Below are 40,541 nucleotides of genomic sequence, written 5' to 3' on the forward strand. Positions count from 1 at the left end.
CCCAACCGCACCCCCGACCGCAACCGCAAAAAGGGCACCTGACCCACACCGGCTTCACCCCAGGCCGGAGCCGCAGCACCCCAGCGACTCAGCGGGCATGGCGCCCTGACCGCGAGAACAGACTGCTCTCGCCCCAGGGATTGCCGCTCATACGCACAGAAGCCCTGGGATCGCTGACCTACGCTCCAGCGGCTGGAGCATAGAGCACTAACAAGCCCCCATGCCCGTAACGCCGCACAAGCTACCAAGGTGCTCCAATGGCCGGACCGCAATAGTCCGGCCATCTTTGGCACCGCCGACGGCGAGAGCAGCCCGCGCGGTGAGCGGGATGAGATCGAGGAGGGCCCAGAGCTTCGAATGCTGGACCTCGTGGGACAGCAGCGAGGCCAGCATCCAGCCGTTCGGCGGGAGCGAGCCCGCGAAGGCGCCGAAGGCATAGCGTGACGTGGCACTCGTCGGCCTGCCTGCCGGGCGGGACAAGGGGACGAACGTGGTCACTCCCCCGAGCACCTCCTCGGCGTACCACGGATGGTGGTCCTTCAGGACGTCACCGGTGCCGATAGACGCCGCACAAGCCACCAAGCTGCTCCAATGGCCGGGCCGTAGCGGTTCCGCCATTGGCGCCGGGACGGCGAGGGCCAGCACGGACATAACCGGCGCCGGATAACGGCGAGTAGCCCCCAGCAGACCCCCGTTAGGCCAGGCCATGTCGTACCGCGTAGAGCGCGGCCTGGGTTCTGTCTTGGACGCCGAGTTTCATCAGGACGTTGGAGACGTGGGTTTTGACGGTCTTCTCGGCGACGAGGAGTTCGCGGGCGATCTCGCGGTTGGAGCGGCCTGCGGCGATGAGAGTGAGAACCTCCCGTTCGCGTTCGGTCAGCAGGATCGGTGTAGTGGCGGGATTGGGGCCGTCGAGCATGGCGTCGGCGGCTTCGGGGGCTAGGAGGACCTGGCCGCCGTGGACGGCGCGGATGGCGCTGATCAGGGCGGCGGGGTCTACGTCTTTGTAGAGGAAGCCAGCGGCTCCGGCGCGCATGGCGGGGGCGACGTCGGCGCGGTCGCTGACCGAGGTGAGGATGATCGCGCGGACTTTCAGGTCCCTGGCGGCCAGCTCGGTCAGCGCGCCGAGACCGCTCAGGCCGGGCATCTTCAGGTCGAGCAGGAGCACGTCGGGATCGAGCGAAGCGGCTAGGGCCACCGCCTCGGCGCCGTCCGCGGCTTCGCCGACCACCTCGATGTCGCCCTGAACCTCCAGGAACGTGCGCAGTCCCTGGCGCACGATCGGATGGTCGTCGGCGATCAGCACGCGGATGGGTTCGCTCATATCGGGACCACCAAACGCACCGCCGTACCGCCCTGGGGGTTCGGGGTGATGTCGAGGGAGCCGCACGCGGATTCGGCGCGGTCCCGCATGGAGGCGAGACCGAGGCCGCGGGATTCGGCGTCGACCAGGTCGAAGCCCTTGCCGTCGTCGGCGATCTCCAGGGTGAGCCGGGAGCCGGCTTGGGCCAGCGTGACGGTGATCACGCAGGATTCGGCGTGGCGGAGCGCGTTGTGCAGGGCCTCTTGGGCGACCCGGAGCACGGCGACCTCGGCCGCCGGGGGCAGATCGCCCGGAGGTTCGCCCTCCAGCGTGAACGAGAGCTCCACCGGATGCAGCCGATCCAGCAACGCGACATGTTTGCGCAGGGTCTCCACCAGGCCGTGCCGATCCAGTTCGGCGGGCCGCAGCTCCACGATGACGGTCCTGAGTTCGGCGAGCGCCTCCCCGGCCAGGCGCTGCACCTGGTCGAGCTCCCGCGCCGCCCTGGCCGGATCGGAGGCCAGCAGCGCGGCGGCCGCCCGCGCGGTCAGCCGCAGCGAGAACAGCTTCTGGGTGACGGCGTCGTGCAACTCCCTGGCCATCCGGGTGCGTTCCTCGATGACGGTGAGCTCGCGACTCCGCTCATACAACCGGGCGTTGATCAGAGCGATCGCGGCATGCGCGGCGAACAGCGTGAGCAGCTCCTCGTCGGCTGTGGTGAACCCGCCCGGGGTGCGCTTGTTGGCGAGAAAGATGATGCCGAGCACCTGATCCCCGTCCAGGATCGGCACCCCGAGAAAGTCCTTCAGCACCGGATGCGCCTTCGGCCACCACTCGAAGCGCGGATCTCGCCGCAGATCGGGCAACCGCACCGGAGCTCCCTCGCGGAGCATCGCCCCGAGCATGCCGTGCTGCCGGGGCGTCGGCCCGATGGCCTCCCACTGCTCATCGGAGATGCCCTCGGCGACGAACTGCGCGAACGCCCCCTGATCGTCGGGCACCCCCAGCGCCGCATATCGCGCGTCCAGCAGCCGGCTGGCCGACCGGACGATCACCTGAAGCACCTCCCGGGCCGACAGATGCCGGGTCACCGCGAGCACGGCCGAACTCACGGCATGCAACACCGCGTCCCGCTCACCCGAATCCACAACCGCCACGACTTCACCCTAGGCCGCCCCACCGACATTCTGTTCGGCCCGATGGCCTAGGCCGATGAGCCCGCCCCCGGCGGACCTTCCGCCCGATGTGGACAAGCCCCCGCATTCCTAGCGTGAGAAGCCCACCAACGGAGAGGTCTGCACATGAAGCACGCACTGATCACCGGCGCGTCCCGCGGGCTCGGCCTCGCACTCGCCCAGGCGCTGGCCGCCGACGGCTGGTCGCTCACGCTGACCGCCCGCGGCACGGCCGATCTGCACGCCGCCGCCACCGAGCTGGGCGCGACCGCCATCCCCGGCGATGTCACGGATCCGGAGCATCGGGAGCGATTGGCGCAAGCCGTACCGGAACTGGATCTGCTGGTGAACAACGCCAGCGGGCTCGGGCCTGTGCCGTTGCCGGCGCTCGCCGAGCTTCCGGTGGACGGGCTGCGCGCGCTGCTGGAGTCGAACGTGCTGGCGCCGCTGGGGTTGATCCAGGCCACGCTGCCCGCGCTGCGGAAACGGCAGGGCGCGATCATCAACATCTCCTCGGACGCGGCTGTCGAGGCGTACGAGGGCTGGGGTGGTTACGGCGCGACGAAGGCGGCGCTAGAGCAGCTGTCGCACGTGCTGGCCGCCGAGGAGCCGGAGGTCGCGGTCTGGTGGGTGGATCCGGGCGAGATGCGGACCCGGATGCTCGCCGACGCGATCGGCGCGGACGAGGCGGCGCAGGCGGACCCGCCGGACGTGGTCGCGCCCGCGCTGCTCAGCCTGCTCGCCCGGCGGCCGGACAGCGGCCGGTTCACCCGGGGAGAGCTGGCATGAGCCTCGATTTCGCACTCCCGCCGATCCGGGAGGCGCACGAACCGCCGGAGGCGCGCGGCCTGGCCAGGGACGCGGTCCGCCTGATGGTCTCCCGCCGGGACACCGGCGAGATCACCCACCACAAGTTCACCGACCTGCCGTCGGTCCTCGGCCCTGGCGACCTGCTGGTGGTCAACAACTCCGCGACGCTTCCGGCCGCGGTCCGGCTGGACCGGCTGGCCGTGCACTTCTCGACCGAACTCCCGTCCGGCGAGTGGCTGGTGGAACTGCGCCGCCGTACGCCTACCGCCACCGAACCCTACGCGGGCGGCGCGCCCGGCGAGTGGCTGCCGCTGCCCGGCCGGGCCACCCTGCGCCTGATCGCCCCCGAGACGCCCCGCCTGTGGCGCGCCCGCCTGGACCGCGACGTGCCCGCCTACCTGGGCAGGTACGGTACCCCGATCCGCTACTCCTACGTCGAGCGGGACTGGCCGCTGGAGAACTACCAGACCGTGTTCGCGGTCGAGCCGGGCAGCGCCGAGATGCCGAGCGCGGGCCGCCCGTTCACCACGGCGCTGGTCACCGAGCTCGTGGCCCGGGGGGTCGCGGTGACACCGATCACGCTGCACACCGGCGTGGCCTCACCGGAGAAGGACGAACCCCCGTATGCCGAGCGATTCTCCGTCCCCGAGCACACGGCTCGCCTGGTCAACATGGCCCGCGCGTCGAGCGGCCGGGTGATCGCGGTCGGCACCACGGTGGTCCGCGCCCTGGAGACGGCGGCCCTGGACGGGCCGGTCAGGGCGGTTTCCGGATGGACGTCCCACATCGTGACGCCCACCGAGGGCGTACGCGCGGTGGATGGCCTGATCACCGGCCTGCACGAACCACGCAGCAGCCATCTGATGATGCTCTCCGCGGTCGCCGGAGCCGAGCTGGTCGCCCGTTCCTACGCCGAAGCGCTGGCCGAGGAGTACCTGTGGCACGAGTTCGGGGACACCCACCTGCTGCTCTAGCCGGTGACAAGAACGCTCCAAGTGTTCTCCGGGAAGATACCGGGAGAAAGCAAAAGTTCTTTACTCATTGCGCCAAAAACTGGTAAAAGTCTTTCCGGTTCATTTTTGGGGCGTTCCTAGCTGCCCCTTCGTCCTCCTGGAGACATCCTCATGCCTCACCCGATCGTCAAGATCGCCAGTTTCGCGCTGGCTCCACTCGTGGGCGCGACCCTGTTCGCGACCGCGCCGGCCGCCGCGAAGGCCGACGACCCGTTCTCGGTCTTCAAGATCTCGAACGTGAAGTACACCAAGAAGGTCAAGACCGGTGGCTGGGTCAAGTACTCGTTCACGGCCACCAACACCGGTCCGCACGCCGCCGACTACTACTGGATCGGCGGCACCCTGCCCAAGAGCGTCGACACCAAGAAGAAGCTGTACTGGAGCGGTCCGAAGGGCACCCAGTGTGACTGGGCCGGGCGCGAGTTCTGGTGCTGGACGCCGCACATCCTTGAGGTGGACGAGAGCGACCGGCTCTCCGTGCAGTTCAAGCTGAAGAAGAACGCCCGCGGCTGGCAGTACGGCGAGGTCGGCGCCATCGCGTACGACGTGCCGACCGGCGCCGGGGACCTGGACCGGCAGGCTCTGAAGGAGCTCGGCCTCAAGGGCTGGATCTACACCAAGAAGGTCCGCACCCTGGCCGTCAAGTAAGTCCCCAAGTCGCCCGCCCAGGCACCGGGCGGGCGACTCACCCGCCTTATACGTCGTCCCAGCGGAACAGGAACACCGCGATCAAGCCGATGACCAGGCCGAATCCCAGGATGATGCCGAGTTCCGGCAGGATGCTGGCCGGGCCCTGGCCGCGGACCATGACGTCCAGCATGCCCTCGTTCAGATGCTTCATCGGGAAGATGTTGGAGAGCGACTGCAGCCAGCCCGGCGCGCTGTCCAGCGGGAAGAACGTGCCGGACAGGAACGCCATCGGCAACACGATCAGGTTGGCGATCCCGGCCGCCGCCTCCGATGTCTTGGCCAGACCGCCCGCCACCATCCCGATCGCCATGAACACCAGCGTCCCGGCGACGACCACCGGCACGCACATCCACCAATAATCCGACAGCTGTAGCCCGAACATCGGCAGGCTGGCCACCCCCAGGAAGATCGCCGTCTGCACCAGCGCGATCCCGACGCTCGCCCCGACCCGGGCCGACACCACGGTGGCGGTGCTGACCGGAGCCAGCCGCAACCGGCGCAGGATCTTCTTCTGCCGCCAGGTCACCAGCGTCATGGCCGCGCCGAACGTGGCGCCCATCGAGATAGCCCAGCTGAGCAGTCCCGGCGTGATGTACTGGATGGCTTTGAGGGACTTGTCCTCGACCTGTTCGGCGGCCAGCGTGAACCGCTGCGGCACCCCGGCGGCGTTGGCCTGCCCGACCAGCTGGCCGAACACGCCCCGGACGGTGCCCGCCCTGACCTGGTCGGCGGCGGTGTAGAAAAGCTGATAGCGGTCACCCTGCTGCCGTACCACCGCGACGAAGTCGCCCTGGCGCACCTGCTCCTGCGCGGCGGCGAGGTCGTTCTGTTTGGTGATCTCCAGGATCTCGCCGAGCCCCGGCGCCTGGTCCAGGATCGCGACCGGACCGACCTGGATGATCTTCGCTTTGGCGAGGCCCTGGTTGGTGAAGATCGCCCCGAACAGCACCAGGAACATGAGCGGGAACAGGATCGTGAAGAACAGGCTGGACCGGTCGCGGAGGAAGCCGAGCAGCATGGCGCGGGAGAGCGACCTGAACGGGGTCACGCGCGGTACTCCCGCCCGGTGAGGTGCAGGAAGACGTCTTCGAGGGTGGCGCCTCTGACCTGGATGCCGGTCAGCAGGTTGCGGTCGGCCAGCTCCGTCAGGACCGGGGCGGGGGCGCGGGTGGCGATGGTCACCGTCACGCCGTCGTCGGTCACGCTCGCGTCGGGGCCGGCCACCTCGCGGGCGGCGGGCAGGCTGAGCGTGCCGGTGGCGAGGCTGATGTGGGTGGCGCTGTCGAGGCCGCGCACCAGCGTGGCCGGCGGCCCGAGTTCGAGGATCTTGCCGTGGTCCATGATGGCCACCCGGTCGCAGAGCGACTCCGCCTCGTCCAGGTAGTGCGTGGTCAGCACGACCGTGCGGCCCGCGTCGTTGATCGAGCGCAGCAGGTCCCACAGGTTGCGGCGGGCCTGCGGGTCGAGGGAGGCGCTCGGCTCGTCCAGGAACAGCACCTCGGGGTCGTGCACGAGGGCGCAGGCGATCGACAGGCGCTGCGCCTGTCCGCCGGACAGCTTCTCGGCCGGCGTTCCGGCTTTGTCCGCCATGCCGACGACGGTGAGCATGTCGTCGGCTTTCTTGGCGGGGATGCCGTACAGGGAGGCGAACGTGCGGATCTGCTCGCGCGCGGTCAGGCGCTCGAAGAACGAGGACGCCTGGAGCTGCACCCCGATTCTGGGCAGCAGGCGGGGGTTGCGGGGCCACGGTGACATGCCCAGAACCTCGACGGTGCCGGCGTCGGCCTGGCGCAGCCCTTCGATGATCTCCAGGGTGGTGGTCTTTCCCGCGCCGTTCGGGCCGAGGATGCCGAAGAACTCACCCTCTTCGACGGAGAACGACACCCCGTCGACGGCATGGACATCGCCATACCGTTTCTGGAGGTCCTGAACGATGATTGTTTGCCCCATGTTGCCCAGGCTAGGCGATCATCTGTCCCTGGTGTGCTCCTTGCGGTGTTCCGCTCAATCCGGTACGGACCTGCGCTTCCGCGACCGACGCCAGCGCCTTCCTGGCCTCGTGCGGGCGCCCGGAAGGCGACAGCCGTACGGGCGGAAAGAGGGTCACGGTCACGGTGAGGTTCTTGGTCATGGTCACCCGCAGGATCGAGCCGATCAGCGTGTCGCCGCCGACGTAACACGGGCGGGCGGAGGTGACGTTCTTCTCGCGATAGTGGATGGTGGCCGGGCGCACGGCGGCCTCCACGTCCAGAGCGGCCTGGAACACAGCCGGACGAAACGGCCCCATCTCCCCGCCGCACCAGGTGGTGCCCTCCGGAAAGGCGACCACGGTGTCGCCCGCGCGCAACGCCCCCGCCACCCCTTCGACCGCCTTCGGCAGCTCCAACAGCCGATCACGGTGGATGAACAGCACACCCGCACCTCGCGCCAGCGTGCGGATCAGCGGCCATTCCCCGACTTCGCTCTTCGCCAGCGGCCGGCACGGGAGGGTCGCCGCCATGACCAGGGGATCCAGCCACGAAATATGATTGGCGACCAGCAAGGTCCCGCTTCCGTTTTCGTCTGGTACGGCCCGCAGCACCGGCGCCCCACCGAGAAACGCGAACCCCTTGCTCGCCAGCACCCGCACCCCGAGCGCCCGCAGCAGCAGCCGCGCCCAGCGTTGAGTGATCTTCGCGCGGGCGTCCGGGCTGAACCGGCGCGTGAGCACCGCGATCGGGACGCCGCCGAGCAGCACCGCCGCCGCGCCCGCGATCCTGCCCACCCTGCGCAGCGGCGAGGCCACCGCCAGGGCCGGGTTGACGCACGTGGACGGCTGGCACGGGGCCAGCGGCTGCCACGGGGTGACCGAAGGGGGGATGAAGGTGACGGTCATGGCTCGCCCAGGAAGTGCCGAAGGTAACGGGTGTCCACATTCGCGAGCGAGAGCAGCACGAAGAAGTCGGCCGTGCCGAAGTCGGCGTCGTGCGCCGGCGCCCCGCACACCCAGCCGCCGAGGCGCAGATACCCGCGCAGCAGCGACGGCATCACGAACCGCTCCGGAGCGCTCCCACCCGACCAGGGGTTGTGCGGCACGACGCGGTATTCGTCCGGCCCGAGCTCGATCCGCTCCACGACTCCGGCCGCCGCGGCGCCCCGGTCGTTCAGCGGCACCGAGCAGCATCCGGCCAGCCAGGAGTACCCGCCGCCGACCATGTAGTGGGCGATCCCCGCCCACATCAACGCCAGCACCGCACCGGCCCGATGATCCTGGTGTACGCAGGTGCGCCCCACCTCCACCAGCCCGCTCCGGATGGCCGCCAGCTTTCCGAGATCGAACCAGCTGTCGGAGTAGAGCCGCTCGACCCGGCCCGGGGGAAGCAGGCGATAGGTCCCCACGACCTCGGTCCCGCTGCGAACCAGCAGATGATCGCAATAGGCGTCGAACCTATCCACATCCAGGCCCGAGACCGGCGAGTCCAGCCGCGCCCCCATCTCCTCCGCGAAGACCTGGTAGCGCAGCCGCTGCGCCGCCTGCACATCGGCCGCGGTCTTCGCCAGGCTCACGGTGTAACGCCCCCGCGCATCCGCGAGATCGATGGTCATCTCCTTCGACGCCCGCGTCGCCATGACCACCGCCGGCCCCACCCGCCCACTCTTCGACGAACTCACGGGCACCTCCACCATCGTGCTCCTCCGCGATTCCACTCTCCGGACGCCGTCTTGATCCACTCGTACATCCATCGCCGTAGGCGCCGAGCCACCCAGGGACACCTGCGCGTCCAACCGCGTGGCCATCAGCCCAGTCACGGCCGCCTCAACCTGCTCATCCGGCGGTCCAGCCATGGGCATCGTGATCGTTTGATCCACCGGCCCGCTGGTCAGTGGTGAGTTGTTTTGCATGGAGCCATGACGACATGCGGACATGACGGTCAGCTCTCCTATTGGCGTTGAGGATGCGTCCGGATGGTGAACCTGATGCGCGAGCTCGAAGGGAGGACCAGTAGCGTTGAGATGTCGTACGTTCCCCGCTCCTTTACAGAGATCCGGATGAACCAGCGCACCCTTCTGATCACGCTCACCGGCCCAGACCGGCCAGGCGTCACCTCAAGACTTTTCACCGTTCTCGCGGGATTTCCCGTCACCGTCGCCGACGTCGAACAGGTCGTTATCCGCAAACGACTCACCCTCGGCGTCCTGGTCTCGTACGCGGGTGGTCCCTCGACCGGAACCGGCGGCACGATCGGCGGCCTGTGGACCGCGATCGAACAAGTCGCCGCCGACCTTGACATGGACCTGGAGCTGACCACCGGCACCGCCTCCAAGGAGAAGCGCCGCCGGGGACGGCTGCACATCACCGTGCTCGGGTCGCCGCTGCTGCCGTCCGCGATGGCCGGAATCGCCGGCCGGATCGCGGCCAGCGGCGCCAACATCGACCGCATCGACCGGCTCTCCAGCTACCCGGTCACCTGCATCGAAATGGCCGTCTCCGGCGCCGACCCGGCCTCGCTCCGGGCCGAACTCGCGGCCGAGGCGCACGTGCAGCAGGTGGACGTGGCCGTGCAGCGCTGGGGCATCCACCGGCGAGGCAAGCGCCTGATCGTCATGGACGTGGACTCCACCCTGATCCAAGGTGAGGTCATCGAACTCCTGGCCCGCCACGCCGGCAGCCTTGAGGAGGTCGCCCGGGTCACCGAGGAGGCGATGCGCGGCGAACTCGACTTCACCGAATCGCTGACCCGCCGAGTGGCCCTACTCGAAGGCCTCCCCCAGGAGGTGTTCGAAAAGGTCACCAAGGAGGTCGTCCTCACCCCCGGCGCACGAACCCTGGTCCGCACGCTCAAACGTCTGGACTACCGTTTCGCCATCGTCAGCGGCGGTTTCACCCAGATCACCGACGCCCTGGTGACCGACCTCGGCATCGACTACTCTGCCGCCAACACCCTGGAAGTCGTCGACGGCCGCCTCACCGGCCGCGTCACCGGCGAAATCATCGACCGCCCCGGCAAAGCCAGAGCCCTGGAACGTTTCGCCCTGCAATCCGGCATCCCCCTCAGCCAGACCGTGGCCATCGGCGACGGCGCCAACGACCTCGACATGCTCGCCACCGCCGGCCTGGGCATCGCCTTCAACGCCAAACCCGTCGTACGCAGGGCCGCCGACACCGCCGTCACCGTCCCCTACCTCGACTCGATCCTCTACCTCCTCGGCATCTCCCGCGACGAGGTAGAAGCCGCCGACGCCGAAGACGGCCTGACCGACACCTAACCCACCAGCTCCGCCCGCCCCGCAGGTGGGCGGGCGGACACGTATCCCAACAAACCCGCGGATCTTCCGTTGGTTCACTTGGCGATACTTGCCTCCTTGACTATGTGGGCCGACCCCTTGCTCAGGGCGCGCAACGCTTGGTCGGTCGCGGCGGCGTGCAGGAGTGCGCGACGCACACGGGTGCGGGAGTCCGCAGGATCCGCCGCGAGTTCGTCCAGCCGACGATCGGCGAGCTTGCCCAGCCATCCGCCCAGATCGGCCAGGCGGCTGTCCACATCCCCACCCGACTGGTACGGCTCGCCGATCCTGACGGCCTCAGCTCCGGTGGCCAGCCGATCGGCGACGGCGTCCAGCACACCGGGGGCAGGCCCGACTTCGCCGGGGTCTTCGCGGAGGACAGTCGTCACGGTCATCAGGTCGTCCCGAATCCTGCGGGCGGTGTCCAGCACCTCGTCCACGTGCTGCGGCGGCACAACCCCCGGTTCGTACGCGATGGAACTCACGGACTGGGCCACAGCCTCCGCCTCCCGGGCGGCGACGTGGATTCGTTCCACGGCCAGCCGTTCCGGTCGATTGCCACGGCTTACATCGGCCACCATCCGGGCGGCCTCCGCATGCGACTCCAGCAACCGCGCCACCCGTTCGGCCAGCCGCACCGCCTCACCACGCGGCCACAGCAGACGCGTGCAGGCCAGCGCGATCATCGCCCCGCACACGGTCAGCCCCACCCGAATCGCGGCCGCATCCGGCGACAGCGGCGTCTGAAAATCAATGAGCAGCAGCACGCACATCGTCATGAACGTCGCCCAGTACGCGTAATGCACCGCTACCAGCCCGAACGCGAGCATCGCGGCCACCCCGACCATCACGACCCGCACCCAGTCCCCCGGCGCGATCAGCAACACCAACGCGGCCGCCAACCCACCGATCACGCTCCCCAAGATCCTCGCCCAGACCTTGGCGAGCGTCTCTCCATACGTCGGCTGAATGGTCAGCAGAACCGTCAACGCCAACCACTGCGCATGCAACGGCTCGAACACCACAATCGCCACACACGCGACCACCGTCCCAAGCCCTACGCGCAAACTATGACGAACGTCGGGATCATCAAGGCTCACCCGCGGCATGATCCGAGAAGTCACAGCCGGAACACCCCCGGTCGAATCAACCGGAGGCATCCCTGGCGGACCCGAATGACTCGACCCCAACACATCCTGATCGGCCGACTGCCGATCCGACGGCCACAACCCCTCCGCCGCCGAATCACCTGACCTCATCCCCGGCAAACCCGAATCACTCGACGGCCGCCGCTTTCGCGCCCCAGGCCACTCGGGCAATTGCGGAATCACCATCACGGTGCCTGTGAGAGATCTCACACCCGACCGGGACTCGGCGACGCCCTCACGGATGCGGTCAGCGACATGCGCGATCTGCCGAAGCAACACCAAGCCGAGCAGTTCCCGCTCATCGCCCGGCCGTTCCCCCCGCAACGCATCAATCCGAGCACCGAAATCGATCGACTCAACCTTTTCCGCCGGCTGAAACAACGACCGCACAGAAGCCGCCAGCGACTCCACGAGCTCCGACAAACCCACCCGATCCGGTGGGACCTCCCGGGCCACCGCCCCGACAAGATCATGCAAGGCCACCGCCTCGTAGAAGATCCGTCGCAGGGCGACCGTGACCTGCTCGGCTTCCCGCGAGCGTCGCTCCCAGCGATGGCGGGCGCAAGCCGTACGAGCCGTCTGAAGCACGGAGGAGGCGCGGACCCGCTGAGAGTCCCACGAGTCGGACATGGTCGACTCGATCAGGACGGCGAGCTCCTCAGCGGCCTCGCCCAGCGTGGCGGGCAGCGGCCGGGTCCGCCGCCACGACCAGGGCAACGTGATCAGAACAGCCGCCAGCAAACCCCCCAGAAGTTGCAGCCCCAGATGCTCCGCCGGATACATCGGCAGCGGATTGGCAGCGGTGATCAGCAACGCCAGCGCGGCCGTCGAGCCGACCAGCGGCCACAGGATGCCCGCCCCGGCGACCAGCGGCGCGACCGGGATCAGCAACCACTCCCGGTCGATGACCACCACGCCGAGCACCGTACCGAACGCCAACGACAAAACCCCGGCCAGCATGGCCACCGCCCGCACCCCCGGCGGATCGGCGTTGGCCCGCACGGCGACCAACCACGCGCCGATGCCGACCACGCCGCCATCCACGGGATGCCCCACCGCCACCCCGACGACCAGCGGAATCACGACAGAGGCCCCGGCGACGAGGCCGAAACCCACCGCCAGCCCGCTGTCGTCGAACCTGGCCACGATCGTCAGGGCCGGTGCGTGTCCACCAGTGTCCCGGTGCCGGAATCGACCTCCGACCAGGGCCCGGGCAACTCGACCACCGCGAACGCCCCCGGCGGGAACGTCTCGACTTCATCCCCGGTGAGGCCCATCACCAGCTCGTGCACGCTCGGATTGTGCCCGACCAGCACCAGCGTCCCCACCTCCGGCCCGACCTGGCGAATCAGGACAAGCAGCTCGTCGGTATACGCCTCATAGATGTCCCGATCCAGCTCAAGCGGCGCCGCCAGCCCGAGCAGCTCCGCCGTCTGCCGGGTCCGCTTGGACGAGGAGGAAAGCACGAGGTCAGGCTTGAGCGGGCCGATCAACACCCCCGCCTCACGCGCGTTGCGCTGCCCCCGATGGGTAAGCCCGCGTTCAAAGTCCAGCACCCCGGGGGTGTGCTCCGCCTTCGCGTGCCGCAGCACAATCAACGTCTTCATCGCACGCAACGCCCTTTCATGCACAGATTCTACGAACATGGTCCACAAACGCGTGAGGGTCCCCCACCATCGCGGGGGACCCTCAGCGAAGCGGAACACGATCAGCTAGCGACCGGCTCCAACTCTTCCTTGCTGTTGTCGGAGGACTCCATGCCCCCACCGGAACGACGCTTGGACACGACGATGGCACCGATCACGATGACCACCGCCAGCAGAGTCACGCCGATCCGCAGCCCCGTGTTGTCCGCGTACACCACGACCGCGGGCGCGATCAGCAGCGCGACCAGGTTCATCACCTTGATCAGCGGGTTGATGGCCGGACCAGCGGTGTCCTTGAACGGGTCGCCCACGGTGTCGCCGATGATGGTCGCCTCGTGCGCCGCGGAGCCCTTGCCGCCGTGGTGCCCGTCTTCGACCAGCTTCTTGGCGTTGTCCCACGCGCCGCCCGAGTTGGACAGGAACACCGCCATCAGCGTGCCCGCCGCGATCGCCCCCGCCAGGTACGCGCCAAGCGGCCCGTAACCCAGCCCGAACCCGACCGCGATCGGAGTCAGCACCGCGAGCAGACCAGGCGTGGCCAGCTCCCGCAGCGAGTCCTTGGTGCAGATGTCCACAACTCGCCCATAATCAGGCTGCTCGGTGTAGTCCATGATGCCCGGCTTGGTACGGAACTGCTCCCGTACCTCGAACACCACCCGCATCGCCGCCCGGCCGACCGCCTGGATCGCCAGACCGGAGAACAGGAACACCACGGCCGCACCGATGATCAGACCCACCAGCACGTTCGGCGAGTCCACACTCAGACTGAAGTTCTGGAACGAACCCAGCGCGGCCTTGACGGACTCACTGGCCTTCGCCAGCTCAGCCTCGACAGCCGTACGGAACGACCCGAACAGCGCCGTCGCGGCCAGCACGGCGGTCGCAATCGCGATGCCCTTGGTGATCGCCTTGGTGGTGTTGCCGACCGCGTCCAGCGAGGTGAGCACGCGCGCGCCCTCGCCCTCGACATCGCCGGACATCTCCGCGATGCCCTGCGCGTTGTCCGAAACAGGACCGAAAGTGTCCATCGACACGATCACGCCGACCGTGGTCAGCAGGCCGGTCCCGGCCAGGGCGACCGCGAACAGCGCCACGGTCACGTTGCCGAAGCCCAGCAGGAACGCGCCGTACACCGCCGCGCCGATGAGCAGAGCCGAGTACACCGCGGACTCCAGCCCGACCGCGATACCCGCCAGAATGACGGTCGCGGGACCGGTACGCGACGACTCCCCGATGTCCCTCACCGGACGCCGGTTGGTCTCCGTGAAGTACCCGGTGAGGATCTGGATCGCGCTGGCCAGCACCAGACCGATCAGAACCGCCCCGATCGCGATGATCCGCGGATCCGCGGTGATCGCCTGAACGGTGGGCGAAGCCGACGTGAGCTCGGCGAACGAGGCCGGCAGGTACGCATACGCCGCGACCGCCACCAGCACGGCCGAGATCGCGGCCGAGATGAAGAACCCGCGGTTGATCGCGGCCATCGCGTTCCGGTCGCCCGCGCGCGGCGAGGTCACGAAGATGCCGATGATCGCGGTGATCACACCGATCATCGGCACGATCAGCGGGAACACCAGGCCCTCGGTGCCGAAGGCCGCCTTGCCCAGGATCAGCGAGGCGACCAGCATCACCGCATACGACTCGAACAGGTCGGCCGCCATGCCGGCGCAGTCGCCGACGTTGTCGCCCACGTTGTCGGCGATGGTGGCCGCGTTGCGCGGGTCGTCCTCCGGGATGCCCTGCTCGACCTTGCCGACCAGGTCGGCGCCGACGTCGGCGGCCTTGGTGAAGATGCCGCCGCCGACACGCATGAACATGGCCAGCAGCGCCGCGCCGAAGCCGAAGCCTTCCAGCACGCTCGGCGCGTCGCCCTTGTACGCGAACACGACGATGGCCGCGCCCAGCAGGCCAAGCCCGACGGTGAACATACCGGCCACACCGCCGGTGCGGAACGCGATCCGCATCGCGGTCTTCTCCCCCGCTTCCCGGGCGGCGGCGGCGACGCGCACGTTTCCGCGCACCGCCAGCCACATCCCGATGAAGCCGGTCAGCGCGGAGAACACCGCACCGACCACGAAGAAGAGGCTGCGCCCGATCGCCACGCCGGTCGACTCGGCCGGCAGCAGGTAGAGCAGGAAGGGGATAAGGATGACAAAGACGGCAAGCGTCCGGAACTGCCGCGTCAGGTAAGCGGCAGCTCCAAGTTGTACGGCTTTCGCGATGTTCTGCATACGTTCCGTGCCCTGAGGCGCGGCCAGTACCTCGCGCACGAGGCCGCCGGCGACGGCCAGCGCGATCATGGCCACAGCGGCCACCACGATCACGATCGTGAGATGGGAACCGCTCAGGGATACCGCTGCGTCATTGCCAGCGGCGAGATAGGCAGACAATTCCGTCCTCCTCGGCCAGACGGGTAGGTCCTGCCCGGGAGGCGCAGCCTCACAGTATCTTCAGCGTGCCCCATCGCGAACGGGGCGTCAGCGGCGCACTTCCGGGTGGTTGGCAGTGCCGCTTCCGGTTGCAATCCGCAATACCTTGGCCGGTGCGGGGGAGTCTACGCAGCCTGTCGGCGGATATGAAGGGCTTGCGGCACGCTAATTAGGGCCGAGTCCAGTAAGGACGGGTTCCACCCCCACCCAAACAGGTCGTTTGTCGCCCGGTCACCTGATGTCCATCAGGTTACGGACAAGCCCTGCGAGGGATTATAGACGACCCAAATTGGGTGGAGGACAGATTCGGCCAGCCCCTAACCAGCCAGGAGGCTTCAGTGAGCCGGAACCCCGTTGGGCGTGGCGGCCGGCCAGCTCATCCGGATCCGCACCCCCGTCGGGCCTGGGGAGACCTCGACATCGTCGGCCAGACCGGCGATCACCGCGATCCCTAAGCCCGGCATTTCCGGAACGATCCCGAACATGCTGTCGGCCGATGCCTCGACCGATACCAGGCCATTGGCCGTACCCGGAGATTGAAGATCGTCGTTCGGAGCGGAGTCGGTGACCGTCACCTCGAAACGCCCCGAATCATCCCGGAGCTCGATCCGGATCGGCTCCCCCGGGCAGTGGACGCGATGCGCCTCAACTGCCCGGGAGCACGCCTCTCCGACGGCGAGCCGCACTTCGTCCAGCAACGCCTCGGCCACCCCCGTACGGCGCGCGATCGCCGTAGCGACCAACCGCGCCGTGCGCACATGAGCCGGCAACGCGCTGAACGTCAGCTCGACGGTGGCCATGACTACTTGTCTCGACCGTGGGCTTCCTTGGCCTCATCCACGGAGGCGTAGATCCCGAAGACCTTGGTAAGACCGGTGATCCGGAAGATCTTCAGAATGCGCTCCTGCGTGCAGACGAGTTCCAGGGAGCCATCGTGCGCCCGCACCCGCTTGAGCCCGCCGACCAGCACACCAAGCCCGGTCGAGTCGAGGAAGTCCACTTTCTCCATGTTCACGAGAAGGTGGAAGTTGCCCTTGTTCACCAAGTCGATGAGCAGCTCACGCAATCTGGGCGCGGTGTAGACGTCGATCTCACCCTCTACCTCGACAATGGTGAGACGGTCCTCGGTACGGTGGTCCAACTTCAGATCCACAGATCCTCCAGCGCCTTGCCTGCGTAGGTCCGATGCAGATCGTGCATCCTTAGGAAAACACGATCCTGACGCGCGGCATTCAACCACGCTACGCCTCAGTGTCTATACGAAATCCCGACTCCGGGCGACTCTCCCCGCAGATGCCATGGTGGAAACCAATGAATCGGTCCTCTTCACCCGCTCACCCCCACAGGCGTGCGTCAGGCCGGAGCGGACCACTCCTGGAGCGCTTGCTGACGACCTCGGCACGGCACGGGAGAGTCACTCACGTGGAGCATGTTCCAGCACGTCAGGCTGGTCAAGCCCAATGGCCGGATTGGGTCGCCGACACGGTGCGGGAGCGGCTGGAGGGGCAGGGCGTGTCCGGCTTGTGGCCACACCAGTTCGCCGCCGCCGAGCACGTTCACCGTGGCCAAAACGTGATCATTTCCACTGGAACCGCCTCAGGAAAATCTCTCGCCTATCTGGTCCCCGCGGTCACCGGGATCCTGTCCGGCGCCACCGTCCTCTACCTCACCCCGACCAAGGCCCTCGCCGCCGACCAGCTCCGCGCCCTCCAGGACCTCTCCTTCGACCAGGTACGACCCGCGACCTTCGACGGCGACACCCCCATGGAGGAACGCGCCTGGGTCCGCCGCCACGCCAACTACGTCCTGACAAATCCGGACATGCTCCACCGGTCGATGTTGCCTAGGCACGCCGCCTGGACGTCCTTCTGGCGGCGCCTCCAGCTGGTGATCGTCGACGAGTGCCACACCTACCGCGGCGTCTTCGGCTCCCACGTCGCGCAGATCCTCCGCCGCCTGCGCCGAGTCGCCGCCAAATACGGCTCCCGCCCCGTCTTCTTCCTCGCCTCCGCCACCGCCAGCGAGCCCGGAACCACGGGGATGCGCCTGACGGGCCTTGAGATGGCCGAGGTGACGCGTGACGCCTCTCCCCGGGGCGCGAGCACCATCGCGCTCTGGGAGCCGCCCCTGACCGATTTGCGGGGCGAGGGCGGCGCCCCCGTCCGCCGTACGGCCACCGCCGAGGCGGCCGACCTCCTCACCGATCTCGTTCTGGACGGCGTACGGACCCTCGCGTTCGTACGGTCGCGGCGGGCGGCCGAGATCGTGGCCCTGTCGGCCCGGGGACACCTGCACGACACCGAACTCGCGCTGGGAGTGCACGCGCGGCCTTCGCGGGCCGCCGTGGCCACGCCCGTGCTGCCCGAGCTGCGGCTGGCGGACAAGGTGGCGGCGTATCGGGCCGGGTATCTGGCCGAGGATCGGCGGCTGCTGGAGAAGGCGTTGCGCTCGGGCGAGCTGCTCGGGGTGGCGACGACGAACGCGCTGGAGCTCGGGGTGGACGTGTCCGGGCTGGACGCGGTGCTGATCGCCGGGTGGCCGGGGACGCGGGCGTCCTTGTGGCAGCAGGCCGGGCGGGCCGGCCGGGATGGGCAGGACGCGCTGGCCGTGTTGATCGCACGGGACGATCCGCTGGACACCTACCTGGTGCACCATCCGGAGGCGCTGTTCGGGCATCCGGTGGAGGCGACCGTCCTGGATCCGGACAATCCCTATGTGCTGGCTCCGCATCTGTGTGCGGCGGCGTCCGAAATTCCGCTGTCAGATGAAGATCATCTTATTTTCGGTCCTGCGGCGTTGGGGGTTTTGGATGAGCTGGTAGAGCGGGGGTTATTGCGACGGCGGACGACGGGGTGGTTCTGGACGAGCCGGGATCGTGCGGTCGACCTGGCCGACATCCGAGGGTCGGGCGGGTCACCGGTTCAGATCGTCGAGTCGGACACCGGGCGGTTGCTCGGGACCGTGGACGAGGCGTCGGCTCATGGGACGGTGCATACCGGGGCCGTGCATATTCATCGTGGGGATACGTACGTGGTGGATGAGTTCGACCTCGAAGCGGGCGTCGCCTTGGTCTCCGCGGCTTCACCCGACTATTCGACCTTCGCCCGAGACATCACCGACATCCGCATCATCGAGTCCCTACGCTCCCGGGCCCTCGGCCCCGGCGAACTCCATTTCGGCTCGGTCGAGGTCACCCGGCAGGTCGTCTCATACCTGAAACGCCGCACCCAAACCGGAGAGCTCCTAGGCGACGACCCCCTCGACCTACCACCCCGAACCCTACGCACCCGCGCCGTCTGGTGGACCCTCCCCAACTCCGCCCTAGCCGAACTCGACCAACCAAGCGACCAGCCAAGCGACCAAGGAACCGAGCCGCCAGACGGCCAGGAAACCCACCGGCGAACCGACCCGCCTGGCGACCTAGGAGCCCAACGGCGAACCAACCGAAGAATCGATCGGCGAGCTGACAAGGGAATCGACCTCGGCGGTGCCGCGCACGCGGCCGAGCATGCCGCAATCGGCCTGCTGCCACTGTTCGCCACCTGCGACCGCTGGGACATTGGCGGCGTCTCCACCGAGCTTCACCCCGACACCGGCCTCCTCACCGTCTTCGTGTACGACGGCCACGATGGCGGGGCGGGCTTCGCCGAACGTGGCTACGCCCACGCGACCGAGTGGCTCACGGCCACCCGCGACGCAATCGCCTCCTGCGAATGCGAACGAGGCTGCCCTTCGTGCATCCAGTCCCCCAAGTGCGGCAACGGCAACGAGCCCCTGGACAAGGCAGGCGCCCTCCGCCTACTCGGGATCCTGCTAACGCCTTACCTCGACCCTTCGGAACCCTCACCAGACGGTGGCCATAACCGGCCCGACCCCGGTCTCCCGTCCTGCAATTCGATCGCCCGAGCGATGTAGGGCCGGAGCAGCGGCACATCATCCTCAGCCCCGTCTAAGGCGGGTTCTATTTCGTGAAGCTCCATCGTGGTGAGTTCCGCTGCCCCAGCCTCCACGGCGGCCAACTCCACCGCGGCCGACCCCGCTACGGCTGGCTCCGCTGCTACGAACCCTGCTGCTGCGGGCTCGCCAGCTTCGGACCCTGCTGCTGTGGGCTCGCCTGCTGTGGGCTCGCCTGCGAACGCCGCTGCCGCAGGCCGCTGCACCTCGGGCTGCGCTGCGGCGAAATCCACTGCCGCCGACTCCACCACCCCAGCCTCCACGGCGGCGAGCTCCACCGCCCCCGACTCCACCGCCGCAGTCTCCAGGGCAGCAGTCTTCAGGGCAGCAGTCTTCAGGGCAGCAGAATCCGCTACCGCCAGATCCACCACCGGTGGCTCTAATGCAGCAGGCCCCACTGCCGCAGGTCCGGGCTCCGAAATCTTGACCGCCGTAAGAAGGGCAGCGGGCCGACGACCCACCAAGCCCGTTGTGGCGACGCCTCCGCCCTCCGGCGGCGAAATCACCCCCACGGCCGCCACCGCACCCGCACCCACGCCTTCACCCCCACCGGCGCGCCCACGCAACCACGCACCCACATACCCGCCGATCAGCAACAACAGCAGACCAATGGCGGCATAGATCCCGTAAGCAAGCCCATCCCCAGAAGCCGACGACTGAACGGCACCTCCCGACCCTGCCGTAACCTCAGGCCGTGGGGAGGCACCCTCCTCCGCCCCTTCCGGCAGATCAAAATCAGTCTTAGCCGCTTCTGACTCCTTGGGAAGCTCGGTCGCCGCAACACCACTTGGTTTTATCAGCGGCACCTTGGCTTTGTTCTCATCGGACTGAACAGGAAGATCCTCAACCCCATCGCCATCCGCAGATTTAGTCGGCGAAGGCTTAGGAGCGGCCGGAACACTCACATAAGCCGCCCTCGAATTTCCCGACCCCACGCTCCCTCCGACCCCATCCCCCCGAAACGCTTTAACCGAAAACCCCAACCTCTTCCCCGCCGCAGCCCCAGGAACCGCAAACGCCGCCTGACAACGCCCCCCAGAACAAACATCCCCCACAGAAAACGCCCCCGCTGCCCCGCCCTGATCGTTGGCAACCGCGTACGACTGCAGATCAGACTCCACCCCCTTATCCCAGCTCACCATCACCTTCTTCCCCTGCATCTCCGCCGCCACCCCCTCCGGCGAAGCAGGCGGCCTCCGCACCACAAACGTATGCTCAGCCCCCTCCCCAATCCCCTTAACCGTCAGCCTGGCCGAATACACTCCGTTACCGGCAGACTCCTCCAACTCCACACTGAACTGAATAGAAGCCCGCCCAAGACAAAGCGAAGAGATCCGCTCAGTCTCACTTCCAAGCACTTCCCCCGATGGCCCAAGAACGGAAAGCGTCCCCTCGCAAACATTCTCAATATGCGCAGCCGCACTAATCCCCGCACCCCGAACCACAGCCCCCGCCACAGGACTATCAATCCCATTCCCCGCGACCCGAACACTGGCTTCCACACGGCCCGCCGGCAATCCCAAAAGAAGACCCGCCACCCCCGCACCCCAAAGAACACGACGCACCCCACGGAAACCGAACACAAGCACCAACCCCCGATAAACCCGCCGTTCCGCGACCACGACGCATCCCTTCGCCAGAGCCCAACCCCGATCCCGGGAACGGACACATAAGCCCACAAATGCCTACACCCGTACACCCACAACCCCAGGGCCTCCCACACGAGACCCCACAGACCACACCGAACCGAGGGCAACCGGCACCTTATTCAACAACCCTCACTCTTGGACCCATTGTCCAAAAAATCACAATCCACCACGCCCCCCTCTCCGCCCTCCTTCACAACATTCACAGGGACGGTTCCGCGAGCTGTCCACAGCGGCAACAGCACAGTCGAACGGCCAGGACAGCTGAACCGGGACAGCGCAGCCGAACCCGCCAAACCACACCTCTGGCAGGTGGCAACAGCAGCACAATCGATCGGCTAGGAGAGCGGCACCGCACCCGTCGAATCAGGGCTTCCGACGGATGCAACGGCACGGTTGATCGGCTAGGTGAGGGCCCCACACCGCAGCCCCACACCGCAGCCCCACGGGCCAATCCGCGTGGGGACGCCGATCAGAGCCGCAAGCTGATGAACCAGGGTCCCCGGCAGGTGCCAGCGCATCTTCGGCAAGGGCGGCCGGACCCGCGACGTGCCACTCCCTCGCGACGTCGCCGCTGCCCTCGCCGCCTGCCTACACGCGCACCCGCCCGTCCCCGACAAGGCGCTGCTGCTGTCCTGACGCACGGTTGATCGACTTGGATGGTTGTGGCGCTATGGACCCGATATGTCGGCCGGACCTGCCTTGGCGTCCATAGTGATCGTCCGAGTTCCGAGCGCGGGCAACGACACTTTCAGCGCGACGGAGACATCGACAGCACCATCTGAGACCGCACATGACGTGAGTGTCGCTCCGTTGACTTCGACAACCCGTCGAGCCCGCCCACAAGCGCCCTCTGGATCCGCGAAGGCCAACTTCGCCGCCGCCAGCGCCCCAAGATCAGCCGCCAACTGCGCCTGATGCCAAGCCACTCGCCCGACTCCAACCTGAACACCCACCACCGCCACCACCCAAACCAGCGCCGTGGCAGCCACAACCCAAACCGTCCCTGCTCCCCGCTCTCGCAGCACCGCTCTCACCTTGCCTCCCCGTCTCCCCCTCTTTCGCTCTCCCCCCTCCTCGCCACGCCACTCTGCCGCCAACATCGTTCATTGCTCCTCCCCCGAACCGATCTACAGCTCCGTTCCCCGTCGCAGGTGGTTGCAGGTCCAGCCCGGCATCACCCGCCGCCTCATCACCGAGTGCCCCACCTCACCCCGAAACCCCCAGTGATCAGGTCATCGGCGGACTCGGCAATCGCCGGACTCACACAACACGCCCTGCTCACAAACACGCCACAAGTAGCGAATTCACCGCTACTGCGTCACACCAGGTTCCGTCGCAGAGGAAGCCGTGGCCGAAACCGTGAACGGGGGAACGAGCAGACCCGCGACAGGCCTGATCTTTGCGATGACCTCAACTCTCGCGAGGTCGCCATGAACCACAACTGTGGCTTGTGCCCCTTCAGGAGCCCACCGCAGCACAACCGCACGGACAGCATCAACACTCTCACCGCGAGCCGCAGCCCGAGCCCCCGCCCGAGCTGCGTCCACACACTCCAGTTGCGCGCAAACCACCGCCACCGCCCACAACGCGGCCCCAAGAACAACAACCAGCGCCGGCAACGCCACAGCAATCTCCGCAGTGACTGACCCCGCCTCAACCGACCCCGGCCCACGGGGTCCACCCTCAACCAGTTCATCCCGCGCCAGCCCACGCGACTCAACCGACTCGGCGTCAGCTAGTCCAGCACCGACCAGCCCAGGGCCGACCAACCCAGAGCCGACCGAGTCGGATTCGGTCGGTCCGGATTCGACCAGCCAAGGATCGACGAACCCAAGTTCAAGCAATCCGGGTTCGACCAACCCAGAGCCGACCAACCCAGAGCCGACCAACCCAGAGCCGACCAACCCAGGACCGAACGATCCAGGACCGACTGATCCAGGACTGATCGGCGCCTGTCCGATCGGCTCGGGGTCAAGCAATCGAGGTTCGTCTGAGTTCAGCTTCGCCTCGATGACCGAGCCAGCGCCCACAGCTCTACGAAGCACGAACATCACTCACTTGCATGCGTATGCGGACGGGCTCATATGACCATATGACCCGACGTATCCGTACAATGTTTATCCGGCCAGGTTGAGGGCCTTTTGGATCAGAGCGGCTAGCATTTCCTGTACCTCGCCTGAGGTCACCACCTTGAAGAGCAGGGCAGCGAAGCCGCAGGCGGCCTATCTTATCTAGGGTTGGAGGACTCTTCTAGCAGGTCAGAGGACGATGATCTCTTCTTTCACGTATGGCAAGTAGACCGCAGCATGCCAAGCATGGTCGGGTTCAGTGCGAAACATTTGAGGGTGGAGAGGCGACCAATCAGCGATGGGCCGTTGCGATGAGGCGTCGTAGTGCGGCGTGGGCAGGTGGGCCCCAGGCGGTTTTGCCCCCCGGGCGGCCGCGAACGCCGGCGTCGCCGATGAGCACTGGCGCTTCGCCCGCTTCCTCCCCTATTAGGGGCTTTTAGGCCAAGAGGCCCAAGGTTTCGGGCGCTTCCCAGGCCGCCAGCTGCCGCTCGGGGTTGGCTTCTTCCTGCGTGCACTGGTTGATCAGCTCGGCGAGCGCTCGCCGGTCCTGGTCAGGAAGGTCCTGCAGGAGGGCGATCACCGGGTTCAGCACCGCCATCGAGGCCTCGGGCGTGATGGCGTCGTCGTCGCTGAGGTCGAGCTGGATGACGATCTCGGTGAGGGCTTTCGCAAGGGTGTGTTCGAGAACGGTCACGGTGAGAACTCCTGGCCAGTTTGTCGAGAGGGGCGTCTTCCCTGGTCAGCCTGTGGTTTCAGTGAGACGAGCTTCCAGGGCGGCGATCATCTGAGCGAGCAGGCCGGTGTTCTCCTGCTTGACCACCTGGGGGCCGACCTTGTCGATGCCGGAGACCTTGGTGATGCACTCATCGACGGCCATGGCCATCGTGCCGAACTCCTGGCGCGCGATCGACTTGTCGTTGCCGGCCTCGAAGGTGGTGGCGCGGTGCATGTCCTTCATCGCGGTCATCGCGGTGCGGGCGGCGGACATCGCGTCGCGGGCGCCGAACTCATCGCCCAGGCCCTGGCGCATGTAGCGGGTGACGAAGACCCGGCGCCGGGCGGGGCTTTGCGATGGCAGGAATCTTTCCAGGCGATCGCCCCGGTTGGCCGCGACCACACGGGCGACCTTGACGGCCCGCCGCAGGCGAGCACCGTCCTTGATGCCGACGCCGGCGGCGATGTCGGCGTAGCTGACCTCGCGGCCGTGGTTGCCGCGCAGCCAGATCATCACTTCCGCGACGTCGGTCTCGGCGCGGGTCCAGCCCATCTCATCACGGCGGCGGCTCACAGGAATTTCCCGTTCTCATCCATGAACGCCGCGAGCGCGGCGTCGTCCAGAGCAGCGCCGGTGGCCATGTCACGAACGGCGGCGATCGCCGCCTCGGCGCCATCACACAACTCCGCGATGGCCTCGGCGCGGTCCGTGGTGAAGTTGATCTGCTGCTTGCTCAGCAACGCCAGCGCCCGCGAGGCGGCCATGCGGATCTCGGCCATGGCGTTGAAGACGTCCATGGAAGCATCGTCCTGCGATCCCTCGCCGGCTTCGCGGGCTTGTGCGGCATAGGCGTCCCGCTCTGCGCGGATGACGTCGTCGTATTCGCGCTGCCGCTCGCTGGCGACCTGGGCGGCCGCAGCGCGGTCTTCAGCATCCGCGGCCGCCTGGCGGGCGTCGAACTCCTCCAGGGCCTGCCGCGCCGCCGTTCGTGTCGTCTCATCGGCCAGCAGAGCGGTCTTGACCGCTTTGGGATGACTGAGGATGTAGGCGACGGCAGGAGGACGGGTTCCCGACTTTTCCGCCTCCTCCTCAACCGCCTCGCGCCGCTTGGGCGAGAGGTTGGTGGCCTCCCAGCTGCGGTAATAGCCGTTCTTGCCATAGAAGGGATACTTCGAGGTATCGGGGAGCTCAACTTCCTTGTCCGGGTGCAGGTCGGCGGCGTGGTCAACCACACCCTCCTCCGCCAGCCGGTTCCAGGCATCCAAGAACGCCAGGACCCTCTTGGCGCTGGTGCCGGCCCGGCGGGCGAACTCCCGGGCACTGATGCGCCGGAAAGTGTTTCGGCCGAAACACTTTGTGGACTCCTGTTCGAATCCGACGCCGTCGCCTTCGCCGGGCGTGACCCGTCGGGCGACCAGATGGGCCAGCACCCACGGGCCCTTGCTCTCCAGCTTGACGAACTCGGCGATGTCCGCGCCGAGGGCGTCCTCGCCATCGTCGATGGTCGGCTCGGGTGATTCCTGGCTCATCACGCTTGTGCCTTCTGGCGTGGCGCGCGACGCTGCGCCGGGACGCTGACCGTGCGGATCGCGGCGATCTGACGGACTCTCTTGGTGAAGACGTCCAGGTCGTCCAGGGCGACGGAGGCGTTGGCCTGCTGGGCGAGGTCCAGCTGCACTGTCTTGGGAAGGCGTTTGATGATCCGTGCGGACTGCGCGGCCAGGGCGAGCAGATTGGCGACCAGCGCGGCGCTGGGGTCGGGCTTGCCCGTGGGCTGCTTCGGCTGCTGCCGGTCGCCCTGTTCTTCTCGCTCCGCCCGCTGCTTGTCGAACTCGGCCTCCAGCTCGGCGCGGGTCACGGCGTCGTCGGCGAGCAGCGCCGAGACGAGCAGGTCGCGGTTGGGGCTGTTGTTCATGTCGCTGACGTAGTCGACGACCTCCTCAGCCTCTCGTGCCTGCGGATCCAAGACGATGGCCAGCGGGGGTGCCGTGCCCAAGACCGTCTGGTAGGTGGCGTGGTTGACCCGGTCGACGCCCGCGGTCGTCGCGTCGTCGATCAAGCGCCGGAGCTTGGCGTAGCCGGGGTCGATGGGCTGGCCGCCCATCATGCGTGTCCCCTCGCGCAAGACGCTGTAGGAGACGAAGACGCCGGAGGTCTCCAGCAGCGTGCGCAGGTCCGGCGTGACCGCCTTCGCTGTGGCTCGCCACTGCTTGGCGGTGGTCACCGACAGGCCGACCCGCTCGCAGAACTGTCCGAGGGCGTCGCCGTCGGCCCACGCGGCCCTCAGCATGTCGCCGATCGCCAGCTGGTTGAGGCGGCAGGCGCGCATCAGGCGGCGGCACTCGTGAACGTCGTGTTCTGTGAAGCTCATGCGGACCCCTCAGCGGACCGGGCAGGTTGACGAGCACGCAGTGTAATCAGGAAGATACGCTTCTGCTTGCCGATCTCTGCCCAGGCGGCGGGGCCCGGGAGCGGCACGGGGTCAGCGATCACGGTTGACCTCCTTCATCAGGTCTTTCAGCGCCGTCCGGGCGGCGGTCAGGTTGTCTTCGGTCTCGGTCAGCGTGGTCTTCAGCCGCGCGTTCTCCGCCAGCGCGTCGTCGCGCTCGGTGGCCAGGCGTTCGACCTGGGCAAGCAGCTCGTCGATCCGCGCCGTCAGTTCCCGGCTGCCGGCACTGGCCAGCGCCGTCCCCAGACCGCGCTGGACGGCGGCCTTGAGCTTGTCTCGCTCCGCGCGCAGCTGCTTGATCTGCGCGCGGGCCAGCTCCAGGTCGCAGGCCAGGGACGCGGCCGAGGCGCTGGTCCCGGTCGCGGTGGCGCGCCGGGCCGCTTTGGCCTGCCCGGCGATCGCGGTCTCGATGTGCTCGCGGACGCCCGGGGAGTAGACCAGTGAGGTCGACACCCGGGCCGCCGCGGCGACAGCCCGGAACGTGATCGGTTCCCCGCAGGACTTCAGCTCCTCCAGCGTGGCCAGCACCTTGCCGCGTTTGACCTGGCTGTCGGTGCGGCGAACCTCGCGCAGCACGTCGCCGGGGGTGCGCCCGGCGCCCGGTGACCTCTGGCTCACGCGCTTTCCCGCCCGCGCCGCCCGGGCATGCCCAGATCGGTGATGCCGCCGGCCTGCTGGGCCCGGAGGATGCGCAACGCCTCGGCGGCCGCGAGCAGTTCGGCCCGTTCCTCTTCGGGCAGCGCCTCCAGCTTGTCCCGGGCGATGCCGGCGATCCTTCCCATCGCCTCGATGTTGGCGTCGAAGTTTTTGATCACGTACTCGTCGACGTCCATCGCCAGCGCCCGCTCCCGATCGGCCCGCAACTGCATGACATGCTGCTCCATCTCCGGCAGGTAGGTCGGGTCGGCGCGGAAGAACTTGCAGGCGGCGCACTGGAAGCGGATCGGGCAGGCGTTGCCCCCGGCTCTGACGTTGGCGGGCTCCTTGCAGCGGCCGTAGGGCACCGCCACCGACTGCGCCTCATAGGCGGTGCCCGAACGGGTCGGCCGCCCGCGACCGGCGCGGTCGAAGCCGTGACGACCGGCTATCTCCACCGCTTCCCGCTTCCGCTTGAGGGAGACGGTGTAGTACCCGGCCGTGGTCTGCGTCGATCGATGATCCATAAGGTCGCGGAGCACATCGATCGGCACCCCGGCGTCGGCATGTCGTTGGGCGTAGGAATGGCGGAACGCGTAGGGGAAGATGAGCGAGCGGTCGAACGGCAGCGGCCGCCCATCGGGGCCGAACTCCTCGGCCAGCAGCTGGGGAACCGCATCGGCGAAGGCCCGGATGATCGGTGAGATCTGCTCGGAGGTCAGATGCCGGACCTCCCCGAACTCTCCGGCAGGCGGGAACAGAAACCCCTGCGAACCGGACGGCAACGCGATCGTGGCGCGGACGGCCTGCCAGGTGTGGACGGTGGTCACCGTCTCGGCGGGGATCGGCAACCGGCGCCGGTTGCGCAGCCCTTTGCCGTTGTCCCAGCGCAGCTGCCAATCCTCCCCGTCCCGCTCCAGGCAGTCGACCTCCAGCTGGCCGATCTCGGCGGGGCGGCGGCCGGTGTCGCGCAGCAGCTCATAGACCGCCACCGCCATCGCGTGGACCTGCTCGGGGGACAGCCGCCCGTGGCGGATGCCCGCCCCGAGCAACTCGGTGCAGGCGTCCAACTGGGCGATCACCGACTCGGGGATGGCCTTGCCGATCTCGTCCTCATTCGGTTCGGCCTGCTTGATGACGTGGCTGGAGTGCCGGGCGAATCCGGCGGCCATGCCGTCCAGCCGCTCGGTGAGCCGGCCCCAGTCCAGCACCTTGAACCACATCGACAGCAGGCCGGCTTTGCTCTTCTGGCTCATCTCCTGGCCATCGGCGCGCAGGAGGTTCTCAAAGCCCGCGACGATTGCGGTCATGTCGGCGAACCCCAACGCCGCGGGGTCCAGCCCGCCGCCGGTGCGCGCGTCCAGCGCCCGGGCGGCGGTCTGCGCCGCCTTGTGTGCCCGGCGGACCTCGCTGGTCGCGGGCTTGGCCTCGCTGACCCAGGCCACCAGGATCTCTCGCAGCCAGATCTGCCGGATCATCGAGATGTCCAGATCGCCGGGCCGAGCGGTGGGCCTGCCGTGCCTGCCCCGGGCCCCGAGATCGACCAGGTCCAGGGTCGGCCGCGTGGCCGGATCCACGCCGCGGAACCGGTCGAAGGCCGCGGCCACCACCCGGAACGTCTCCCGCAACAGCGCATCGACGTTCGCCGTGGCCTGGGTCGGCAGCGCGCCCAACTGGACCGCCGCGATCGCGGCGATGCGGTGGCCGGCCAGCACCGCGACCGACTGGCGGACCGCGGTCGGGTCCAGCCGCTGTCCCCGCTCATCCCGGGCGGCCAGCGCGAACAGCAACTCCGCACGCACCACCGGCTCCAGCGGCGCCAGGGAGAACTGATTGACGATCAGGAACGGCGCCTGTTTGTCGAGCCAGGCCGCGTCCGCCACCTCCAGGCCGTCCGCTCGCAGCCGCCGGGTGTGCAGGTCACAGATCCCCGAGCCCGGCCGCCAATCACGCCCGCAGCCGCCGACCAGACACGCCGGAAGCGGGTCGTAGGCGGCCGCGGCGGCGACCCACGCCTCCAGGTCCTCGGCGCCGGGCCGCTTGCGCATCATGTCCTTGTGCCGTAGCGACCCGTGCGCGGCGCACAACCCCCACACCGCCCCGTCCCGTGGGCAGCCCGCCACGATGCAGGGCCTGGTCCCGCCGTCGATCACCCGGTTGCGGTCCGGGACGAAGCCGTCCCGGAACTCCTCCAGCGCCAGCGCCGACTTCCGGAACTCCTTCTCACACAGGTCACACAGGGTTTGCGTGCGTGAGATCCGGTCGCAGGCCGCCACCGTGCAGCGGTAGGCGACCGTGGAGCGGTTGTCGACATCGCCGGTGAACAGCCACGTGGCCGCATCCCACTCCCCAACCCGCCACGGGGTGGGCGTGCTCGCCGACAACCACGCGGTCCAGATCTCCGCCTGCGCCGGTGCCAGCGCTTCCTGGATCGGCCCGCGCCCGTCCGGCGCCTCGTCCGGCGCGGGGAAGGCGAGCACGTTGCCCGGGCCGCTCACGAACGGGCCTGCCTTCTCCTGGCCGCCACCATCTCCACGGCCTCGCGCTTGTCGGAGTCGGTGACATGGGAGTACGGGTCCTGCGAGGTCACCGAGACGTGACCGGCGATCTCCTGCACGACCCGGCGATCCACCCCAGCCCGCCGGAGCCTGGTGATCGACGAGTGGCGGAGCATGTGCGGTCTGGCCCGGAATCCGGCCTGCTTGGCCAGGCGGCAGAACAGCTCATAGGCGGTCCCGTACGACATGGCCTTGCCCAGCGGCACGTGGAACAGGTTCACGAACACCATGTCCCCGGCGTCCCCGACGATCTCGGCCCGCTCGAACTGGTAGTGCGCATAGAACTCGATCGTGACCTCGTCCACCGGGATCGCCCGGGGTTGCCGGGCCTTGGCGAACGCGCCGTTGGCGTTGACCCGCCGCCGGACGTGGACGTGCGGCCCTTCGTGCCGGCAGCCCAGCACGCGAGAATCGGGCAGCAGGTGCATGTCCTGTCTGCGCAGCCCGAGCGCTTCACCAATCCGCATGCCGGTCTGCGAAAGGAGTTGGATGAGGAATCTGTCGCGCTCGTGCCTGGCCAGGCCGAGCAGCACGTCGATCTCCTCATCCGTCAGCCACTCATAGCCCGGGATCGCGACCCTGTACTTGATCGTGCGGGCCATGATCGTGCGGTGCTGACCGTCCTCGCCCGGATCGAACCCCGCCGGCAGGTAGCGCAGGAACTTCGGCTGAGTGAGCGTGTTGACCACCGTCGGCGGCACCCAGCCCTGCAGGCTGCACCACGACAGGAACTCCCCGACGGTCCCCATGATCTTGTTCGCGGTGTCCTCGCTGCGATACCGCACCGCGGCGCCCGGTTTGAGTGATCGCGGCGGCATCGGCTCGTCCACCAGCCAGCGCATCATCGCCATCAGCTGGGGAAGGCTCGGGCCGGCCCAGTCCAGCCCATGGCCTCGGCAGTACGACAAGTACAAGGCGATCCGGCCCGCGTAGGTCTTCTCGGTGTTGAACGCCCGGCCCGCCCCGCGCAGCCCCGCCAGGTACGCGCACGCCTCGACATGCAACTCGAGGTCCTCGTCGACCACCACCCACGACACCGACTCATCGGCGGCCACCGCTCGTTCAGCCCGGTAGTGCTGCTCGGGCGCACCTGACCTGCCCAACATGCCGTACGGACCCCCAGATACTGTGCGTCAAGTAGCCGCCAACACTACTTGAAGTACTTGCCGCACGACTGAGAGTAACCAAAGATAACGATGGTTCCGACCGCATATTCCGCGGTGGACATGCCCGCCTCCCTTCGGGCTCCGGCAGCAAGCGTCCACTGGACCCCAAGTCGACGCGCCCGATCCACGACTGCGAGCGTTTGCTCCCTACTCCACGAGCGATTTCGCACCCGCCGACGTGCCCTGACCTGATCTCCCAGGACCCGGCCAGCCGGATCGATCGGTCCTGCCGAGCGAACCAGTGCCAGCGATACGACCTGGGCATCAAGCCTGGCTGGGCCGTCTCCGCCCACCGGACCGACTTGGTCGATAGTGCCAACCGCATGAACGGGATGGTCCAAGGCCGTCTGACCTACAGGGTCGACCGCGTGAATGGGACGAGCCGTAGTGGTCTGAGCTACAGGGCTGAGTGGATGAAGCGGATCAGCCGGAGCGGTCCGACCCACAGCCCCGAGCGGCTTCACCAAGCGAAGCGGGCGGATTGGGTTGCTGGCGGTGGCTTGGTCTGCGCGTCCGATGGGATGAATCTCCGTGCTAGCGGGTGCCGCACTGACTGGCTTCGGCTGGTCGAGAGGAGCGGGGGATGTGGCCGAGTTCATGATTGCTAGTGCGGAGGTTCCCGTAGATACCGATCGTGGTGGCGTGGCGGAGGCGAGCGGACCGACAGGCTCAGGGCGGACAGGTGTGGGACCGACCGTCATGGCTAGCGAGGGAGACGGGAACGGCGGAGTTGGTTGTTTGGTGGCTTTCGCCAACCTTGGGGATTCGGTTGAGCCGACGATGATCAAAGACTCGGTCGGGATGACCGGTTTCCGGCGGACGAACGTTGATGGGATGACGGGAGCAGCCCGGTTGACCGGGGCGGCCAGGCCGACGGCGGCGGCTAGGTCGACAGCGGTCGCCGGATTGACGGCAGTGGCCGGACTGACAGGGGCCGCCAACTTTGCGGGGGCGGCCAACTTAGCGGGGTGGGGAGGGGTTGGGCAGAGGCGAAGGTGGCGGGGTGAGGTGGTGGGGTGAGAGTGCTGGAGTGGCTGAGCGCCCTGGGTGCGCTCGCTGGTCCACACGCGCATCTGGTCCTCCTACAAGCCCGGGACGGACCCTCCGCCCGAAGCCATACTCAGAGTGCCCGTCACTCGACCTTCCCGCTTGACCCGAATCCCGTTCTGTGGATAACCGAAAGGCTGTGGATAACTCGCTCGCTAAATCAACCAGCCGATACGCCTACCCGTAGCCCTGTGCACATCTCGTTATCCACAGCTGTGGAAAAAGTCATCCACAAGGTTCTTTCGCCGAGTTCGCCAGTGCGCCGCTCCGACCGGCTGGGCCGTACCCATGCCCACCTAGCTGCGGAAACCACCTGACTGACAGCGTGTGCCAGGAGCACATTGAGGAACGCAGGACTCTCGGCCGACCCTCATCGGAGACTGCCGCTAGGGGCGACAGGCTTCTGGCACTACCGGACCCGCCGTTGCCGACGACCGATCTTAGAGTTCAAGTAGGCCAACCCTCCGTCCCGAACATTTGCTTCACCTATCGAGATTCGATAGATTCTCATCGCAACTCGATAGAAGGATGGGCCATGGGAAAGCTGACAGTGCGTGCGCTTCGCGCCGTGCTCGTGGTGGTGCTCGCCGGCACCGTGTTCGTACAGGCATTGACGCTGTGGGTGTTGGTCAGCGGGAGCGACCCGGAGGACGGGTCGCTCCCGCTGACCCCGCTGCGCGTGATCACAATCCTGGGCATGGTGTCAGCCCAGGTCGCCCTGGTCAGCGTATGGCGGCTGGTGACGATGGTGCGACGCGGAACCGTGTTCTCCCACGCCGCCTTCCGGTACGTGGACGCCGTGATCGGCGCGATCGTGGCGGCCGCCCTCCTGTGGTTCGCGGTCACGGCCCTCAATGCGCCGGACCAGCGGGACGACCCGGGTGTCACCGTCATCATGGGCGGGATCGGCCTGGCCATCCTGGGGGTCGCGCTCATCGTGCTCGTGCTGCGGATGCTGCTCGCCCAGGCCGTCGCGCGCGACGTCGAAGCGGCGCAGATGCAGGCCGAGCTGGACGAGGTGATCTGATGCCGATCGTCGTCGACATCGACGTGATGCTGGCCAGGCGGAAGATGTCCGTGGGCGACCTCGCCGACCGCGTCGGGATCACGCCCGCCAACCTGGCGGTACTCAAGAACGGCCGCGCCAAGGCGGTGCGCTTCGCGACGCTCGCCGCGCTCTGCGAGGTACTCAACTGCCAGCCGGGCGACCTGCTGCGCTGGCAGGCCGAGGACGCCGCAGGCGGATGACGTACCCCAGAGCGGGCGTGAAACGCCGGGCACCACCGGCCTGACACGGCACGTCGACCGCATGGACGTGGATCGCCCGCAGTACCGTCCCGACCTCGTAGATTCCGGTTGACTTGCACCGCACCGCCTTGGTCGACGACCGCGACCTGCGAACGTGACCTCTCCACCGAAATCCCCCGTCCTTCCAGCGCGGAAGGGCGGGGGTTCGTCGCTGGGCGGGCAGCCAGGGCTTCGCCGTAGTCCCTCAGGGGCGGGGCCGACTCCCACGCGAACTTCGCACCTACCGAAGATCCACAAGTGGGGCCAGAACGCTCTACATGGGGCAGGTGCCGCTGGTGAAATCACAGGCTCGGTCGGAGCGTGAGGCGAAGGGGTGTGGGTCGGGGAGCGAGCCTTATGGGGTGAGGACTTGGGTCGCTAGACCGGCCACCACGGGGATGATGCCGAGGAAGACGAAGGCCGGGAGGAAGCACAGGCCGAGGGGGGCTACTGCTTGGACTCCGACTCTTCGGGCGGCTGCGGAAGAGGCCGATCGAGTGGTGTGGCGGGCGTCGTCGGCAAGGCGGGTGAGGACGTCGGCTACTGGGGCGCCGCTGTCGACCGCTCGGGACATGGTTCTGGCTAGGGAGGCCAGGGGGCGTTCTTCGGCCAGGGCCGACCAGGCGGTGGATGGGTCGGCGCCGAGTCGCATTTGAGCGCTCACCCAGAACAGGCATTCGCCGAGCGGTCCGTTCACGGCCCTTGCGGCGGTTTCTGCGGCGGCGGTCAGGGGCTGGCCTGCGCGGAGGCAGGCGACTATGAGATCGGCCGCGAATGGGAGATCCGTGATCATTCGCTCGCGGCGACGCCGAGAAGTGGCTGGTTCTCTTTTGCGGACAAGGGCTATAGCGGCAGTCGCTGCCATTGCCGCGGCAATCAGTCCCGGTAGGCCACCCACGATCAGGTACGTCAGCACTGCGGTAGGTCCTGCGACAAGGATGCCCTTTTGCAGCTGCCGTGCGGCGTGCTCGGCTTCGGCGCTCCTGATGCCGCCATTGGATGGCTGAAGAGGCCCGCCCAAGGGATGGGTCTGTCCAGCACCCCACGGATGGGCCTGCGCCTTGCCCATCGGGTAGCCCGAGTGAGCGGTGACGTCTTCGGTGCGCGATCGTCTCTGCACCTCCAGTAGACGATCAAGCGATCCTTTGCGCGTCGGCCAGATCCAGACTGAAAGCGCAGCCAGCCCTGCACCCATGAGGATGAGCATCAGATTCTCCGTGGCGGATGAGCACTTACGTGTGAACTACTTGCTTAGTCAGCGACCAACGACCTGTGGTCTCAGACCGCAGGATGGCGGGCTGATAACCCGCGGCCTCGGTCAGGGGGACAGCGAGCAAACGACCTGCGGCCCAGCCTGAAGGGTGGCGAGCCAATCGCCGGCACCTCGAACAGGAAGCCGATCGACCAACAAACCAGCGCCCCCCGAAAGGCGGCCACCCACAGGCGGCGCTCCAGGACCACCTTGTGTTCGGGAGACCACAACCGAACCAGGTCGGCGGAGCCGTAACGAGCGGCGTCCTACAAATCACCTAGCGGCCTGCCACCTCGGCAAAGATCCTGCGACCTCGGCGAACAGAGCGATCGGCTAACGATCTGCGACTCAGCCTGGAGGGCGGTGAGCTAGCGGAGGGCGGTGAGTTAATGGCCTGCGGTCTCGGCTCGGAGGACGAGGCGGTTGGTCCACCAGAGGCCTGTGACGTCAAGTGTTAGGCCGATGAGTAGGCATGCGAATCCGGCTGGGGTGCCAAATAGGAAGGGGAGGGGCTCCATGCCTAGGCCTGCGGCCATCAGGAGGCCGAGCGCGGGTAGGCCGGCAAGGAGGCGGGCAGTGGCGCGAGGTCCGGCCAGTTGTGCGGAGACGTCTTGGCGGTGTGCTTCCATTTCGCGAAGGGATGAGGCTACGCGCTCGACGAGGGAGGCCAGGCCGCCTCCTACTGTGGCGCTGACTTGCCAGCAAGCCGCAAGGCGAACCAGGCCCTCGCCTCCGGCAGGTGGAGCGGCTCCGAGTAGGGCGGCCGCGATGTCGCCGCCATCGCGTGCGACCGCAGCGATGGGCTTCAGTGCGGCCGGGTCGGGGACCTCGATCGAGGAGATGGCACGAGCCAAGGCATCGCCGGGTGTACGGCCAGCCGTCAGTTCAGCCACGATTCCTTGGCAGAGTTCAATCGAAGCGACCCGCCACTCCGCCGCCTCCTTTGCGGGCCGAGCCCGCCGAAACCAGGGACGCCGCGGTATCCACCATTCAGCGGGATCGCCCTGGAGCACCAGCAGCCTGGCCGAAGCAACCGTTGGGCCGAACCACAACCATCCGGCAAGACCTCCGAGCACTACAGCGATCGGACCCAATTTGGGACTCCACTAAGTCTTCGACGAGGCGTTACCGCCAGCTTCTTGATGGGGCTTGCCGCCGCCCCCTGGCGTCCATGGCCGCGAGACGAGCGGCGTGGTTGTGGTGATACGCGCTCCGAGACGAAGTGCTTTGATCATGGAATGCCTGGGCAGCGGGCTCTCAAGGTTGGCAGCGCTGGGCCTGGCGTTGGAATGGGGATTGGCATTGGGGTTGGCCTTGGGCCTGATGTTGGGGCAGGCGTTAGGGCTGGTGTCAGGGGTGGGGTTGAGGTTGGGGTGGTGGTGAAGGTGAGGGCGGGGGTGACTGTGACGAAGCCGGTGGGGGTTCGGTGGAGGAGGGAGATTTCGGAGACTTGGCGGATGCCGGTTCTGGGGTCTCGGACCAGGTGGATGACGGCGTCCAGGGCTGCCGCGATCTGGCTGTGGACGGCTTCTCGGGAAAGGCCTGCGGCGCAGGCCAGTGCTTCCAGGCGGGGTGGGACGTCGGCGGCGGTGTTCGCGTGGAGAGTGCCGCAGCCGCCTTCGTGACCGGTGTTGAGTGCGGCCAGAAGATCTACAACCTCAGAACCGCGAACCTCGCCGACGACGAGCCGGTCTGGGCGCATCCGGAGGGCCTGGCGGACGAGATCCCGGAGCATGACGCCACCGACGCCTTCGAGGTTGGGCGGGCGGGCTTCGAGGCGGACCACGTGAGGGTGGTTAGGGCGGAGTTCGGCGGAGTCTTCCACGAGCAGGAGGCGTTCTCCGGGGGTTGCCAGAGAGAGCATGGCGGACAAGAGGGTGGTCTTGCCTGTTCCCGTGCCGCCAGTGATCAAGAAGGCTAGGCGGGCGGCCATGATCGCGCGTAGGGCGGTGGCTGCTGGGCCGGGGACCAGTTCCTCGAGCGTGAATGTGTGGCGTGACGGGAGGCGAAGGGAGAGGCATGTGGCTTCGGCGGCGATGGGTGGGAGAACGGCGTGGAGGCGCACTCCTCCGGCTAGTCGGGCGTCGACATAAGGGGAGGCGTCGTCCAGGCGGCGGCCTGCGGCGGCTGCGAGGCGCTGAGCCAGGCGTCTGACGTCATCGTCAGAAGGGAAAGTGACGCTTGTCCTGCGGAGACCGGTGCCGTCGTCGACCCAGACTTCGTTGGGGCCGTTGACGAGCACATCGGTCACCCCTGGGGCGGCAAGGAGGGCTTCCAGAGGCCCGGCACCGATGAGATCCGCTCGAAGCGCCCGGGCGATGTCCAGGACTTCCGCGTCGCCGAACATGGCACGCTCGGCACGTAGCGCCGCCGCGACCCTCGCCGGCGTAGGTTCCGCACCCGTTCGAGCGAGACGAACCCGGACCGCTTCGACAAGCTCAGGCGCCGCTTTGTGGGCACCAACAAGGTCACTCTCCATTGTTGGCGCGCCAGCGACTTCGGCCTGTGTTCTCGCGACTGGAGGCGGAAATGAGTACCCGCGGCTACGTGGTCGACCGGAACTACCAAATCGCGATGAGTCCTCCGACATGGTCGCCTTCGAAAGCGTGGACGTCCCGATGGGTGACACAAACCCCACGGACGCCGAGGAGTTCATAGACGCAGCTCCCACCGCGGAGGTGCTCTCAGATGAGCCCTCCGACATGGTCGCCTTCGAAAGCGTGAACGTCCCAACCGGTGACACAAACCCCACGGACGCCGAGTCCATAGACGCAGTTCTCGCCGTGGAGGCGCTCTCATCGGCGGCTGAGGCCAGCCCTCTGAGCGCGCCCGGCCCCACTGGGATCCCTGGCCTGGCCGCCACACCATCGGCCACTGGCGACATGGACCGGCCCACCCGGGGCGAGGCCACAGACACATCGGATTCCTCAGCCGGACACCGCCCTGCGAACACAGTTGCTCCTACCGGGACGCCCAGCGCAGCGACGGCATGCGTGGATGAGTGGGGTGAGGGGCTAGGTGTGGTCATGGGTGGCTCCCAGGTGGTCGAGGAGGGTGGTGCAGAACCTGCCGAGGGGGGTTCGGCCCAGGGGCGGGGCGACGCCTCGGTCTAGGGCTTGGGTGAGGCCGCGTTGTTGGGGGCAGATGAGGCCGCCGGAGAGGCCCAGAGAGGCGGCGACTACGTCAGGGTCGAGGGTGCCGGGGCGGACGACGGCTTTGAGGTCGCCGGTGTGGGGGCGTAGGGCGGCGAGAGTTTGGGCGGCGGCGAGCACGCCCCTGACGTCTGCGTGGACCAGGACGAGGGTTGCCGTCGCGCGGGCGAGCGCCTCGGCGATGGCTTCGTCCATGTGCCGGGGGAGGTCGACGATGACCAGGTCGCAGCCGCGCCGGGCGGCGTCCAGGACGGCTCGCATGGCTTCGCGGGGGATGCGCATCGGTTCACCGCGATGCCAGGAGAGAACGGTGAGTTCGCCGAACGTGGGGAGCGCGCGCTGGAGGGCGCCGTAGCTGACGCGGCCTTCGCGGCCGACGATGTCCGGCCAGCGGGCGCCGATCGCGTCTTCCTCACCCAGGACCACGTCGATGCCGCCGCCGAGGGGATCGGCGTCCACCAGCAAGGTGCGTAGCCCGGCACGCGAGGCGGACAGCGCCAAGGACGCGGCCAGCACGGTCGCGCCTACGCCACCTCGACCGCCGGTCACGCACACCACGGTTCCGGCCCGAGTGGATGGTTCGGCGGCTTCGGCGAATTCCGCGACGAGAAGGCGTTCCTCCGCCGGCAATTGCAGCACCGTCTGCGCGCCCACCGCGACGCATCTTCGCCAGGTCGCGGGATCCTCCGGGCTGCGGGTCACCAGCAGGACGTTCTGTCTGGGTGGCGGTCCGGTGGCTGCCAGATCGTCGGCTAGATCCGCGCCGATCACGATCAGCGGAGCCGTACGCCACTGGGGTCTTGCCCGTGAGGCGACATGCGCCACATCGAGCTCGACCCCTGCTGCGGCGGCCACGCGCAGCAGATCGTCAAGCAGATCCTGGTCATCCGTAATGGCCAACGGCCGATACATCGAGGTCTCCATCCGTCGAGAGAGACCACTTTGCGAGAACCACGCCCTTGCCCGAGGCCCCGAACCCTGAACTGTGGATAACCCATCCCCCTGTGGAAAACCTCGGGCCGACTGAGGCCAGCCACGAACCTGACCACGAACTTCCTGACTAAGCGGCCAAGTCGCTGGCCGCTTGAGAGCGGGCGAATGGAAATCCGGAACCGCGCGGATCGCGCTTATCCCGCTTTGGCGGACAGGTAAGTCTTCGTAGGCGATCGGTTTCTCGTGGCCGCGACCCGAGACTCCGACATCAGTGTGGTGACGATCGCAGGGGTGGCGAGGGCCACGGGATGCCCACGACGATCAGCTTGTTGGCCACCCCTACGCATCCGGCGGCGGTCACCCCGCCGATCGATCTCCACCGCCAGATCCGCGGGCAACGGTCCTGACGCGCCGGCCGCGAGCCATCCGGTGCTGAATTACTTCCAGGCACTAGGTAACAATTCGGCATCGGGATCGACTTAGGGATCCAACCAAGCGTCGTGAGGTCGCGTCAAGAAAAATGGCGACCCCCGCCGGGGGGGGAGAGCGGGGGTCGCCGACCGGTCCGGCTCCGGGGGGGTAGAGCCGGTCCCGTTTCAGAAGAAAGCTTTCATCAGTTGGCCAGGGCATGGCAAGGGACTTGCATAGGTGCCCTGTACGCAGTCACTCCCACATTGGGAGATACCACCGTATGCTGCCCGATCTACGCGAGTTTCGTCGAGGAGCAATCTGCAATTTGCGCCAGATTTTTTCGCGGGACCAAGCTCGGTCGCCAGGAGTTCACTGCCGTCAACCAATCACAGTCCGTGATCATTGCTCACTATACCGATCCATTGCCTCAATGTGTGACAAAACCCGTCAGATGTGTCAGCAGCTTGGGCCCCCAGCTCGGTAAAGGTCTTGCTCCAAGGGGTTCCCAAGTGCAGGAATCCGACGTAGAAAGGTGACACGGACTAGGTGTCCGGGTACGGCTGCCGGGTACCCACGCGCGACCAGCCGCGGGAGGCGTGTCGACACGGGCTTGCCCCGCTAGACAGATAAAGGTGCACGCTTGGTAACCCGGTATGACGTACTGGCGACGGCGTCCCATTCCAGGGACGCCGTCAGCTTTTGTCCGAATCCCTCCCCCGCGACCGCAACCTCGCAAGAGCTCGCAACGCGAGCCTCGGGTTCGTTGCCCACGCGCAAGCTGACCAGCGGGCATGGAGACCACGTGTAGGGAACGCCCTCACACCGCGCCGGATTGCCTACCGTGGAACTCCCACCCACCCAGCCCGTTTGTTTCCCTCGTGCTCCGCCCGACCCCGCCGCCACTGTGGCTGCCCGAAGGAAACGACGGTCGCATTGCCGTGGAACTCTCACCCACCCTCCCGTCGCGTTGTCCGGGCTCCGCCCGGCCCCATGGTCTCCGTGGCTTTCGCCACCCACCCGCTACGGATCGCGACCACCACACGGTCGAAGAACGTCAAGGGCAGCATTTCGACGCACGGCACGACGTGACTCCCACCGCTCCGCCTCCAGAACCCACAGCAACGGCGACAGGGAGAAGCGGTTACCCAACCAACCCCAAGATCAGCCCCGCCCCAAGGACTCACCGCGACAAGGCCACACAAGCGCCGTCGTCTCCCGCTCGCCCCCAGAACCCACTGCAACAGCGACAGAGAGCAGCGCGTTACCCACCAACCCGAAGATCAGCCCCGCCCCCAGGACTCACCGCGACAACGCCTCACAAATCGCCGTCGTCTCCCGAGCCCCCAGCACGATCGCCTCCGCGCAGTGCGCAACCCACCCCACCACCCCATCCCGCGTCCCGCCCGAATACCCCCGAAGCCCCTCCACATACCCCGCACCCGCCTCCAGATGCCCGACCTCCACCACAACCAGGCTCTTCGGATCCAACCCATGCTCAATCAACGTCAACCGCTCCGCCGCCCGAGCCACCACCCCATCGGCCACCCCAAACGGCCGCAACACCACAAGCTCCGCATGCACGATCGCCCCCAGAACAACCGCGGGCGCCTTCGACGACGCCAGCAACTCCGCGAGCGCCCCCAACCGCACCGAAACCTCCGCAGCCCCAGGCGCGGGACCGAGTCCCAGCGGGTCCGCCGACGTGTCACCCCCACGCGGCCGCCCAGGCTCATCGGTCAACCCAACCCCGGCCAACGCGTGCAACCGCGCCAAAGCCTGCCGAG

33 protein-coding genes and 1 pseudogene are annotated in these 40,541 nt (G+C 67.6%); 7 read left to right on the forward strand and 27 right to left on the reverse strand.

What is annotated here, in order from left to right; genetic code table 11:
- Window positions 1-207: 207 nt before the first annotated feature.
- The 3 genes from Amac_RS09055 to Amac_RS09065 form a co-directional block, all read right to left on the reverse strand.
- Window positions 208-579, reverse strand: coding sequence for an aKG-HExxH-type peptide beta-hydroxylase (locus Amac_RS09055; RefSeq protein WP_170322393.1), 372 nt, complete (start codon window positions 577-579; stop codon window positions 208-210).
- A gap of 115 nt (window positions 580-694) precedes the next feature.
- A complete protein-coding gene (locus tag Amac_RS09060; protein WP_155353864.1) occupies window positions 695-1,324 on the reverse strand; it encodes a response regulator in 630 nt (209 codons plus the stop codon).
- Window positions 1,321-2,460 carry a GAF domain-containing sensor histidine kinase gene (locus Amac_RS09065; protein ID WP_218040954.1) on the reverse strand — a complete coding sequence of 380 codons (1,140 nt, stop codon included), beginning with the start codon at window positions 2,458-2,460 and terminating at the stop codon, window positions 1,321-1,323. The genes Amac_RS09060 and Amac_RS09065 overlap by 4 nt, the downstream gene beginning before the upstream one ends.
- A gap of 144 nt (window positions 2,461-2,604) precedes the next feature.
- Between Amac_RS09065 and Amac_RS09070 the strand changes: the two genes are divergently transcribed.
- The 3 genes from Amac_RS09070 (at window position 2,605) to Amac_RS09080 (ending at window position 4,949) form a co-directional block, all read left to right on the forward strand.
- A complete protein-coding gene (locus Amac_RS09070) occupies window positions 2,605-3,267 on the forward strand; it encodes an SDR family NAD(P)-dependent oxidoreductase (protein WP_155353865.1) in 663 nt (220 codons plus the stop codon).
- Window positions 3,264-4,262 (forward strand): S-adenosylmethionine:tRNA ribosyltransferase-isomerase, encoded by a 999-nt coding sequence (locus tag Amac_RS09075; protein ID WP_155353866.1) that lies wholly within the window; start codon window positions 3,264-3,266, stop codon window positions 4,260-4,262. The genes Amac_RS09070 and Amac_RS09075 overlap by 4 nt, the downstream gene beginning before the upstream one ends.
- Window positions 4,263-4,412: 150 nt before the next feature.
- Complete coding sequence (locus tag Amac_RS09080; protein ID WP_155353867.1) at window positions 4,413-4,949, forward strand: hypothetical protein; 537 nt, start codon at window positions 4,413-4,415, stop codon at window positions 4,947-4,949.
- Between the two features lie 46 nt (window positions 4,950-4,995).
- Here the strand turns inward: Amac_RS09080 and Amac_RS09085 are convergent, their stop codons facing one another.
- The 4 genes from Amac_RS09085 to Amac_RS09100 are packed head-to-tail and all read right to left on the reverse strand — an operon-like array spanning window position 4,996 to window position 8,642.
- Window positions 4,996-6,039 (reverse strand): ABC transporter permease, encoded by a 1,044-nt coding sequence (locus Amac_RS09085; RefSeq protein WP_155353868.1) that lies wholly within the window; start codon window positions 6,037-6,039, stop codon window positions 4,996-4,998.
- The gene (locus tag Amac_RS09090; RefSeq protein ID WP_155353869.1) at window positions 6,036-6,941 is read right to left on the reverse strand and encodes an ABC transporter ATP-binding protein; all 906 of its coding nucleotides are present in this window, start codon (window positions 6,939-6,941) and stop codon (window positions 6,036-6,038) included. The genes Amac_RS09085 and Amac_RS09090 overlap by 4 nt, the downstream gene beginning before the upstream one ends.
- 10 nt (window positions 6,942-6,951) lie before the next feature.
- Complete coding sequence (locus Amac_RS09095) at window positions 6,952-7,866, reverse strand: lysophospholipid acyltransferase family protein (RefSeq protein WP_155353870.1); 915 nt, start codon at window positions 7,864-7,866, stop codon at window positions 6,952-6,954.
- Window positions 7,863-8,642 carry a GNAT family N-acetyltransferase gene (locus Amac_RS09100; protein ID WP_218040955.1) on the reverse strand — a complete coding sequence of 260 codons (780 nt, stop codon included), beginning with the start codon at window positions 8,640-8,642 and terminating at the stop codon, window positions 7,863-7,865. The genes Amac_RS09095 and Amac_RS09100 overlap by 4 nt, the downstream gene beginning before the upstream one ends.
- A 378-nt stretch (window positions 8,643-9,020) precedes the next feature.
- Here Amac_RS09100 and serB point away from each other — a divergent pair, with 378 nt between their 5' ends.
- Window positions 9,021-10,238 (forward strand): phosphoserine phosphatase SerB, encoded by a 1,218-nt coding sequence (gene serB, locus Amac_RS09105; protein ID WP_155353871.1) that lies wholly within the window; start codon window positions 9,021-9,023, stop codon window positions 10,236-10,238.
- Between the two features lie 74 nt (window positions 10,239-10,312).
- Here serB and Amac_RS09110 read toward each other — a convergent pair whose 3' ends face one another.
- The 5 genes from Amac_RS09110 to Amac_RS09130 form a co-directional block, all read right to left on the reverse strand.
- A complete protein-coding gene (locus tag Amac_RS09110) occupies window positions 10,313-12,550 on the reverse strand; it encodes an FUSC family protein (RefSeq protein ID WP_155353872.1) in 2,238 nt (745 codons plus the stop codon).
- Window positions 12,551-12,555: 5 nt separating this feature from the next.
- Window positions 12,556-13,011, reverse strand: a complete 456-nt coding sequence (locus Amac_RS09115) for a SixA phosphatase family protein (protein ID WP_155353873.1) — start codon at window positions 13,009-13,011, stop codon at window positions 12,556-12,558.
- Window positions 13,012-13,112: 101 nt separating this feature from the next.
- Complete coding sequence (locus Amac_RS09120; RefSeq protein ID WP_373869812.1) at window positions 13,113-15,371, reverse strand: sodium-translocating pyrophosphatase; 2,259 nt, start codon at window positions 15,369-15,371, stop codon at window positions 13,113-13,115.
- Window positions 15,372-15,814: 443 nt separating this feature from the next.
- Window positions 15,815-16,279 carry an ATP-binding protein gene (locus Amac_RS09125; protein WP_155353875.1) on the reverse strand — a complete coding sequence of 155 codons (465 nt, stop codon included), beginning with the start codon at window positions 16,277-16,279 and terminating at the stop codon, window positions 15,815-15,817.
- 2 nt (window positions 16,280-16,281) lie between these two features.
- A complete protein-coding gene (locus Amac_RS09130) occupies window positions 16,282-16,632 on the reverse strand; it encodes an STAS domain-containing protein (RefSeq protein ID WP_111171502.1) in 351 nt (116 codons plus the stop codon).
- Window positions 16,633-16,790: 158 nt separating this feature from the next.
- Here Amac_RS09130 and sftH point away from each other — a divergent pair, with 158 nt between their 5' ends.
- Window positions 16,791-19,394: a DEAD/DEAH box helicase gene (sftH, locus tag Amac_RS09135; protein WP_373869810.1), complete on the forward strand. Its 2,604-nt coding sequence runs from the start codon at window positions 16,791-16,793 to the stop codon at window positions 19,392-19,394.
- Window positions 19,395-21,750: 2,356 nt separating this feature from the next.
- Here the strand turns inward: sftH and Amac_RS09145 are convergent.
- The 10 genes and pseudogenes from Amac_RS09145 to Amac_RS09190 form a co-directional block, all read right to left on the reverse strand.
- Window positions 21,751-22,182, reverse strand: coding sequence for an Rv3654c family TadE-like protein (locus Amac_RS09145; RefSeq protein WP_155353876.1), 432 nt, complete (start codon window positions 22,180-22,182; stop codon window positions 21,751-21,753).
- Between the two features lie 210 nt (window positions 22,183-22,392).
- On the reverse strand, window positions 22,393-23,133 hold the full coding sequence (locus tag Amac_RS57220; RefSeq protein ID WP_281356259.1) for a TadE family type IV pilus minor pilin: 741 nt from the start codon (window positions 23,131-23,133) through the stop codon (window positions 22,393-22,395).
- 66 nt (window positions 23,134-23,199) lie between these two features.
- Window positions 23,200-23,292, reverse strand: a pseudogene (locus Amac_RS09150) (DUF4244 domain-containing protein); the annotation flags it as partial.
- A gap of 295 nt (window positions 23,293-23,587) precedes the next feature.
- Window positions 23,588-23,845, reverse strand: a complete 258-nt coding sequence (locus Amac_RS09160) for a hypothetical protein (protein ID WP_155353877.1) — start codon at window positions 23,843-23,845, stop codon at window positions 23,588-23,590.
- Between the two features lie 45 nt (window positions 23,846-23,890).
- The gene (locus Amac_RS09165) at window positions 23,891-24,418 is read right to left on the reverse strand and encodes a hypothetical protein (RefSeq protein WP_155353923.1); all 528 of its coding nucleotides are present in this window, start codon (window positions 24,416-24,418) and stop codon (window positions 23,891-23,893) included.
- A 17-nt stretch (window positions 24,419-24,435) separates the two neighbouring features.
- Window positions 24,436-25,398, reverse strand: coding sequence for a hypothetical protein (locus tag Amac_RS09170; RefSeq protein ID WP_218040956.1), 963 nt, complete (start codon window positions 25,396-25,398; stop codon window positions 24,436-24,438).
- Window positions 25,395-26,237 carry a hypothetical protein gene (locus tag Amac_RS09175; protein WP_155353878.1) on the reverse strand — a complete coding sequence of 281 codons (843 nt, stop codon included), beginning with the start codon at window positions 26,235-26,237 and terminating at the stop codon, window positions 25,395-25,397. The genes Amac_RS09170 and Amac_RS09175 overlap by 4 nt, the downstream gene beginning before the upstream one ends.
- A 111-nt stretch (window positions 26,238-26,348) precedes the next feature.
- Window positions 26,349-26,933, reverse strand: coding sequence for a DUF6262 family protein (locus Amac_RS09180; RefSeq protein WP_155353879.1), 585 nt, complete (start codon window positions 26,931-26,933; stop codon window positions 26,349-26,351).
- Window positions 26,930-29,449 (reverse strand): tyrosine-type recombinase/integrase, encoded by a 2,520-nt coding sequence (locus Amac_RS09185; protein ID WP_218040957.1) that lies wholly within the window; start codon window positions 29,447-29,449, stop codon window positions 26,930-26,932. Before Amac_RS09185 ends, Amac_RS09180 begins: the two co-directional genes overlap by 4 nt.
- Window positions 29,446-30,615: a tyrosine-type recombinase/integrase gene (locus Amac_RS09190; protein WP_218040958.1), complete on the reverse strand. Its 1,170-nt coding sequence runs from the start codon at window positions 30,613-30,615 to the stop codon at window positions 29,446-29,448. The genes Amac_RS09185 and Amac_RS09190 overlap by 4 nt, the downstream gene beginning before the upstream one ends.
- A 1,642-nt stretch (window positions 30,616-32,257) precedes the next feature.
- Between Amac_RS09190 and Amac_RS09195 the strand changes: the two genes are divergently transcribed.
- Both Amac_RS09195 and Amac_RS09200 read left to right on the forward strand, forming a co-directional pair.
- Window positions 32,258-32,749 carry a DUF2975 domain-containing protein gene (locus Amac_RS09195; RefSeq protein ID WP_155353880.1) on the forward strand — a complete coding sequence of 164 codons (492 nt, stop codon included), beginning with the start codon at window positions 32,258-32,260 and terminating at the stop codon, window positions 32,747-32,749.
- Window positions 32,749-32,970, forward strand: coding sequence for a helix-turn-helix domain-containing protein (locus Amac_RS09200; RefSeq protein WP_155353881.1), 222 nt, complete (start codon window positions 32,749-32,751; stop codon window positions 32,968-32,970). The genes Amac_RS09195 and Amac_RS09200 overlap by 1 nt, the downstream gene beginning before the upstream one ends.
- A gap of 394 nt (window positions 32,971-33,364) precedes the next feature.
- On the opposite strand, the gene Amac_RS55960 is transcribed toward Amac_RS09200, so the two are convergent.
- From Amac_RS55960 to Amac_RS55965, 5 genes are all read right to left on the reverse strand, one after another.
- Window positions 33,365-33,802: a type II secretion system F family protein gene (locus Amac_RS55960; protein WP_246268186.1), complete on the reverse strand. Its 438-nt coding sequence runs from the start codon at window positions 33,800-33,802 to the stop codon at window positions 33,365-33,367.
- An 845-nt stretch (window positions 33,803-34,647) separates the two neighbouring features.
- Window positions 34,648-35,337: a type II secretion system F family protein gene (locus Amac_RS09210; RefSeq protein WP_307729713.1), complete on the reverse strand. Its 690-nt coding sequence runs from the start codon at window positions 35,335-35,337 to the stop codon at window positions 34,648-34,650.
- Window positions 35,338-35,492: 155 nt separating this feature from the next.
- Window positions 35,493-36,740 (reverse strand): TadA family conjugal transfer-associated ATPase, encoded by a 1,248-nt coding sequence (locus Amac_RS09215; RefSeq protein ID WP_155353928.1) that lies wholly within the window; start codon window positions 36,738-36,740, stop codon window positions 35,493-35,495.
- 535 nt (window positions 36,741-37,275) lie between these two features.
- On the reverse strand, window positions 37,276-38,325 hold the full coding sequence (gene ssd / locus Amac_RS09220) for a septum site-determining protein Ssd (RefSeq protein WP_155353883.1): 1,050 nt from the start codon (window positions 38,323-38,325) through the stop codon (window positions 37,276-37,278).
- 1,731 nt (window positions 38,326-40,056) lie between these two features.
- A partial coding sequence (locus Amac_RS55965) for a Fic family protein (RefSeq protein WP_507762640.1) occupies window positions 40,057-40,541 on the reverse strand: 485 nt, incomplete at its 5' end.

The organism is Acrocarpospora macrocephala (assembly GCF_009687865.1).
Taxonomy (GTDB): Bacteria; Actinomycetota; Actinomycetes; order Streptosporangiales; family Streptosporangiaceae; genus Acrocarpospora; species Acrocarpospora macrocephala.

Coding starts and splice junctions, on each gene's coding strand:
- Amac_RS57220 (WP_281356259.1), bottom strand. CDS start 23,133: ATGTTCGTGCTTCGTAGAGCTGTGGGCGCTGGCTCGGTCATCGAGGCG.
- Amac_RS09125 (WP_155353875.1), bottom strand. CDS start 16,279: ATGGCCACCGTCGAGCTGACGTTCAGCGCGTTGCCGGCTCATGTGCGC.
- Amac_RS09090 (WP_155353869.1), bottom strand. CDS start 6,941: ATGGGGCAAACAATCATCGTTCAGGACCTCCAGAAACGGTATGGCGAT.
- sftH (WP_373869810.1), top strand. CDS start 16,791: ATGAATCGGTCCTCTTCACCCGCTCACCCCCACAGGCGTGCGTCAGGC.
- Amac_RS09070 (WP_155353865.1), top strand. CDS start 2,605: ATGAAGCACGCACTGATCACCGGCGCGTCCCGCGGGCTCGGCCTCGCA.
- Amac_RS09175 (WP_155353878.1), bottom strand. CDS start 26,237: ATGAGCTTCACAGAACACGACGTTCACGAGTGCCGCCGCCTGATGCGC.
- Amac_RS55960 (WP_246268186.1), bottom strand. CDS start 33,802: ATGATCACGGATCTCCCATTCGCGGCCGATCTCATAGTCGCCTGCCTC.
- Amac_RS09190 (WP_218040958.1), bottom strand. CDS start 30,615: ATGTTGGGCAGGTCAGGTGCGCCCGAGCAGCACTACCGGGCTGAACGA.
- serB (WP_155353871.1), top strand. CDS start 9,021: ATGAACCAGCGCACCCTTCTGATCACGCTCACCGGCCCAGACCGGCCA.
- Amac_RS09075 (WP_155353866.1), top strand. CDS start 3,264: ATGAGCCTCGATTTCGCACTCCCGCCGATCCGGGAGGCGCACGAACCG.
- Amac_RS09165 (WP_155353923.1), bottom strand. CDS start 24,418: ATGGGCTGGACCCGCGCCGAGACCGACGTCGCGGAAGTGATGATCTGG.
- Amac_RS09215 (WP_155353928.1), bottom strand. CDS start 36,740: ATGGAGAGTGACCTTGTTGGTGCCCACAAAGCGGCGCCTGAGCTTGTC.
- Amac_RS09060 (WP_155353864.1), bottom strand. CDS start 1,324: ATGAGCGAACCCATCCGCGTGCTGATCGCCGACGACCATCCGATCGTG.
- Amac_RS09145 (WP_155353876.1), bottom strand. CDS start 22,182: ATGTTGGCGGCAGAGTGGCGTGGCGAGGAGGGGGGAGAGCGAAAGAGG.
- Amac_RS09200 (WP_155353881.1), top strand. CDS start 32,749: ATGCCGATCGTCGTCGACATCGACGTGATGCTGGCCAGGCGGAAGATG.
- ssd (WP_155353883.1), bottom strand. CDS start 38,325: ATGTATCGGCCGTTGGCCATTACGGATGACCAGGATCTGCTTGACGAT.
- Amac_RS09195 (WP_155353880.1), top strand. CDS start 32,258: ATGGGAAAGCTGACAGTGCGTGCGCTTCGCGCCGTGCTCGTGGTGGTG.
- Amac_RS09080 (WP_155353867.1), top strand. CDS start 4,413: ATGCCTCACCCGATCGTCAAGATCGCCAGTTTCGCGCTGGCTCCACTC.
- Amac_RS09115 (WP_155353873.1), bottom strand. CDS start 13,011: ATGAAGACGTTGATTGTGCTGCGGCACGCGAAGGCGGAGCACACCCCC.
- Amac_RS09095 (WP_155353870.1), bottom strand. CDS start 7,866: ATGACCGTCACCTTCATCCCCCCTTCGGTCACCCCGTGGCAGCCGCTG.